The following is a 57,671-nucleotide window of genomic DNA, read 5'->3' as shown; positions in this document are numbered from 1 at the left end:
AAGAACCATGTATATCACTTTCATATGTAGCTCCATAATTACGTTTTTGTTTTTCAGTAAATTTTCCATTACCCACACCAGTATCAATAATCACATTATGATTATTATTTTGTATTAAAATAGGATGACATACTAGTGGTATTTGATTGCGTTCATTACACGGATACTTCTTCGTCCATAATGGTCTTGGTACAACACCAAACATGGCTCCACCGTCCATATTCGTAATACCACCTTGTAATGGATATAAATTGAATTCTCCAATATTAAACAATATATTCCCCTCCATTCATTATTATTTTATCATTTATTATTATAATGAACACCCATCAAGGTTTAGATAAATATGTTTTGTGATGGTAAAAGAGTAGTTGTGAGTGCTATGTTGTACGTCGACCGCGTCTTGGAACTTTCGGGAGCGCTATGTTGCACGTCGACCTTCTCTTGCTACATTCGGGGGCGCTATGTTGCACATGGACATCGTCTTGCTACATTCGGGAGCGCTATGTTGCACATGGACATCGTCTTGCTACATTTCGAAATTGTACTTCGGCTTTTAATACAATTTTAAAGTTTTAAGTAATACTTTCTTGGCTTGCCTTCAATAATTTCAAAATATTTATTACAAATTCTTCTCAGTGTGTGTTTATTATTAGTACTACACCATCTTTCTGCATCTTGTAATGTAAATGGTTCGCCTATACAAATAAACAGTTCTTTTAAGTTATACAAATATATACTTCTTCTACTAAACTTATTTGAGCAGATAGTACAACATACACTTTTCTTCTTCTCGCTTATGTTTAGTTTATCAACGCTTTTACAATTCGGGCACTTCAAGCCATGTTTAATATCATCAAATGGGACTCTCTTATTATTTTGATATATGTCAGAAAAAGTATTCTTTTCCTCTTCAATTATTTTTAAAATTCTATGATTTTCTGCTGTTTTATAATTTTTGAACAATCTTTGGATTTTATGTAATTCAGTTGGTAATAGAACTTCATATTGGGGCGGTATTTGGGATTTTAAAGTAAAAGTGGGATTAGTGAAGATTAGTATAGTCTTTATTTCTCTATTAATTTCACATTTCTTTAAAAGCAGTTGTAATTCATTATTAGCTCGATATAACTGTTGAAATGGTGTATAAAACATACTTCCATAATCATTTATAAATTGGTCGTTTTTTATATAGTAATCACCACTATAATTTTTTATTTCAAAGTGATAAACATAATCATCAGAAACGACTAAAAAATCTATTTGTACTCTATTATTTATATTAAGTTCAATATTGTAGAGAAATGGTAAATGATTAATTAGTTTTAGTTTTTGATAAATAATTGCTTCGCCTTCTAGTCCCTTCAAAAAAGTAGCCATTTGACTATCAAGTGAACTTTTATCAATTCTATTAATTAAAGAAGTAAAATATACTATATTTTGCATCGGCAAACCTCCAATATTTTTTATATAATTATAAACGCTTTTTATTATATAGAAAAGAAAAAAAGGACGAGACATGGCTGTCTCGTCCTTTTTAACTACATTATTTAAAACTTGCTTCCATACGATAGATTCTAAATCCTCTGTTTGAGAATTTGTCTTCATATTCTGTGCGTATGTTCTCTTCTGGTTCATTCTCATGTAAGTTTAAATTGATTAAGTCGAATGTCATTCCGAAGGCTGACATACTTTCTAAACTATATTCAAACAATCCTTGGTTATCTGTTTTAAAGTGGATTTGTCCGTCTTTCTTTAATATATGTCGATAGATTTCTAAAAACGATGAAAACGTTAATCTACGTTTTGTGTGACGTGTTTTCGGCCATGGATCAGAAAAGTTTAAATAAATTCTCGATACTTCATTTTCTACAAAGTACTCTGTAAGTAATTTAGCATCTTGATTAATCAACTTAATATTCTCAAGTTCTAATTCTTTTACTTTTTCTAATACTCGAACCATGACGTTTTTGTCTCTTTCTATTGCAACATAATTAATTTCTGGATGACGTCTTGCCGTTTCAGTTATAAACCTACCCATACCTGTACCAACTTCGATGTGTATTGGTTGGTCTTTTTCAAACCATTCAGCCATTTTATACTGCTGATTCAAATCAACATCAACAATTTGGGGATGACTTTTTAAGAAATCATCTGCCCAAGGTTTATTTCTCATTCTCATTCAAAGTAACTCCTTATATAAATACATTTCGATTCATGACTTCACTTAAGAAATTCAACCAATCATTCATATCATTATAGCGTTTTTTCTCTTCGTACCACTCAACCATAGCAATAGCCTGTATAAGCGTATACCATTTCATTCTTTTCTTTAAGTCATGTGTATCATTAATACCATACTTACTTAACCAATCAACCCAATCTTTTTCATCAACATAAGTATACAATATCATACCTATATCTATAGCAGGGTCAGCAATCATCGCGCCTTCCCAATCTACTAAGTATAATTCGTCTTGATCAGATAAAAGCCAATTATTATGATTCACATCGCCATGAATAACAGTATAGAAGCGACTATCTAGCATTGGCATATTTTCTTCTAAATATAGCAACGCTTTTCTAACAGTTCTATTCGCTAATACGTGCCTAGATAAAGAACTATTAATTTTATTAAATAATAACTCTGGGTGCATAGGTTTCATTTCCATACGCTTTAACATATTAAGTAATTGTTTTGAAGAATGTATTTTTTTAAGAAGTTTGGCAACGCGGTTAGAATTCATTTCATCTTGGACTAACTCTCGACCATTTTTCCAATGTTGTGCAGTTACAACTTCTCCAGTTTCAATTCTTTTTGTCCAAACTAATTTTGGTACAATCCCTTCAGCTGACAAAGCTGTTAAGAAGGGGCTTGAATTTCTTTTTAGGAAGAGTTTGCGGCCGTCTTGTTCTGCCATATATGCTTCACCAGATGCCCCACCTGCTGAGTCTAATGTCCATCCTAATTGATAAAAATGTTCCAACCTATCCACCTCACTTTCAGAAAAAGAAAAAGACTCATGAACATCAATTTTCAAGAGTCATTACTTAATCTTAAAAAACCCGTTTATTTTTTGTCATTTTAGTGCGCTTGATTTAAATTTTATTATTTTTCTGTGCAGATTTCAACCACATAAATGAAAACTTTGGGGTATTTTGAACCTATTCAGATACAAAATATCTATAAAGTTCAGTATTTACGTGGTTTACACTATATTAATAAATTACACTAAAATATTTTTTCTATGTTTGACTCTATATAATTGTTAAACGATTTTTGTAATTCTTTTGTAATTTTACCTACTGTACCATCAGAAATGAATGTGTCATCCACTTGAATTACCGGCATAACTTCAATTGAAGTACTTGAAACTATAACTTCATCAGCACTTTTCAAAAATTCTACATCAAAAGGTTCCTCAACAAATGGTATATTCAATTCGTTAGCTATCTCATTGATAACTCTTCTTGTAATACCATTTAAAATTAAATTATTCGCTGGGTGTGTATATATTTCACTGTCTTTTACAGCAAAAACATTGCTAGAACTTCCTTCTGTTACAATTCCATCTCTATGCATGATAGCTTCTCCAGCATCACTTTGAGTTGCTTTCTCTTTAGCTAGGACATTACCAAGTAAATTCAAGCTTTTAATATCACATCTTAACCATCTAATATCATCTACAGTAATTGCTTTTATGCCATTTTCTAATTCATCGTATGGTCTTTCATAACTTTTAGAAAATGCTGAGAATACAGGTTTCGTGCTCGCTTCTGGGAAAGGATGATTTCTTGGTGCGACTCCTCGTGTTACTTGGATATATACGCCACCATTTTTGACGTTATTTTTTTCTGCCAATTCTTCAATTAATTCTGTTAAGCTTTTTACAGTATATTCTTCTAAATTTAAGCCAATTTCCTTTGCACTTCTGAATAAGCGTTCAAAGTGTTCTTTAGCTGTGAATGCATTACCGTCATAGATGCGTATATATTCGTATATACCATCGCCGAAATTATAACCTCTATCAGTATAACTAACCTTGCCTTCTGATTCATCTACAAATTCATCATTAATATATACAAATGTCACTCTACATCATCCTTTACACAAATATTATATATAGCTTCTAAATAAATAGCAGTTGCATCAAATAATTGTTTTTTTGTAATATATTCATTTTTTTGATGCATTAAATCTTCTGATTCTTTAAACATTGCTCCAAATGCAACGCCTTTATCTAGATTGCGAGCATAAGTGCCTCCACCAATTGTAAACGGCTCTGATAAGTCTTTAGTTTGGTTGCGGTATGCAGACAATAATTTATCGATAAACGGATCATTCTTATCTACGTAATGAGGTTCCTGATGTTTATCCATATCTATTTCAAATCCTCTATCCGCAATTTCTTCAGTAAATCGTGTTAAAGATTGTTCAAAGTTGAAACCTTCTGGATATCTCAAATTAATACCAAATTGTCCACCATCAACATCAGTATAACTCATTATTCCAGTATTAGTAGTTACTTCTCCCATTTCTTCAGTCGCAAATTTCATACCCATTTTTTCACCATTTGGCGAATTTACTAAATAATCATTGGCAAATTTCACATATGAATTTGCATATTTATCTAAATTTAAATTGTTTAAAAATTGTATTAAAAGTAAGCCTGCGTTAATACCTTGTGATGGATCCATACCATGAGCCGATTTACCATGAACAGTTAAATTCAAGAAACCTTCATCTATTGAAGTTTCACCTTCAATTTCATTCTCTTCTAAAAATGTTTCGAAATTTTGAACAACGTTTGTCATTTGTTCTTTAATTAAAAGTTTGGCTTGAGCAGTATCAGGTACCATGTTAAAACGTTCACCCGAGAAGAATGCTTTTAATTCAACTTCAGGCTCGTCATCGTCTTCTTCATAACCAGATTGTAAAATATTAAAAGTGACGATTCCCTTTTCACCATAAATTAATGGAAACTCTGCATCAGGAGCGAAACCGATTGAAGGCATTTCTTCAGTTTCAAAATACCTATCAGTACACTGCCAATCAGATTCCTCATCTGTTCCTACAATGATATGTATTCGTTTTTTCCAATCTACTTTCATATCTTCTAATATTTTTACAGCGTAGTAAGCTGCAATTGTAGGACCTTTATCATCTAAAGTACCTCTAGCGATAATAGTATCTTCTGTTTCTACTGGGTCAAATGGATCTGTGTCCCAACCGGCACCTGCTGGTACTACGTCTACATGACATAAAACTCCTAATAAGTCATCACCTTTACCCGCTTCGATTCTTCCGACTATGTTTTCAATATCTTTATAACTAAACCCATCTCTTTCTCCGAGTTTATACATGTAATTCAGTGCTTTTTTCGGACCTGGGCCAACTGGTTCATCAACATTACTTTCTGCATCATTTCTTACACTTTCAATGCTTAATAAACCTTTTAAGTCTTCAACAATATCTTTTTCATATTCTTTAACTTTATTTCTCCACATCGGAAATCATCTCTTTCTTACTTGAATAGTTATCTATATGATACATGAAAATTTTAAAAATATGAAATAGAAATACCAAAAATTCTTAAGTTTTTTAACTACGTATTATTTCCTTATACATACGACTATAGTCGTGTGTATTTAACATTTTTATTTCCCGAATTTTTATCGACCTTATAGAGTAAAAAAGACCGACAAAACTGTCGGTCTTAAAATAAAATATTATTTTTTTAAATCTTCTTCAGTCACAATTCTTAAATTACCGTTTGCTGTTCCACCTTCATCATCGAATTTAGCTTCACGTAAATCAGTGTTATCACTATCATCTTTTTTTAAACGTGATTTTGCATCTGAAGCATAGCCTTTAGGATTTTCTTTAGCTTTTTTCAATTCTGTTTTAGCTTTTTCTTTATAAGACTCTGGATCTTCTTTGTATTTAGAATATTCGTTTTGTGCCTTATCTTTTATTTCAGACGCTTTTTCTTTTGCTGATGCTTTATAATTTTCAGGGTCTTCTTTATATTTATCATATTCATTTTTTAGCTTATCTCTGTTTTCTTTTTTAGATAATACTACTGCTGCTGCAGTTCCCCCTAATACAACTAATGTTCTAAATAATCCTGCTTTTTTAGCCATTTTATATCCACCTCTATTTATTTAATAATACTAGTTTACCCAACACAGTATTTTTCAAACATATAATTATTCTTATAATCCTAATAATTTAAAATCTTCTTCAAGTAAATGTCTATATTCACCTAAAGCTAATTCTTCATCCAAGCTCAAATTATTTATTTGAATCCGTTTTAAATACGTAACTTCACAATCAATTGAATGAAACATTCTTTTCACTTGATGAAATTTACCTTCATAAATCGTCACATATGCTTTTGATTGAACATCATCTTCTATAATTTCTAATTCGCTTGGAGATGAAGTGAAGTCACCTAGATCTATTCCATTTTTAAAAATTCCAATCGCTTCTTCTTTTATATGACCATCAACTTCAACATAATATTTTTTTGGCACTTTATGTTTAGGATTCATTAATTGATGAGAAAATTTCCCGTCATTTGTTAGTAATAATAACCCTTCTGTGTCTTTATCTAATCTTCCAACTGGGAATAAATCCATATGCATATATTCTGGAACGATATCGATAACTGTTTCGTGCTCATCATCTTCAGTCGCTGATATAAATCCTGCTGGCTTGTTCATCATTAAATAAACAACTGGTTCGTATTCTATAGGTATTTCATCAAAAACGACAATATCTTCTTCTGGATTAATATGAATATCTGGTTTTTTAACCAGTTCATCATTAACAGTTACTAAATTTTGTTTTACAAATTTTTTAACTTCTTTTCGAGTTCCAATTCCAGCATTAGCTAAAAATTTATCTAGTCTCATTTCTACACCCACTTAATTTTACGTCTTATTTTAGCAGTTAAATCACCAAAGAATTCATCAGCTAAACGAGAACGCATTGTTAAATAACCATATACAATCATACCAACTAGAGCACCTACTATTAATACTATTAAAGCACCCAATTTCGATGTTGGATCAATAATTAATGAAATAATAAAGTAACTTAATTCTACGAACAACATCATGATAATTGTATAAAATAGAATTCTCAATGTATGTTGAATTGTTACATTAAACTTATAATTAGCATGTTTCCAAAGAACATAACAATTTAATGCTACTGCGATCAATAGTGCAATTGCAGTACCTAATACTGCTCCTAAAGTATTAAAAGCAATAATTAAAGGTAAATTGATGATTGCTTTAACGCCTAATGCGCCAATCACTATCCATACTGTTAATGCTTGTTTATCAATACCTTGAAGCATCGATGCTGTTACTGATAATAACGCTATTAATATACTAACTGGCGCATACCAGAATAGAATTTCTGTACCCATTGGACTATAACTATAAAACACATTGTACAATGGTTGTGCTAATACCATAATACCTAATGAAGCTGGAACAGTTAAATATAGTAGTACTCCTAATGATTTTCTTATTTGTATATGCATTTCATCAATTCTTCCTGAATTGTAAGTGTTAGTAATAAACGGTACTAAACTTACAGCGAAACCTGCCGCTAATGAAGTAGGAATCATTACAATTTTATTAGTAGTCATGCTAAGCATTGTAAAATAAACATCGTGAAGAGAACTATTTACTCCACCTATAGCAAGTCCAGTATTATGTGTAAACTGGTCTATTAAATTTATGATTGGAAAACATAAACTTACAATTACAAATGGAATACTGTATTTAATGATTTCTTTATATATTTTGACATAAGAAACATCTATATCGCTCGTATCTTGTGCAACTTCTGCTTTAATTAAATGTCTACGTTTTATCCAGTAATATAATAACGTTAATAGGGCAACAATCGCACCTATCCCAGCTGCAAAAGTAGCAACTTGGTTCGCTACTAACACTGAACCATCCATTACATATAAAACAATGTAACTTCCACCTAAAATAAATGCAATTCGAGCAATTTGTTCAGTCACTTCAGAAACTGCAGTAGGACCCATTGAGTTGAAGCCTTGGAAAATACCTCTCCAAGTTGCTAATAAAGGAATAAAAAGAACAACAAAACTAATAGTACGAATTACATTAGTAATATCTTCAACTTTCCATCCACCTTCTATACCACCTTTGTTTGCTAATGTTAATTGAGCTATCGTTGGTGATAAGAAGAACAGTAATAAGAATCCAATTAAACCAGTAATAGACATTACTATAAAACTCGATCGGTATAATTTTTGACTTACTTTATAAGCACCTAATGCGTTATATTTAGATACATATTTAGCAGCTGCTAATGGTACACCAGCAGTTGCGATTGTTATCATGATTGTGTATGGTTGATAAGCATATGTAAATGGTGCAAGATTTTTTTCATCGCCGATTATAGCGTAAAAAGGAATTAAGTATAAAATACCTAATATTTTTGTAATTAAAATACTAGCTGTGAGTAAAAATGTCCCTCTCACAAGCGCTTTACTCTCTGACATATTTTCATCCCTATCTCAATTTACTTTTAAATTTAATAATAACAGGTTTATTTCTATTGTACTACTTTTTTTAAAAACCATTATTCGTTAAAATATCATTACATAAATCTTTGGAGGTAACTTATGTATCATACAATTATAATAGGCGCAGGACCAAGTGGTTTAATGGCTGCCTACAGTGCCAGTAAAGATGGTCAAAGCGTTCTATTAATAGAAAAGAAAAAAGGCCTCGGCCGAAAACTTCGTATATCTGGTGGTGGGAGATGTAACGTTACAAATCGACTCCCATACGAAGAGATAATAAAAAACATTCCAGGAAACGGAAAGTTTTTATACAGCCCATTTTCGACTTTTGATAATGAATCTATTATTGATTTCTTCGAATCTCGTGATGTAAACCTTAAAGAAGAAGATCATGGACGCATGTTCCCTGTTTCAAATAGAGCACAAGATGTAGTCGATGCACTCGTAAAAGCCATTAAAGATAACGGCGTTGAAATTCGCCAAGAAACTACAGTATCATCAATCGAAAGTGAAAATCAACAAATAACTGGTGTAACATTACAAAATGGTACTTTCATACCTTCACAAACAGTTATTATAGCATCCGGTGGTTGTAGCGTCCCACATACAGGTTCAACTGGAGATGGCTACAAATTTGCTGAACAACTTGGACATACTATAACTGAATTATTCCCAACTGAAGTACCTATTAAATCAAGTGAACCATTCATTAAAAATAAAATATTACAAGGCCTCAGTTTACAAGACATAGGGCTTTCCGTTCTAAAGAAAAATGGAAAACCAAGAATTACACATCAAATGGATATGTTGTTTACCCACTTCGGTGTTTCAGGACCAGCCGCATTAAGATGTAGCCAATTCGTATATAAAGAACAAAAATCACAAAAGAAACAAGAGATTAAAATGGCTATTGATGCCTTTCCAGAAATAAAACAACATGATTTAGAACAACAAATTATAAAAAAATTAAAAGACGAACCAAATAAAGCTATTAAAAATGCGTTAAAAGGTTTAATACAGGAACGTTATCTGCATTTTCTATTAGAACAGTCAGATATAAATTTGGATGTAACTTATCACAATTTGTCACAACAATCTATCAAGACTTTCGTAGAAAACTTAAAAGCATTCACTTTTACTGTTAACGGAACTTTACCAATCGATAAAGCATTCGTTACTGGTGGTGGCGTAAATATAAAAGAAATCGAACCAAATAAGATGCATTCAAAAATTTGTTCAGGCTTATTCTTCTCAGGTGAAGTCTTAGACATTCACGGTTATACAGGTGGATATAATATAACAAGTGCACTTGTTACTGGTTATGTTGCCGGGCATAACGCTTCGTTATATAATTCTTAGGAATTACATCGCTAACAAGCTTGTTCAAAATTTCTTGCTCGTTAGCGCTATACTCTCTTCACATTAAGCATAAATAAATCAAGGGTAAGACATTATTAATGTCTTACCCTTGTTTTTCATAATAGTTAATATTGCGAGTTTATTTAAACTCTTTTATTTTCAAGTCCTTCGTCGCCCCACGCATTCATGCCGCCTTCAACGTTCACAGCGTCTATATCATGGTCGTTTAAATATTCTACAACTTTAGCGCTTCTAACGCCACCAGCACATACTATATAATATGTTTCATTCTCTTTAAAATGATTTAATTCGTTTGGTATTTCTCCCATTGGGATGTGTTTTGCACCAGGTATTACACCCATTGCTACTTCTTCGTCTTCTCTAACATCTACTATGTTAATAGGACTGCTTGAAGTTATTTTGTCTGCTAATTCTTTAATTGTTATTTCTTCCATTTTGATTACACTCCTCTTTTTAATTTGCTACAATATTAACCAATTTTTGAGGTACGGCAATCACTTTACGTACTGTTTTGCCTTCAATTGCCTGTTTCACTTTATCAATTTCCAAAGCAAAGTGTTCCATTTCTTCTTTAGATAAATCTTTAGAAACTTTAGTTTTTTCTTTTAATTTACCATTAACTTGAATAACAATTTCTACTTCATTGTCTACAAGTAAAGAAGGATCAAATGTTGGCCATTCTTCATAAGCAATCGTATCGTCATGTCCTAATTTTGCCCATAATTCTTCTGAAATATGAGGCGCTATTGGAGACAGCATTTTCACAAAGCCTTCAATATAAGCTTTACTTAATTTATCTTGCTTATAACAATCGTTGATAAATACCATCATCTGACTGATAGCTGTATTAAAGTTCAATGTATCGAAATCTTCAGTTACTTTTTTAACAGTTTGATTGTAAACTTTATCTAGTTCAGGTGTTTGCTCGTCTACAACTTTATCTGTAATTTGATTTTCTTCTGTTACAAGTAATCTCCAGATTCTATCCAAGAAACGACGTGAACCATCTAAACCATTTTCACTCCAAGCGATTGCCGCATCTAAAGGTCCCATAAACATTTCATATAGACGCAATGTATCTGCACCGTGAGATTTAACGATATCATCCGGATTAACAACATTACCTTTAGATTTACTCATTTTCTCATTACCTTCACCAAGTATCATGCCTTGGTTATATAATTTTTGGAATGGTTCTTTCGTTGGAACTACACCGATATCGTAAAGAACTTTGTGCCAAAATCTTGAATATAATAAGTGTAACACTGCATGCTCTACTCCACCAATATATAAATCTACAGGCAACCAATGTTTTAGTTTTTCGGGATCTGCTAACATTTCATCATTGTGAGGGTCTATATATCTTAAATAATACCAACAACTACCAGCCCATTGTGGCATAGTATTCGTTTCGCGACGACCTTTCATACCTGTTTCTGGATCTACTACATTAATAAATTCATCAATATTAGCTAATGGTGATTCTCCTGTACCAGATGGTTTAACTTGGTCAGTTTCTGGTAATAACAACGGTAATTCTTCTTCAGGTACAGTGGTCATTGTGCCATCTTCCCAATGTATTACTGGAATTGGTTCACCCCAATAACGTTGACGACTGAATAACCAATCTCTTAATTTATAGCTAATTTTCTTCTCGCCGATACCTTTTTCTTCTAACATTTCAATTGCTTTAGGTACCGCTTCTTCTTGAGTTAGACCATTTAACTTGTCTGAATCTATCATTTTGCCATCTTCATCATATACAGTAACGATGTCTAAATTGAATTTTTCAGCAAATTCTCCATCTCTTTCATCGTGTGCTGGAACTGCCATAACAGCGCCTGTACCATAACTAATTAATACATAATCAGCAATCCATATAGGCATTTTTTGACCTGTAAATGGATTAGTTGTAAATGCTCCAGTAAATACACCGCTTTTATCTTTTGCTAAATCTGTTCTTTCTAAGTCAGATTTACGAGAAGCTTCAAGTTTATATTGATCTACTGCATCTTTTTCATCTTTAGTAGTAATTTTATCTACTAATGGATGTTCTGGTGATAACACTGCAAAAGTAGCACCAAATATTGTGTCTGGACGAGTTGTAAATACGTTAAATGATAAGTCTGTATCATCTATGTTAAATGTTAATTCTGCACCTTCTGAACGACCAATCCAGTTTCTTTGCATATCTTTAATAGATTCAGGCCAATCTACGTCTTCTAAATCTTCTAGTAATCTATCAGCATACTCAGTTATTTTTAATACCCATTGTCTCATTGGCTTACGTACTACTGGGTGTCCACCACGTTCTGACACACCATCGACAATTTCTTCATTAGATAATACTGTACCTAAAGCTGGGCACCAGTTAACTGCTACTTCATCTACATATGCTAAACCTTTATTGTATAACTGAATAAAAATCCATTGAGTCCATTTATAATATTCTGGGTCTGTTGTATTGATTTCTCTATCCCAATCATAAGAAAAGCCAAGTTCTTGAATTTGTCTCTTGAACGTAGCTATGTTCTGAGCAGTAAATGCTTTAGGGTCATTACCAGTATCAATAGCGTATTGTTCTGCTGGTAAACCAAACGCATCCCACCCCATTGGATGTAAAACGTTATACCCTTGCATACGTTTATATCTTGAAATAATATCAGTCGCTGTATAACCTTCTGGATGTCCTACGTGTAATCCAGCTCCTGATGGATATGGGAACATATCTAAAGCATAAAATTTCTTTTGACCTAAATTGTCATTTGTTTTAAATGTTTTATTATTTTCCCAATAATTTTGCCATTTTTTCTCGATTTGTTGATGATTATAATTCATTAATTGTTCCTCCTGTAAAATAAAAAAAGCCACCCCAAACCATAGTTACAGTTGGGACGACTAAAATATAATGCCGCGGTACCACCCAGAATTCACTTAAAAAGTGCACTTCATTTATATGGTTTAAGATTGCTTTAATTTAATACTATCATCTGGTAAGTTCACTTAATGGATATCATCAGTTCCCACCACCACTGACTCTCTAAAGATTCGCATTAAAGTTACTACTCCTATACATTCTTAATATTATTCAATTTCTAAGGAATTTGCAAGTTTTATTTCATTTTATGCAACATTCCCCTTTTTTATTCCTTTGTCGTAAATTATTAAGAAATAATAACCAACAAGAATTAAGGCAATCATGCTAAAGAACATGACTTTCATATCAAATACATCTACGATAACACCACCCACTACAGGCCCAAAAGCTTTACCTACAGTTGAAGATGCATTTACAATACCTTGATATGCTCCCATACGACCTTTAGGTGCAAGTTTATTCGCAATTGCCGGAACTGCTGGCCAAACAAACATTTCACCGAAAGTTAAAATAACCATACCTACAACGAACATCGTAAATTGTTCCGCCACACTTGTTACTAAATAACTAACTATAAAAATACCTAATCCAACACCCATTTGTAATTTTAAACGTTCTTTAAAACGATTAATAAATGGTGCGATTAATGGTTGTCCAGCTAATATTAACACGCCGTTGACAGTCCAAAGAAGACTATATTGCTTCAAGGAGATGCCTACTGATTGTGTATATGTCGCAATTGTCGTTTGCCATTGAACATAACCAATCCAACATAAACTAAACATCACACATAATAAAATCAGTGCTTTGAATTTCTTTTTATCTTTAACTTCTACAGCACTTGAAATACCCTCGTTATTTTTCACATTTACATTTAAATCTACATTATAATAACGTAAAGCTATAATAATGAATACAACATATAATAACAAATTAGCCATAAATATATATTTAAAGCTGAAGTCTGCTACAAAACCACCAGCTGCAGCACCAATAGAAACACCTAAATTTTGAGCTAAATAAATAGCATTAAATGTTGTTCTTCCTCCATTAGGCCAGCTTGCTGCAGCCATCGCATAAATTGCAGGTACGATTATGCCACCACCGAATCCTAGAATAACTAACCAGAAAGGATACCACGGCCAGTCATTTAAGAAATTTAAACCAACTAAACTTCCTATATTTATAATAGAAGCAAATATGATAGATCGAAAACCACCAATTTTATCAAATAAAGAACCGCCCAGTAAATTTCCGATTACGCTCCCAAATGCGTTAATCATTAATACAACACCGGCGGTACTTAAACTTTTATTTAATTCCTCATTCATATATATCGTATTTAAAGGCCACAAAAAACTAGCGCCCGTTATATTAATTGCCATTCCAATAATAAGCCACTTTACGATTTTTGGCATTTTCAAAGGGCATCACTCCCGTCAATTTTTTTCTCAATTTGAATAGTCTAAACCTTTTTCTGCAAAAGTTCAATATTATATGTTAAAATGCTTTAGATAAGTTTGTAGAACAGGATGTGAAATAAATTGACAGAACAATTCCGCTTTGCCTTTGATAACAAAAGATATCATACATGGAATTATCATTTAAAAAATAAATTTGGTGAAAAAATATTTAAAATAGCACTCGATGGTGGATTTGATTGTCCAAACCGAGATGGTACCGTTGCTCATGGTGGTTGTACTTTCTGTTCAGCTGCTGGTAGTGGTGACTTCGCTGGTAATAGAGCTGAACCAATTCATGTACAATTTAAAGAAATTAAAGATAAAATGCATGAAAAATGGTCTGAAGGTAAATATATCGCCTATTTCCAAGCTTTCACAAATACTCATGCCCCAGTCGAAGTGTTACGAGAAAAATACGAAGCAGCATTGTCTGAAAAAAATGTTGTAGGTTTATCTATAGCAACAAGACCAGATTGTCTACCTGATGATGTTGTTGAATATTTAGCTGAATTAAATGAACGTACATATTTATGGGTAGAATTAGGATTACAAACTGTGCATCAAGAAACTTCTGATCTTATAAATCGTGCACATGATATGAAATGCTACTATGAAGGTATAGAAAAATTAAGAAAGCATAACATCAACATATGTACACATATTATTAATGGTTTACCCGGTGAAGATTATAATATGATGATGGAAACAGCTAAAGAAGTAGCTCAAATGGATGTACAAGGAATTAAGATTCACCTTCTACATTTATTAAAAGGTACGCCAATGGTTAAACAATATGAAAAAGGTATGCTTGAATTTATGACACAAGAGGATTATACAAATCTTGTTTGTGATCAGTTAGAAATTTTACCAGAAGAAATGATTATTCATAGAATCACTGGAGACGGCCCTATCGATTTAATGGTAGGTCCAATGTGGAGCGTTAATAAATGGGAAGTATTGAATTCTATAGACAATGAATTAAAAGCGCGTGGGACAATGCAAGGTTCAAAATTCATTAAAGCTGAGAGCGTTCAATCATGATTGTAGAAGGAATATTGCCATTTGCTAGGCATTTAATTTCAAGTCATATAGATAAAAATAGTATCGTAGTTGATGCAACTTGCGGTAACGGAAATGATACATTATTTCTTGCCGATCAAGTAACAAATGGTCAAGTTTATGCTTTTGATATTCAAGAAAAAGCTATTAACACCACAAAAGAAAAAACAAAAGAATATAACAATATTCAATATTACTTAGAAGGACATGAAAAAGCTGCCGATATCATTTCTTCAGAACATAATAGTATCGATGCATCTATCTTTAATTTAGGCTATTTACCTAAAGGAGATAAAAGCATCACAACAAACTCAAATACTACCATATCCGCCATTCAATCATTATTCGAATTAACTAAAAAGAATGGCATCATTGTGCTAGTTGTTTATCCAGGACATCCAGAAGGACAAATCGAATCAAATGATGTATTAAACTTTGTTAAAAATATAGATCAAAATGAAGCACATGTATTAAACTATCAATTTATTAATCAAAAGAATAATCCACCATATATTATAGGTATTGAAAAAAGAAATTAATAAGAGGGAGTGGGACAGAAATCTTATTTTAATAAATAGATTTCGTAGTCCCATCCTGGCAAGGATGACTAGGGTTGGAAAAAGCTTGATATAAGCGCATTTTCAATCCAGTCAGCTACTGCCATTATATTAAAAGAGGCTGAGACACGTATTTATGTCCCAGCCTCTTTTTTGAATATAACTTATAAAACAAGAGCTATTATTCCTTATTGGATTAACTATAACATTAACTTACGAATGAACTTTTATCCCCTTGCTCAACTACAACCAATATAATAGAAGAGCCCGAAACAAATTCATGTCCCGGACTTCTTTTTACATTTTATAAATTAAATAAGTGGAAGTATATGTAGTTTCGTTTAGATATTACATGTATCAACTATAGATTTGAATTGCTCTTCAAACAAAGTTTGTCTTTTTTTAATTTCTTCACAAGCATATTTAATTAAGTCATTTTTATGCTCATCAAACTCTTGATTAACTTCTACGATAACTGTTCTTTCATCATCTTCCGGCCTTGTCTTTTTAATCCAACCTTTTTTAACTAAATTATTATATAACCTAGTTCTTTTATATGGTTTTATATCAATGTGTTCGTCCAATTCTTTTAAACTCATTGAACCTTTGTTCCATAAAACTACTAACGTTAAAAATTCTTCTTTTTCAATTTGAAATTTCTCTTCAATATTATCAAAAATATTATTTATATTTTTTTGAATATCATCTAATAAGATTAAGTCACTTATATCGCCCTCTTTATATCCCATAAGCTCTCCTCCAGTGTGTCATATAAATATAATATACCCACAATGATAGGTTTAAATCTTATTATGTATGATTATTATTTCTTATTCTTCATCTTCTATAAGTAAGCCTACATAATGAATTCGGTTATTCATAAATGATATCAAGTATCTCATGACATTTTCTCGTTCAGGCTCATTGTGTATTTCATGATTTAAACCATGCCAAGATTTATAATAAAGCTCATTTGTATTAATGTGTCTTGCTACTGATTTAATAGAATCTAAGTCAGCAATTTTATCTTCTGTACCTGACATCAATAGTAATGGAATAGATGATATATGTTGAAGATTTTCCATTGTCGTCTTCATCGTTTCTAAAATTGTCTTATACCAATGATAGCTAACTTTATTAAGCATTAAAGCATCGTTATTTGTATCATCGATTACTTCTTTATTTCTAGTTAAACTTTCAATAGTAATTCCAGCGTCAAATTTTGCATCTTTTGCAACTGTACCGAAGCTAGAAGCTAAAAAGTTTCTTCTTGTCGAAATATTTTGTTGAAAAGCTACTAATGGAGAAATAAGTAAAACACCTTCAACTTTTAAGTCTACTTTCTCTAATAAATTTAAAAGAATCAATCCACCTAATCCAACGCCTAAAGTGAAAACAGGTAAATGGTATTCCTCCGCTATTGATAACCATTCTAAAACTTGCTCATGATATTCTTCAAAATCATCTATGTGCCCTCTATGTACTCTTGAAGTTTGTCCTTGACCTCTTAAGTCACCCATAATAACGTGGTAACCTTCTCTACGTAGCTTTGTAATAACGAACGCGTAACGTCCAGTATGTTCAAGCATATTATGTACGATTACTACAATACCTTTAGCTTCTTTTTCAGTTTCCCATTTCCACATAATATATTACTCCTTTTACCTAAATAGCTACTTTTTTGTTAAACTTAGTATAACAAATTTTTTAAAAAGAATGGAGAATCTTGAATGATAAAATCTTTTAACAACAAAACACCTCAAATTGATTCTAGTAGTTATATTGCAGAAAATGCCACAATTATCGGGGATGTTGAAATAGGTAAAGAAAGTTCAGTTTGGTTCAATGCTGTTATTAGAGGTGATGTAGCACCTACAAAAATAGGCAATGGTGTTAATATTCAAGATTTAAGTTGTCTACACCAAAGTCCTGATCAACCATTAATAATAGAAGATAATGTTACAGTAGGACATAAAGCTACATTGCACTCTAGCATTATTCGAAAAAATGCACTGATAGGAATGGATTCTACTATATTGGATGGAGCTGAAATTGGAGAATATGCATTCATTGGCGCAGGTTCACTAGTACCACCTGGCAAGAAAATACCTCCGCGCACATTGGCATTTGGTAGACCAGCAAAAGTAGTAAGAGAATTAACAGACAAAGACTATGAAGAACTAGACAGAATTAATCAATCATATATTGAAAAAGGAAAATTATATAAAGATAACCAATAATTTTAACATTACACTGATAAAAGATGAAGACGATAAATTGAAGTTGTTGCTTGCGTTGCACGTGAACCGCGTCTTGCAACATTCGGAGACGCTATGTTGCACGTGCAGCCCGTCTTGCAACATTCACAATAAAAAAAGAGGCTGTGACATAAATACATGTCTCAGCCTCTTTTTTTATAATGGCAGTAGCTGACTGGATTGAAAATGCGCTTATATCAAACTTTTTCCAACCCTAGTCATCCTTGCCGGGATGGGACTACGAAATCTATTTATTAAAATGAGATTTCTGTCCCACTTCCTTTTTAATTTAAGCAATTTTAAATTTACTGTGCATATACGGTAACTTAACAACGATATAAGAAATTATAATTTCATAGAACATTGAGAAGAATTTTTGGAAGAAGAACAATACATTTTGAGATAGGATTGTTCCAAGCCCCTGCCCGCTAAATTGATATGTTACTAATAAAAAGTTATCTATTAAATTTAATACAATAACTGTTACAAATACTGTCCACGATTTCTTTGTTATCATAGCTATTAAAATTGCAATAACACTTATTAAAATAGGTTCAAATACGAATAACTGTAAAAAGCTATCTAACGGTTTCCCAAATATATAAAACGCCATATCCCTAAACATAACGATTACTCCTTTGTTAACAATTCTATTCTCATACATTGTAACACGTGACATGGCTATGTTTTATTAAGTTATTCTAAAGATTTAAACCATATCTTAACATTAAATTAATAATTGTATAAATTGAATCTTAACATTAACTTCGCAACAACTTCATAATCGAATGTTATATTGAAAATGTAAACAACGTCATGATTTAAAGGAGCATTAACCTATGCGTTTCTTTAAAAAATTCTTGTTATCTGTTCTAATACTTACGTTTCTCCCTCATGCCATTAGCATAGCATCTGAACCAATTTCTCCTACAATGGATCAAATTAAAGAATAACACCCTTTTCTAGGTTGTTATTTATGTTATTTTTATGTCTTTTTCTTTTATTAGTGTAAAAATATATTTTATTGGTATGAAAACGCTTAACTAAATTATATTATACATGATAGAATAAAAGAAAGAAGATATTTGATTAAGGAGGACTTGCTATGCCTGTCGTTAAAGATTTTTTTATTGCATTATCTAACAATAAGTTTATGAATGAATCAGCTAAGAGAATGGGTCCTGCACTTGGTGCGAAAAAGGTTGTAGCGGGAGTTGATATTGATTCAACAATCGATACAGTAGAGAAATTAAATGAAAGAGGAATTTCTTGTACGTTAGATAATTTAGGTGAGTTTGTAACTTCACGCCATGAAGCGTTAGAAGCACAACAAAATATCGTCGAAATAATGCGACGATGTTATAACGCTAATATTCAAGCACATGTTTCAATTAAGTTAACACAATTAGGGATTAATATTGATAAAGATTTTACTTATCAAAATACTCGGGAAATTTTATTAAAAGCTCAAGAATTTGATAATTCATTTGTTAACATAGATGCTGAAAAATTTGAAGACTTAGTTGGCATTACTGAAATACTTGATAAATTGAAAAATGAATTCAATAATGTCGGCACAGTAATTCAAGCATACTTACACGACGCAATGAATATTATGGATAAGTATCAAGATTTAAGGCTTCGCTTAGTAAAGGGTGCTTATAAAGAAGGCCCTCACATCGCCTATCAAACTAAAGAAGAAATAGATAGAAATTATATAAAGTTAATTGAACACAGACTGTTAACGGCTAATGCTTTTACATCTATTGCTACACATGATCACAACATTATTAATCATGTTAAACAATTTGTTAAAAACCATAATATCGATAAAAATTCATTTGAATTCCAAATGCTATACGGTTTCAGAACTGACTATGCATATGAATTAGCTGACGAAGGATACAACTTTACTATGTATGTACCATTCGGGGAAGATTGGTTCGGTTATTTCATGCGCCGTTTAGCAGAGAGACCTCAAAATATTAATCTAATGCTATTAGATATATTCAGTGCAAAAAACAAAAAGACATTTATCACGGGAGCGGCAGGAGTTGCAGCTGCATCATTGTTAACAATTGGTAGTATTGCATTGTTTAAGAAAAACAAATAAAACAATAATCATTACACGGTTTTAATTATATTTAATAGAAAAACTCCTAATACATCGGTTTATAACCAACATGTTAGGAGTTTTTTTATGAACTATTTTATATTGTTTTTTCTATATTTTTTAATAAGTTAGCCATTTCAATAGCTGCTAGAGCTGCATCTCCACCTTTATTACCAGCTTTTGTACCTGCTCTTTCTATTGCTTGTTCTATTGTTTCCGTAGTTATAACACCAAAGATAACAGGTATATCTGTTGTATCACTTACTTTAGATACGCCTTTTGCTACTTCATTACATACGTAATCATAATGTGTTGTTGCGCCTCTAATTACACACCCTAATGTAATGACAGCATCATAATTCCCTGAGTTAGCTAATTTTTTAGCTACTAATGGAATTTCAAAAGCACCCGGTACATAAGCTACATGTACATTTTCTTCTTCGACATTATGTCTAATTAAAGTATCTTTTGCACCGTCTAATAGTCTTCCTGTAATAAAATCATTAAATCTACCTACTACAATTGCTATTTTTAATTCTGATCCATTCATTTTACCTTCAAATTTCATTTAAATTCTCTCCATTTCAATTATAATAAATGACCCATTTTTTCTTTTTTTGTATCAATATAAGATTGATTATTAACGTTAGGATTCATCACTACTGGTATTCGTTCTGTTATTGTAATACCTAAGTCGTTTAGCTGTTGAAACTTATCTGGATTATTGCTAATCAGTTTAATATGATTTATATTAAAATATTTCAATATATGAATAGCTTCTGTATAATCTCTTAAATCCGCTTCAAACCCTAAAGCTTTATTAGCTGTGATTGTATCGTAACCTTGTTCAATTAATTCATATGCCTTTAATTTATTAATTAAACCAATACCTCTACCTTCTTGTGGTAAATATAAAATAATACCACCATGCTCTTTGATGTATTTCATCGCATACTCAAGTTGTTCACCACAATCACATCTCGCACTGTGAAAAATATCTCCAGTTAAACAAGCTGAATGAATACGAACGTTCGTATCATTTTTTATGTCACCTGAAGTAATCGCTAAATATTCTTTGTCGTCCAATTGTGATGAAAAACCATACATATCAAATTCTCCAAAAGATGTTGGCAATTTAATTTTCGATTCAAATTGTACGATTTGATCATGTTTTTTTCTATATTTTACTAAGTCTTCTATCGTTATCATTTTCAAATCATGTTCTAATTTAAATGTATATAGCTCTTCACGGTTAGACATAGTTCCATCATCATTCATTATTTCACAAATTGCACCAGCTGGTTTTGCGTCAGTTAATTTTGCTAAATCTATACAAGCTTCCGTATGCCCTATTCTTTCAAGCACACCATTGTCTTTCGCAATTAACGGAAAAACATGTCCTGGTTTAACAAAAGCATCGCCGGAACTTTCACTGATTAACGCTTTAATTGTATCCGTTCTTTCAAATGCACTAATACCAGTAGTTGTAGATATGTGATCAACACTTACAGTAAAAGCTGTTTTGAATTTATCATTAGTACTTGTCATAAGGTGTAAATCAAGTTGAGTTGCAATCTGTTGACTAATAGGCGCACAAATTAATCCTCTAGCAAATTTAGCCATAAAATTAATTGTATCAACAGTTAAATATTCTGATACTGCTATTAAGTCGCCTTCATTTTCTCTATCTTCATCATCCACTACAATAACAGGTTTGCCTAACTTCAAATCTTCTAATGCCGCTTCAATACTATCAAACATAGTTAGCCTCCTAAAATCCAAAATTCAGTAATTTTTCTTGTGATAATTGACTGTTATTTTGATTCGTTATTTTTTGAACATATTTAAACAATAAATCCGTTTCTATGTGTACAGAATCACCTTGTTTTTTATTTACAAAAATCGTACGTAATCTTGTTTCAGGTATGAGATGAATTTCAAATGAATTTTGATTTAACTTGAATATCGTTAAACTTACTCCATCTACAGTTATCGAACCTTTATCAATCATTTGATTTAATAATGATTCATCTACATTAATTTCGATTAACCATTCATCATTTCTTTTAGTGATGCGCTTTATAATACCTTTGCCATCAACATGTCCACTAACGAAATGTCCTCCGAATCTTCCATTCGTTAACATTGCACGTTCCAGATTCACTTGATCATTTACCGTAAGATTTTCTAAATATGTCACAGAAATTGTGCCTGTAATTACTTCAACTTTAAATAATGAATCATTTCGTTCTGTAACAGTTAAGCAAACACCATTGACACTTACTGAATCTCCTAGTGACAAATCATCACATATTTCTGGAGCTTGTATTGATAATGACTTTACACCACTTTTTGTGCTCACATTTTTAATCGTACCTACTGTTTCAATTATTCCTGTAAACATACACTCACTACTTTCTTAAAATTAATTTAAGATCTTCGTCAATGATTTCTGTTGATATAAATTTAAACTGTTTAATTTTGGATAAAGGATAAACATCATTTGTTTGATAAAATTGATATTTGCCTTGACCACCAATTACTTTCGGGGCTTGATAAATAATTAATTGGTCAGCTAAATCTTGTTCTATAAATTGACTAACAAGTGTTGGTCCTGCTTCTACTAAAACACTCGCGTAACCTAATTTATATAGAAGTTGAAGCATGTTTTCTAAATTTGATAAATCACTTTTATATAACTCAATATTTTGTGTGTCTTTAATTTCAAAATTTGGGTGGTTTGTTACTACTATTGCAGGATTATCTCGATCTTTGAAAATTTGTAAATCTTCATCGAAAGAAGACTGTTGGGATAAAACAATGCGTTTTGGCTCTTTGAAGTTTGGTTTTCGTGATGTTAGTAGCGGGTTATCTTCTCTCACTGTGCCGCCACCCGTAATAATTGCATCATTTTCACTTCTTAAATGAAGTACATCTTCTTTCACTGCTTTACATGTAATCCATTTACTTTCTTTAAAATCAGTAGCAACTTTCCCATCTAGACTAGTTGATATTTTTAATGTTACAAAAGGTGTCTTCTTCTTTTGTTGAATAAAAAATTCTTTATATAATTCCTCCGCTCTACTTGAAGGCGAATGTATTACTTCTACTCCTGCCTCTTCAAGCATATCGTGTCCACTTTTACTTAGTGATCCATCTTTCACAGCATATTCTACTCTAGAAATACCACTTTCTATTATTGCTTTAGAACACGGAGGTGTTAAACCATAGTGTGAACACGGTTCAAGAGAAACATATATTGTTGCACCTTCTGCTTCTTTACCAGCCATATTAAGTGCTTGAATTTCGGCGTGTGCTTCACCTTTTTTTAAATGAGCACCAAAACCGATAATTCTATTATCTTTTACGATAACAGCACCAACAGAGGGATTCGTACTAGTTTGTCCTTTTAATTGTTCAGCTAATTGAATAGCAAATTCTAAATATTGATTCATTTATATACCTCCTAAAAATGAAAAAAAGACACCGAAAATTAACATTTCGGTGTCTTGGGAGTAAAAAATGTATCAAGAAATAAGCCTTTAATAGATTAAAGACAAAAACATTTTTGTATAACGAAATAAGCGTATTGTATACGCTTCGTCTATTCTTTCTCCCATCCAGACTATACTGTCGGCTTCAGATTTTCACTGAATCAGCCACAAATGCTAAGCAAATGCAGGTCGCGGGCTTGATTTACCGCCGGTTGGGAATTTCACCCTGCCCCGAAAGAATATTATTAAATTATAATCATCAGTAATCACTGATGACCATATTCTATACTAAAATAGTATGGTTTACAAATATATTACTAAATTTAATATATTTATTTATTTTTCTTCTTTTTCGACTTTTTCTTTTTGTTATTATTTTTTAAGTTTCTTTCTTCTAGTTCAATATATAAATCATTAACGGCTCTAACTGTTTCATCCACTAATAATGAAACGCCATTAACATCAAAATTTACACCACTTGTAATTTGTCCTATTGCTTTTAAATTTGGCATTGTTCCATATTTAGGGCTAATTATTTCATTAGAATATGGCACTACTAAAATACCACCAAAAGGATGAGGCGCAATGATTTGTTTGTTTTCTAAACCTTTTATAAAATGCTCATCCTCATTTAATTCAGATAAATGCATTTTAGGACCTGTTGCATTAATAACATAGTGATAACTATCTTCATTTTCACTATTTTTATATTTTAGTCTAAATTTCCCATAATATTTACGAACGTTTTCTAATCCTTCTTTTACGACTACATCTCCACTTTCTATCCATTCAATTAATTGTTTAGCTGAAGATTGTGGCATGGGGTTAGCGTTTCTTTTAAAATGCTGACCGTATTTAGATAAAAATGTTTCTTTATCTTTTATAGTCATTGCGTTCCATAGTGGAATCATATTATGTTTTACTTCTTCAACAAAGGATTGGAAGTGCCCAACTTCGTCTTCATGCTTTAAATCATATTTTATATTGATTACATTATCTTTTTTAAATCGATGTAACATTTTCTTTAAATCAATATTTTGATATTCACACTCTTTTTTAAACAATTCTTCTATTTCAAATAATGGTGCTATTCCTTTATGAATTTTTTTGATTTTTTCTACTTCTTCAACACAAATATACTTTAATTTAATATCATGGTTAATACCACGAACTGTCGGAAACTGAGCATGTCTAGAAGTCACTACAATCGGAAATTGTTTATGGTTTTCCATAACATATCGAATAACATCAACTGAACTTAATCCTGTACCAATAATAGCAATATCGTCATTTTCTTTAACGCCTCTCAAAGATTGTACAGTTGGATAAGGTGATTCTATATATCCTTTCACACCTTTTAATTTATAAGGATCTTTGTAAGGTAAAGTTCCAATCGTCATAAAAACATAATCATATTTTTGACATACCGCTTCATTATCTTCTATATAACAAATATCTATTTTATATTGTCCTCGCTCATCTTTAATTTCTTCAACATAGCAACTATCAACTTTGTATTTGTGAACGAAGATATTATCATATTTGTTTAAAATATTATGTAAAATAGATTTCATATAATGACCAAAAACTAATCTTGGTAAATACTTTGCTTTTCCATAATCAAAAATGTCATTGTTTTTATACCATTTTTTAAAATCTTTTTCGTCATCTGGATCTAATGACATTTGATTGGCCGGAAGATTAATAAGTAAACGATCACTATCATTTTGAAATGGCTTCCCCATCCCCATGTCTTCTGAACTATCAAAAATATCCACGGTGATGTTTTTAAAATTTTTATGTTTAGTCAATTGGTTTAAAGTGCTTACGCCAGCAGTTCCCATACCTATAATTGCTACTTTCAATTTTTTCTCCTCCAAAATAACACAGTTTATATTACTTTAATTTTACCATTAGTATTTAAAATAGATGTATGATTTCTCTATTCTTTATATTATATTATTACCTCATTTCAAATTTCTAACCGTAATATGCCTTAAACACTATTGTCCATGCACTATATGCAAGATTTTAGCATACGATTTCTTGTCACTTTTTTATTCTTTACATATATGACAATATTCTTACTTTAATATTTTTCGCGATTTTACGCTTTTTATAAATTTTCTTATTTTTTATAAAATTCGCTTTTCAAAAACCTTAGCACATGTAAATTTTATAAATATGCATATAATATGCTATAATGATAAACGTTGTTATTTTACATATTAAAATAAAGGAGAAGTGTTATGTTATCAATACAAGACTTAACTAAAGTTTATCGTGGCGGTAAAAAAGCTGTAGATAGTATCAGTATGGAAATTGAATCTGGTGAATTTATAGCATTTATTGGTACGAGTGGTAGCGGTAAAACTACTGCTTTAAGAATGATTAATCGCATGATTGAACCCACTGGTGGAACAATCACTTTAAACGGGAAAGATTTAAGCAAGATGAATGCAGTAAGTTTAAGAAGAAGTGTAGGATATGTCATTCAACAAATTGGTTTAATGCCACATATGACAATTCGCGAAAATATTGTTCTAGTTCCTAAATTATTAAAATGGAATAAAGAAGAAAAAGAAAAGAAAGCAAAAGAGCTTATTAATTTAGTTGATTTACCTGAAAGCTATTTAGATTTATATCCCTCTCAATTATCTGGAGGACAACAACAACGTATAGGTGTCGTTAGAGCGCTAGCAGCAGATCAAGACATTATCCTTATGGATGAGCCGTTTGGTGCCTTGGACCCTATTACGAGAGATACACTCCAAGATCTTGTCAAAACGCTACAACATAAATTAGGAAAAACAATTATCTTCGTAACACACGATATGGATGAAGCTATTAAGTTAGCAGATAGAATTTGTATCATGTCTGAAGGAGAAATTGTTCAATTTGATACACCTAATAACATTCTTAAACACCCAGCTAATGATTTCGTTAGTGAATTTATCGGTCAAAATAGATTGATACAAGATAGACCTAACTTAAAAGTTGTAGATGACGCTATGATTAGTGCTATTACAATTACTTCTGAAAAAACAATAGACGAAGCTGTAACATTAATGCGTGATAGACGTGTCGATGTTCTATTTGTTACGAATCTCAAAGGTAAATTAGTAGGTTGTATTGACATTGAAGACTTAAATGAAGGCTATCGAAAAGGTAGCGATATTATCGATATGATGGACCGAAATGTTTACACTGTTAAAACAGGTACGATGCTTCAAGATTCAGTGCGTACAATACTTAAGAGAAACGTTAGATTAATTCCTGTTGTCGATAACCAAAACTTAATCAAAGGTGTTATAACAAGAGCTAGCCTTGTTGATATAGTTTATGATTCAATTTGGGGATTAAATGAAGAAGAAGCAAAAACAAGTGATATTAAATAAGGAGTGAACAATTGTGATAGAATTTCTTCAAGTTAATGGACAAGAACTATTTCAAAAAACAATAGAACACTTCTATATCTCTTTCGTTGCGCTTTTACTAGCAATGGTTGTTTCAATACCTTTAGGTATCGTGTTAACACGAACGAAAAAACTTGCCAAAGTAGTATTGTCAATAGCTAGTGTTCTACAAACCGTACCATCTTTAGCGGTATTAGCAATTATGATACCTTTCTTAGGGGTCGGTAAATTACCTGCAATTATTGCATTATTTATTTATATTTTATTACCTATTCTAAACAATACGTACATAGGCATTAATAATGTTGATAAAAACGTTAAAGGTGCCGGCATTAGTATGGGAATGACTAAATTCCAAGAAATGTATATGGTTGAACTCCCTCTAGCCATTTCTGTAATCATGAGTGGTATACGCTTATCTAGTGTATATGCTATCAGTTGGGCAACTTTAGCAAGTTTCATAGGAGCAGGTGGTTTAGGTGACTTTATCTTTAACGGGTTAAACCTATATCAACCAGACCTAATAATCGGTGGTGCAATTGCGGTTACAGCAATCGCGCTAATTATGGATTTTGTACTTTCTAAAGTCGAAGAATGGGTTACACCTAAAGGGTTAAAAGTTTCAAGATAAGGAGGAAACATAAACATGAAAAAATATTTTAAATTGTTTATTCCGATAGTTACGCTAACAGTAATTTTATCCGGATGTTCCCTACCTTTTCTTGGAGGAACTGGTGATAAAAACTCTGTAAAAATCGGAATGCAAAACACAAGTGAATCACAAATAATAGGTCATATAGATAGACTAATGATTGAACATGAAGCAAAAAAAGATAATGTTAACGAAAATAATATTCAAATGATTAATAATTTAGGTTCTTCAACTGTTACATTCAACGCAATGAATACAGGTGACGCTAATATATCCAGTGCACGTTACACAGGTACAGATTTAACTGGCGCTTTAAACATGGACCCTATTACAGATCCTGATAAAGCTTTGAAAGTTGTAAGAAAAGCTTTCGATGAAGATTATAATCAAAAATGGTACGGTTCATACGGATTCGAAAATACTTACGCTATGATGGTTACAAAAGAAACAGCTGAGAAATATAACCTTAAAAAAGTATCGGATATGAAAAATGTTGCAGATAAATTAGAGGCAGGCGTAGACTCTTCTTGGATGAAACGACCTGGTGATGGTTATCCTGCTTTCAAAGAAAAATATGGTTTTGACTTCAAACGTACAAGACCTATGCAAATCGGTTTAGTATATGATGCATTAAATACTGGAAAAATGGATGTAGTCCTTGGATATACAACTGATGGTAGAATCGCAAGTTATGACTTAGTTGTATTAGAAGACGACTTACGTTTCTTCCCTCCATATGATGCAAGTCCTCTAGTTACTGAAGAATTAATTAAAGAAAAACCTTATGTAGATAGAGCGATGAAAAAACTCGAAGGAAAAATTTCAACTGAACAAATGCAAAAATTAAACTACGAAGCTGATAATAACTTAAAAGAACCAGCTGTAGTTGCTGAAGAATTCCTTAAGAAACATAATTATTTTGACGACGAAAAGGACGGTGAGTAAATTGACGAATGGAAATGTATTAACACAATTAATTGAATACTATAAGTATAATGGTGGTTATATTTTTCAACTATTCTTAGACCATTTACTCATTTCTGTTTATGGCGTATTATTTGCGGTTATAGTAGGTATACCATTAGGCATTATTATTGCAAGATATTCTAAATTATCAGGTTTCATCATAACTTTAGCAAATATCATACAAACCGTACCTGCTTTAGCACTATTAGCTATTTTAATGCTAGTTATGGGATTGGGTTCAAATACAGTTGTTATGACTGTCTTCCTATATGCCCTACTCCCTATCATCAAAAATACTTATACTGGTATTAAAAACGTAGATAGCGGAATCAAAGACGCGGGTAAAGGTATGGGAATGACTTCTAAACAAGTATTAACGATGGTCGAACTACCATTATCACTTTCCGTAATGATTGGTGGTATAAGAATTGCATTTGTAATCGCAATTGGTGTTACAGCTATAGGATCATTCATCGGCTCTTCATCCCTTGGTGATATAATCATTAGAGGTACAAATGCTACAGACGGTACATCACTTATCCTAGCTGGTGCAATTCCAACAGCTTTACTAGCAGTACTAAGTGATATTGTGTTAGGGTATATAGAAAGAAAATTAGATCCTACTAAGCGTAAGCAAAAGGAACCTCAACCACAAACACTTTCGGAGTGATAAAATGAAATTTATATTAAAAATACTCATTGCATTTGTTGCAATATTAATACTTTCACCCAAGAAAAAACTTAAGTAAATGTAATAAAATGGACATAAATATAATAATTTTTGCAATTAAATTATATTTAATGTTACCATGTTTAAAACAAGGGAGGAAGCCAAATGAAATTCAGAGTATTAGGCAGTTTATTTTTATCTTCATCTCTATTATTAGCAGCTTGTGGAAATAGCGGTGATGATGATTCAGGAAAGAAAACTGAAAAAAAAGAAGAAACTAAAAGTGCTAGTCAAGTAATATCTGATTTACAAGACAATGCTAAAGATGTTAATAGTTATCATACAGATAATGCGATTGCAATGAAACCTAAAGACGGTGAATCACAAAAAGTCAAAGTCGGCATGGATGTTGACGAAAAAGAAACAGCAAAACTAGTAACAAATCAAGCCGGTCAAGAAATGACGATTTACGTACAAGGTAAAAAAATGGTAGCTAAAGCGAACGATCAATGGATAGATTTATCATCTCAAGTAGATAACATGGATATAGATAGTTCATTAGATCAATTAAACTATGAAAAATACGTTAAATCATTAGATGGATTCAAAGATGCTAAAGCTAAAAAAGTCGATGATGGATATGAATTAAAATATAACATCAAAAATAAAGAAGACTTCAAAAAATTAGCTAGTTCATCAGGTAATAAAGACCAACTTGAACAATTTGAAGATCAAATTGATGACGTTTCTGGTGATGCAGTTCTTAAAGTAAATAAAGATAATGAAATTGAATCATATATTTTAGATTCTAAACTTAAAAAAGACAAAGACACAGCAAACATCAAGACAAAAGTTACTTATGATAAAATCAATGATATAGATGAAATTAAAATTCCAGACGAAGCAAAAGATGCTAAGAAAATAGAAGACTTACAAAAAGAGCAATCTTCTGATCAGAAATCTTCTGAAAGTTCAAATTCAGAAGAAGCATCATAATATAACGATAGAAAGTCCGAGGCATATATAATATGTCTCGGACTTTTTTAATTATTTTAGCAGTATATAATTGGACTGACAATACGCTTATATCAAGTGTTTCGATATTAAGCATCTGTGCTATGTAGACATACTCTTATTGGATTAAGCATGATATTAGCTCACATAGACACTATCTTCTATTAAAAGTGATTTATCATATAAAAAAACAGCCAATCCTTTTCCTGGATTGGCTGTTTTTATAGAGTTAGAATTTATTTTCTAGCCTCTTCTTGTTCTAATTTTTTATCTAATTCTTTTATAGAAAGTGATTTATCAGTATCTTTATATTTATAAACAATATAGTACTTACCTTCTGTTTTTAAATCTGAATAGAATTCTGCAATAATACGTGCGTTACTTTGTGCCCATTTAATATCCGTTGCATATTGATGTACACCTGGTTTCTCAGGATTCCATCTCATACTATATAAAGTATTTTGCTCTGGATTTGATAAATAGTGATCATGAATAAACTTAGCACCGCCTGATATTGCTTTATGTGGGGTATCCCAACCTTTTTTCTTAGCATATCTAGCTCCAGTACCTATTGGATCTTCATCTAATGCGCCTACACCATAGAAATTATAGTATTTCTTACCATCAGATTCTTCTTTAGAATTTGTCACTTTTCCTTTATCCGTTAATAATACACCATTAGCTAGTTTACTCTTATTATTACCTGTTTCTAAAATAGCATGACTAATTAAGTACACCTCATTAACATGTTCTTGTTTAGCAGCATCTAAAAATTGATTTGAGTATTTCTCAAGTGCTCCTCTTTCTCTTAGCATGTGGTGGAATCTTTTTTCATCAATACCTTGATACTCTGATAAATTTAAAAACTGATAAACTTGTTTTTTATCATTTAGTATCTTTTCAACATCCATTACATCATGTATTTCACTTCTTGACGCATTCTTCCAATTGCCTGACTCTGTTGCTACCTGCATTTTCGTATCATTTTTATATTGTTTTTCAACGGCTTTACTTAAAGTTAGTGGTACCTCTACATTTTCTTCTTGTTTATCTACTTCGTAAAACTTTAAATGATTTGAAATTAAATAATAGAACAGGCCAACAATTATTGCTAAAACTAATAATAATACGACTATATTTTTAATTGTTTCTAGCCTGGCATTCTTCATCGTTTCACCTCTAAATTTGTAAACTTATAACCGATATCATTTTGATTAACTATTTTTAAAAAGTTTACCTCTTATATTTTAAAGGATTACAACGGAATATTCAAAATTTAAATTATTAAGTTTTAATTACTATTATATTTCAATTCAAATAAAAAAAGCAGACATACTTTAAAAGCATGTTTGCTTATTTATAAGGTGTATAGTCCATGAAAATAAATGACATTGCAGCTGATCTATTTTTATAGTTGTAATGACTTAGATTAATCGTTCCTTCTTCTTCACCATTTCTATAATTCATAAATCGGTTTACATTGTTAATCATTACAAAATCAGCATTATCTCTAATATTATTTAGTTCATTGTTTCTCGCAAAAAAATGTTCTAAATTTAAGTGTTCATAATCCATAAGATGAACCTCCTAGTCTTTGCCCCAATAAAACATATGTCCATATATATCCAAATATACACGTTATTATGGCAATTGTAAATCATTTAAACGTATAATTTTTAATGTGCTTTTTTATGTTTTATTTCGGCTATATTTTTATATTTTTTACGTAAATTTACGTTTTATTTTGTTTAATCTATATTAGACCTTTATATATGTTGTTTTCAAATTAAACGCTTGTTCCTAAAATATATATAATTAGTACATCCGGAAATACTAGTGTGCATGCCCACAAAAAGAGGCAACCATGTTAGACAAGCAATTCAATTTGAATTATAAAAAATACGAAAAAATGATACATCATCTTTTGCATCAACACCAAATTAAATATCATTACGATGATTACTTTCAACTTATGGTTATAAAACTATGGGATTTATTAAAATCCTATGATGAATCGAAATCTACAAATCAGGAAAAATACATTTATTTAAAGTTAAAGTATTATTTAATCGATTGTCTAAGAAGAAATATTAAAGAAATAAACCGTTTTTTGCCTACGTCTGATTATACACTACTTGATCAATCGTACAGTGATTTTTATCAATATGAATTATATAGTTTATTGGAGATTTTAAATGAAGAGGAGTTGACTTGGCTCAATTTAACATTACAGGGTTTTTCTACAAACGAAATAAGCATATATATGAATAAGAGTCCTTCATCAATTAAAAGATATAGAAAATCAACTAGAGAAAAATTAAAATCGGAATTCTTATTTTAGATTTTAACAATGAGCTATACACTGTCAGCATTTATATATAAAATATTAAGTGTTAGGAGGTGTAGTTACTGAAGACATTAATTTGTGCAGACATGACCTTTTTAAAACGTTCAGAAAATCCTATATATAAATACCAAATAGAATATATACAGCATCCAATCCAATACACTAACCTTTCTGTTAAAACCCTTATAGACGATGCTTTAAAAATTGAGGGTGCTAATATGCGCACTCGCGAACAATATGCTAAATATATTTTGAAAGTTCATAAACTTATTCCTCTCATGATTTACGCTACACAAGACTTTGTTCTATTCCCTACTACATCAAAATCTCACTTTGATTATATGTTAATCAATGCTAAGCAAATACAACATATTGAACCATTGTCATATCATACAGAAATAAAATTCAAGAATAATAATACTATCAATATAGATCAAGATTATCATCTGATTAGTAAAAAGTTTGGTGAATCCTTAAGACTCATACACTACCAAAAATATCATTTAAGGATTTAAAAAAGAGTGGGCACATGAAATCTTATAATAAAATTAGACTCATTACCCATTCTCTTTAAAATGCATTTTATTATTTTGTTAATTTACTACTCACACCAGAAAGTAAAGCTTGATAAGCACTATTAAAGAAAGTTAGTAATACTTCATCTCTTCTCATAATGCTTTCTAAGTCTTCTTCATAAATTAAAAAGCTACCATCTTTACCATTGTATTCAGCATAAGAGGGTTCAACTTGTTTTAAATTTATTTTATCTTTTTTAAATGGATTAATCTTCAGAACATAGTATGGCGACTCTCTATACTTATCTCCAAAATAATAACATAATGAAACTGTATATTCATCATTACCTTCAACATAAAAAATAGAAGTAACATCAAATTTATCCCAGAATAAACCTGTTTTTACATCTTTAATATTTCTTGAATGTAGAAATTGATAATGATCGTATTGTGCTTGTTGCATCAAGCGAAGTGCATGATAAGCTATTTTAGGATTAAAAGTACGTTCTTTATCATCCTTATCTAATGTTGTTTCATAAGGTATATTATAAGGTTTCGTATTAATTTTAATTGTTATATCATGTTCTTCTAATATTTCGAAAATAAATTCATAATATTCCTGAATTGTTTGTCCTGTTTTTATTAGTAATGAGTGCTCTTCTTTGTCTACTTTCACAACCAATGTTTGATCCAATAAATCTAAAGTTATTTCAAATTCATGACCATTACTTTGTAATACACCTGTTGATAAACCAACTTGATTAACTGTCAGCATGACATGTTTATATAGTGGCTCTGGTTCTTTTGTTTCTATACAACACTTACCCATTATTTGTGCTATATATCTTATAGTTGCTCGTGTTTCACGCCACTCGTCAAAATATAATAAACTCATTCATGACACCCCCTACATATGCTACGATAAATCTTTGAGCCATTTGGCTATTAGTATTCTTTTTGTGAAGTAAGCATTTACCCACTTTATGCCTTTATAACCAATGAAAAGTAATACGACACCTAGAATGATGTAGAGTAGCTGAAATAATAGCGCCTCACTTAAAGGTTTTGTAAAGTATAAAGTGAATGTACCTAATATTAACAATGCTGCCGTAATGAGAATACCTACCATGAGGACATTACCAAATAGTAGTCCACCTAACGTCATAGCTTTATCTATTGAACTCGGTGGTTTAGCTTTATCTATAATTTCTTTCTCAAGAAAATTAGAAACAAAATGACTAGGTTTACCATGTTGCTCTAATAGATTTTCATTGCTATTTAGCATTTCTGTAGCAACTTCTTTTTCTTTATTGTTTATAAACCACAATTTTTTATAAACAACTGCTTTATATTGTTCGTTATTCATGCAACACCTCTAAATGTCATTAGTAAATTTATTATAACATTAATCAATATACGTTGGGATTAAATTAATCTTAGATTTAAACTATTAAATAAAACCTATTTTATGCTCGTTCAAGATAACGTTCTATAATTTCTTCAGCCTTTACATTCTTATCTAAAATATTTATATGACTAAAGTCCAAGTCTTCTGTAATATCATGTGTTATAACAATAACATCCATTCCAGCATCAACAGCTGCTTGAGCTCCATTAGGTGTATCCTCAATTGCTAAGCACTTATCAGGTTCTACGTTTAATTCATGAGCTGCCTGAATATATAATTCCGGATTAGGTTTTACAAATGCTACATCTTCTCTTCCTTTTATAACATTTATATTTTTATTCAACTCTAAACGTTCAACGTTATGTATTATATCTTTTTTGTAACTACTAGTAGCAATACCCATCTTCAAATTAGTTTCCACACTATAATCGTATAATTTTTTAACTTCTGGTTTTAGTGGTAAATTGTATGTGCCTTTATAATGATCTTCAAACATTTCTTTTAATGCAATTTCTGAACCTAGTGCATTAAATATTTTTTCATCTAATTCTTTTGATACTGATCCGATTGAGGCTTTATATTCATCTAAAGATATAGGTGGATTTTTATAATTTTCAATATGCTTATTTAGTGTATTAAATAAATGAATCTCTGTATCTATAATTGTACCGTCAAAATCGAAAATAATTGCTTCGTACATATTTAACACTCCATTCTAAAAAAATAAAAGTCACGAAATCGTGACTTATTTGTATTTTATAAACCTTCTGATTTTAGAGTTAACTCTAAACGATCGATAATATTCTCCAATTGTATAATACTTAACCCTTTTTCTTTAGCAATTACTTCTTGATTAGATGCTAAATATTGGACAATAAGTTGTAAAGGGACAATTGCTCCACACTTTTTATTATCCTCATTAATAATAAATAACCCGTCTGATTTACTTAAATTTAAATCTTGTTGTTCTTCCGAACTAAGATCGCCTTGAAAGTAAACTTCACCATGCTCAAAATTTTGATGTTTTCTTTCTTCTAAACTTATAACGGCTTCGTGAATACTTTCTTGATTTAAGCCTTTATAAAATTTATTTATTATATTTTTTCGACTTTTTTTGTCATTGATTAAAGTTACATTTGTAAGCACAGTAATTCACCTCATCTCATTTATTCAATTTTAACATTTTATTCTGAATTTTTAGAGTGTTTTAATATTACATTTTGGATACATTTATTACATGGCTTTTTCTAAATTCACTAAAGTTTCATAATTTTCCACTTTTTCATATTGTATTTATTTTCTTGAAGTTATACCTTTAACTAGGCGAGAATAAATAAAGAAATCGGGGATGTTATTGTGAAACAAGTTTATAACCCATTAAGACGTTTACATTTTTACGCAGCATTTTTTATTACGCCTTTACTTCTAACTTTATCTTTAACAGGCATTGGTTATTTATTTTTTACCAATGTAGAGAATCATATATATGAGGATGAATTTTTCTCAAATAGCGAAACAAAAGGTCATCAATCATTAGATGGTGCAGTTAAAGAAATACAAGAAGTTTATAAAGGATACGAAATCAAAAAAATAAGTATTATGGATGAACCTTACAATAACCGTGTCACAATCGGTAATGACAAAGGAGACTCTAGATACATATTTTTAGATGAACATAATCAAAGAGTGGCTAATCAAAATGCTAAATTCACTTATTCAAATGTACTTAGAGAATTGCACAGCTCTTTATTTGTTGGTGGTACAATCGTAAATTATTTAGTTGAATTAGCAGCATGTTGGACAATCTTTATGATACTATCTGGTGTTTATTTAACTTTCAAATCAAAAGCATTAAAGAATACTAAAAAGAAAAACGCATTCTTATTTAATAGACGACTACATGCAATAGTTGGATTAATCATAGCTATACCTATTTTTATAGTAGTCTTAACAGGCTTACCTTGGTCGGCGTTTATGGGAAAACAAATTAATCAGTTTGCAGAAGATCATCCAAAGTTAGGATATACAGCATTAAAATCTAACCCTCCAAAATCTGAAGATAATGAATTACCTTGGGCAACTAGAACTAAAGAAAAACCCAAATCGGAAAAGGATGCACATGCAGAGCATCATGGTAATTCAACAAGTATGATTGGTACAAATGGTCAACAAAGCTTAGAGAACATTATAACTCAAAGTAAACAAGATGGCATTAAAGAACCCTTCTCAGTAGTATATCCAGGAGATAAAGATGGGGTCTTCACTGTTTCTAAAAGCAGTAACAGTGGTGTAACTGGTCTAGACGTTCCACCTAAAGAAGAAACTACAGCTTATTATGATCAATATTCTAGCAAACAATTAGGTAAAGTTGACTATCAAGATTATGGAATTGTAGGAAAATGGTTTAGCTATGGTATCCCCCTTCACGAAGGTCATCTATTCGGTACAGCAAATAAAGTAATGAATTTACTAGTTTGCATCACATTCATAGGTGGCATAGTATTAGGTTTTATCACTTGGATGAAACGACGAAAAACTGGTACCTTTGGCGCTCCTCCAATTGTTAAAGGAAAGTGGTCACTTGGATTAATAATACCACTAGTGTTGTTAGGCATAATAATGCCGTTGTTTGGAGCTTCATTAGTGATTGTAGCAATAGTTGAATTTATATTATGGAAAAAAACTCAAAAAACCGTTACCTAAATATATCTAATAAAAAATAAGCATATCACTTTCAAACTGAGATAATCAGTTAAGTGATATGCTTATTTATTTTGAGTTAGGATCTAGGTCCCGAACTCAATCTTTATAATAAATATTCTTAATGGCTTTCATCATAATCATTACAAACCGCTTCTAATAAATATCTTAATTCATCATCATCCATATCATCTGGTACTCTCACTTTGATTAAATGGTTTTGATTTGTTATGACATGAAAGTAATGATGATCATTTTCATAGCCTTTTCCTAATATTTGCATGCATAACATCCCCTTTTGTTTTTATCGAACGCTATGACCATAATATACCATATTGATATGATTATTATTATGAATTAGTTTTAATTTATAGTAAATAACACAAGAATCAATCTATACTTTTGATTATCTTAGCTGGATTTCCTCCGACTACTTTATTAGAAGGAACGTCTTTAATCACTACTGCTCCAGAGGCAATTACTACATTATCACCGATAGTGACCCCAGGATTAACAACAACGCTACCGCCAATCCAAACATTATCACCAATTACTATCGGTTTAGCAAATTCTAATCCGGAATTTCTTTCACCTGGATCAATTGGGTGTGTCGCTGTGTATAATCCTACATTAGGACCAAACATACAATTATCACCGATATGTATTGTAGAAACATCTAACATTGTACAGTTGTAGTTAGAATAAAAATTTTCTCCTATAAAAATATTATATCCATAATCAACATTAAATAGTGGATTAATTTCAAAGTTTTCTTTATAACCACCTAATAATCTTTGTAGTACTTTTTTTCTTTTGTCTTTTTCTTTAATCGGTAATTGGTTAAACTCATATGTTAATTCGCGTGCTTTTTTTCTATCATCTATTAATTCATTGTCACTCGGTAAATATAAGTCCCCTCTTATCATTTTCTCTTTTTCAGTCATATTATCGTTCCTTTCTATTAATGAAACATCATTTTACATTATACATTTAATATAAACAAATAGAGAGTAAGACTAAAATTGAAAAATATTTTCAATCCAATCAACAATTGCCAATGTAACGAAAGAGTTAGGAACATAATTCCTTAGTTCGTTTTTGGATGGGACTGATCAAAAAGCAAGAGTTGATACTGTTATTGGATTTTCTATCTCATTAATCCAAATACACATACCTTTATTGGATTTTCTATCTCATTAATCCAACTAACCACACCTTTATTGGATTTTCTAAGACAATAATCCAACTAACCACACTTTTATTGGATTTTCTAAGACAATAATCCAACTAACCATACCTTTATGAAGTGCACCACAAAAGTTGAACCACAAATAAAGCACTTTTGTATATCTTAACGAGAAAAATCTAAAATGAAATATGATTTAAGGATTGCTATAATAGCAACAAATATAAGAAAAATGGAAAATTTAAAAATCAGCAAAACGAGTCTGAGACATATTTATGTCCCAGACTCGATAAGTTTTTTATAAATTAGGTTCAGGGTGAACATAAGACGAATATACCCCTGATTTTTGTAATTCTTTTTCAACTAAGTCACATATATCGTGAGCTTCGTCTAAAGAAAGTTTTTTATCTACAACAATTGTAACATCTAAAAACACACTATTTCCGTGGTATCGGCCTTTAATCGATGGAACATCTATTACACCAGGTATTTTAGATATATCCTCACTATAATTGTTTAAATCTTTTTCGTGAAATCCGTCACTAAGTGTAAATATAGATTCTTTAAATATTGAAAAACCAGTAAACACAATAATCACACCTAAAATAACTGCTAAGACAATATCCACTATAGGAAATCCAATTTGTGTGAATATTAGACCTATACCAGTACCAATACTGACTAATGCATCGGATAAGTTATCTTTAGATGCAGATTTTAAAGATGTACTCTTTGTTTTCTTTGATAAAGAATCATTAAATTTATATACGAGAAGCATGACAATACCACTGATGAAACTGACCCATATTGTTAAAGTGCTAGGTTGACCGTACTCTCCAGTGAAAAGTATAGGTATATTAGATGATATAACTTGAATACCTACGAACATGATTATAAATGAAACGATTAAAGTTGTGATATTCTCAGTCTTCATATGTCCATACGGATGATTCTTATCTGCTGGCTTTATAGATATTTTTAATCCTACTAATACAGCCACTGAAACGAAAATATCCGTTAAGTTATTTAAACTATCTGCTCTTAAAGCAGAAGAATGATAACTGGTACCTACTATATATTTTATAATTGAAAGAATGATATACATAACAATACTAATATATGCACCCTTTTGAGCTAGTCTTAAGTTGTTTGCCATATTGTCCACTCCATTTTTGTCATTGAAATATGATTATATAACAAAACAACAGACAAGTTAATGAATTAGCTATCGTAAAATAATATTAATTTAGTGGGTTAATTCTAGTTTAGGTCTACCTATAATTTAATATTTATTTCAGTAAAAAGGAGCTTGGTATATTATGTACCAAACTCCATTTTTATAACTTCTCAATATTAATTATAAAATGCTTAAACCACTTGCTTTAATATCTTTAGCGAAACCTTTAACTGTATCTACTGATAATTCATTTACATCTCTTCCAATGTTAGGAACCTTAGCCACTACATCTTTTGGACATGTAATAATATCAACACCAATTTCATCTGCTTGAACGACATTAAATAATTCTCTACAGCTTGCCCATAACAATTTCACGCCTTCTTTGCTATGACAAACTTTTTCTGCTTCTTTCATTAAAGGAAGTGGATCTACACCAGTATCAGCAATACGTCCTGCAAATACAGATACGTATGTTTCAACCCCCGGTTTAATCACTTCAACAATTTCTTTTACTTGTTCTATTGTATATACTGCCGTAACGTTTACTTTCACGTCATTCTCTGACAGTTTTTTAATAAGTGAAATCATAGATTCACCTTTAGTATTAACGACAGGAATTTTTACGAATACATTTTCACCGTATTGTTTTAAAATTTCCGCTTCTTTTTCCATAGTTTCTATATCATCCGCAAATACTTCAAATGAAATTGAAGCGTCTGGGATTGCTTTAACTGCTTCTTCAGCAAATGTTTTATAGTCAGTAACGCCTGCTTTTTTCATTAAACTAGGATTTGTAGTAAAACCATCTACTTCATTATTTTGGTATGCTTGCTTCATTTCTTCGATGTCTGCACCATCAGCAAATACTTGTACTTTTAGATTACTCATGCTATTCATTCCTTTCAATTTATGTAACATTATCGTACCACAATTTGCAATCGCTTACTAAATTATTTGATTTATATAACATTTGTTAAGCTTCCTTAAATGTAATTTCAATAGTTTTATGTCATAATATACATAAATATAAGTTTAATTATAAATATGATTTATATATTTAAAATATGGATTAACTAGGCGGTGAGTTACGATGATTGACAAGCATGAAATAATTAAACACTTCAAGCTATATTCAACGGGCTCCTTTCTAGGAGACGAAGCCATCATAAATAATAGAAAGAAAAGTTTAGTCGAACGCTATTATATCTTTTCTTATTATTTAGAAATTAACGATTTTAAAATTTTAATCAATACTGGTTTTTCAGAACGCGTTAAGCCTAGCACCGATTTAAAAACTTTAAAACTTTTTCATAGACAAGATTATAAAGTTTTTGAAACGTTGCCAAGCCAACTTATGAAAGACCATATTCATCCTGATCAAATTGATTACTGTATTATTACAAATTTCGCTAGTCACCACATTGGATATTTAAATGCTTTTAAAAACGCTACGATTATCACTTCTCATGAAGCTTATCATGATTTCATAACACAACAAGTTTCAAACAATAGCCTACAATTGAGTTTCCATGTTATGCCTGATGACTTTAAAGATCGTATAGAGTTTATAGAAAATTTTTCGAAAGTTGATGATTCTGTTCTTGGTAAAGGATTTAAAATTTTTAATAATGATTCACTAATCAGTTATTATTTACCTGGAGCAATGCCTGGTCAATTTGGCTTAATGATGAAATTTCAAGATTTAAATATATTCATGTGTAGTGACGCTGCATGGTGTCGTTCAAATTTAGACAAAAATGAACTTCCTACAAAACGATTACTTAAACAATCATACAATGGCGAGCGTTTTATAGAAACCCATATGAAATTAATTGATTTTAAGCATAGCAGTAACAAAAAGTTATTTATTCTTCCAAGCCACTGTAAAAAGATGGATGATTTTGAAGAAGTATTAAAGTTATTAGATGCATTGAATTAACATTTATGATAACATAAGCGATTATATGGAAATTTTGGAGGCCATCATGGATAAAGCTAAACGCTATTTTTATATATCAGTTGTACTCATGATTATTAGTTTATTTTTAAGTGCACAGAATCCTCTCATAGAATCATGGTTTGGATCTCTAGTATCACTTGTATTAATCAGCAGTATTTTAAACGGTATTCTATTACTTATTGCTGTTATTACAACTGATAAGTCAATTAAATATCAAACTGAAAAGCATAAAACTATTGCGAAAATCAGTAAATTTTTACCAATTTTATTATTTGTAGTTATTATTTACCACATTGTCGTTATAGTGAAATTCTTTGGTATAATTTAAGGTTAGGATATTATCAATGTCTCAACCTCTGTCATGATATTGACATAACTGACTGGAATGAAAAATGCGGTTATATCAAGCTTTTTTTTACTCCTAGTCACCCATACCGGGGCGGTACTATGAAATCTTTTTTGAAAAATAAGATTTCTGTCCCGCTCCTTTTTATTTTGGAGGTTTTTATATGATTTATGTCGTAATATTTATAGGTGGTGCAATTGGAGGTGGATTACGCTATCTTTCAAGTTTTATTATTTCAAGTAATACCTTCCCCTTCTCGACTTTATCAGTAAATCTAATTGGTGCTCTTCTTATGGGTATTTGCTCTACTTATTTTATAAAATATTTTAAAAAACACCCTTATATACAGAAAATGATAACAACTGGTTTCTTAGGTGCGCTCACTACGTATTCTAGTCTAAGTTTAGAAACAATACACTTGTTAAAAAGCGGACAATTTATATTAGCTTTTACTTATCTAACTATAAGTATTATCTTAGGATTTATATTTGTTGCTCTCGGATATAAGAAAGGGACAGAGGAAAAATGATATTAATTTTAATAATGATAGGCTCTGGTGTAGGAGCAGTACTTAGACATATGACAAATCAAATTATCAGTAAATTTTTCACGCAAAGTTTCCCCTTTGCTACATTAATCGTTAATATTGTTGGAAGCTTTATTATTGGTCTTTGTGCACAATATATAGCAGAAAGTTCACATATTTATTCGATATTAGCTATCGGTTTTTGTGGAGGTTACACAACTTTTTCAACACATATACTTGAAGTATATGAACGTTACTTATTAAAATCATATAAACAAATGATATTATATATAGCATTAACGGTTATATTATCATTAACTGCTTGTTATATAGGCTATATCATTTAACAAATTTCAAAGTTTTTTAAAGTAATAACACCTATACTTAGGCATTCATACACTTAAAAATTCGAAAAAATTCTCCCAATCCAAAATTTTAAAATCTAACGGATTAGGAGAATTTATTTATATTTTACTTGTTCACCTTATTTACCAGTAAATTTCTCTGGGTCAGGTCCAATTCTTTCGTCTTTATTTAAATTATTTAATCGTGACAATTGATCTTCATTTAATTCAAAATCAAAAACATTTAAATTTTCTTCAATTCTTGATGGTGTTACTGATTTAGGTATCACAACTATATCTTCGTCAATATTCCATCTAATGATAACTTGAGCCGGTGTTTTACCTATTTCTTCTGCTATCTCTTTAACTGTTTCATCTTCTAAAATTTGTCCATTCATTAATGGAGACCATGATTGAGCTACAATTTTTTGTGCTTTTAAGTATGTTCTTAAGTCTTTTTGAGTTAGATATGGATGGCATTCAATTTGATTAATCACTGGTTTAATAGATGCTTCTTGTAACAAACTTTCTAAATGTGAAACATTAAAATTACTCACACCTATATTTTTAATTTTGCCATCGTTATATAAAGCTTCCATTGCTTTCCAAGTTTCAGCAATTAATTCTTTATCGTCTCCAGGCCAATGAATCAGATATAAATCTACATAGTCTAGCCCCAGTCTTTGTAATGAAGCTTCATATGCATTTTGGACATTTTCCATACCGTAATCCGTCATCCATAATTTAGTAGTTATAAATAAATCTTCTCTATTTAAGCCTGCTGATTCTAAACCTTCTTTAATACCTTGGCCTACTTTTTCTTCATTTTTGTAAGTTTGTGCTGTATCTATATGACGGTAACCACTTTCTATAGCATGTTTAACCGCTTCTCTACATTCATCATTGTTTTCAACTCTAAACGTTCCTAATCCTAGTGCTGGTATTGTATTACCATTGTAAAATTCTACTTGTTTCTGTGTCATGTTATTTCCTCCTGGTTTTATCTTTATAATAGTATTGAAGCTACTTTTGTTTCTAGATATGGCTCAATACCTTCTGAACCGCCTTCTCGGCCAAAACCACTTTCTTTCATACCACCGAACGGGATATGTGCAGCACTTGGACCTCCATCATTCCAACCAATCACACCATAATTTAAGTTTTCATATAATTCTATGCCAGTTGCATAATTTTCTGTAAAGAAATATGCTGCTAAACCAAATGGTGTATCATTCGCCTTCTTGATTACTTCTTCTAATGAGTTATATGTTTGAATTGGTATAACTGGCCCAAATGTTTCTTCAAACATAATTTTCATATCATCAGTAACTTCAGATAGAATAGTTGGCTCTACAAAATAACCACCATCTTTATAACTATCTCCTCCAGTTACTACACGGGCACCTTTACTAGTTGCATCATCAATATGTGATTTTATTTTCTCAAATCCATCACTATTGATTACAGGACCAATGTCAGTAGATTCATTTTGCCCGTTACCTACTTTCAATTTGTTCACTTCAGATTTTAATGAAGATTCAAATTTATCTTTAATAGATTCATGTACATATATTCTATTAGCACATACGCAAGTTTGACCAGCATTTCTAAACTTAGATGCTATTGTACCTTGTACGGCTTTTTCTATATCAGCATCTTCATGAACAATTAAAGGTGCGTGCCCTCCTAATTCTAACGTAACTTTTTTAAGAGTTGAACTAGATTGCTCCATTAATTGTTTACCTACTGGTGTAGAACCAGTGTAAGTGATTTTAGAAATTAATTCATGGCTTGTAAAGATTTTACCAACGTCTTTACCTGAACCATTAACGTATTGTATAACATCTTTATCAAAACCAGCTTCATGAGCTAAATCTACAAATTTCATTGTTGTTAATGGTGTATCTTGTGCAGGTTTACAAATAAATGTACATCCTGCTGCTAGAGCTGGCGCTGCTTTTCTTGTCATCATTGCTGCTGGGAAATTCCATGGTGTAATACTTGCGACAACACCCACTGGTGCTCTAGTTACGATTAATCTTTTATTATCTACATGCTCTGGTATTGCTCTGCCATAAGTTCTTTTAGCTTCTTCAGCAAACCATAAAATGTAATCTGTAGCATACTTTACTTCACCTTTTGATTCTTTTAATGGTTTACCACTTTCTTTAGTCATAATTAACGCAATTTCTTCTTCTTGTTCTAAAATGAGCTCACGCCATTTATATAGAAGTGCACTTCTTTCGTGAGCTGTTGTTTTTTTAAATTTTTGAAAAGCATGATGAGCATTTTCAATCATTTCGTTAATCTCTTCTTCACTATTATTGTTCAAAGTTTCAATAATTTCTTCCGTAGCAGGATTTCTAACATCAAATTGTTTCTCACTCATTTTCACAACCACCTTTTCATATTATTTATAAAAAAAGAAAACGCTACTATTATTGTAGCGTTTTCTGCTTAAGGATTAAACTTTTCTAACTCGTCCATTATTCTTTCTAGATCTTCAACACTGTATTGGAATCTTCCATGGAATACAAATTTATTGAAGAAATGTTGTAATTGTTGTTCACCAACAAGCACTTTAATATTTGGATCTTGTGAGTAATTACTAATTGTGGCTTCATCCACTTCATCAGGATGGAAATAGATGATTGGTGTTGGCGTATATTTAAGTTCGAGTTGTCTTTGTAATTCTTCAGATGTTTCGTCCACTTCTTTAACTTTATCAGTATAATCATGAAATGCAGCTGATTTTTTACTAGCTTGTTTTTCAAGGAGTAAAGTTTGTTCTTTTTTAGGATTTAAATCCAATGTTTCAAACACTTGCCCAAGTACAGGGAACTCACTAAATTGCTGTTCAGTTATACCATGATATATATGGCCGTTTACCAAATTAGAGTCAATAACATAAATACCAGTTCTCGTTAAAACAATATGATCGATTTGATGTACCTTACCTAAAGGATCTTTAGGTAAAAAGATATTTGCCATTATATGCATATCTTCAGGTCTTATTCTTCGTTCATTAACAAGTTGATCACGGAGATCTAATAAATGTCTATCAGTTATATATTCTCCTTCATTTTTCGAAAATATTTTTAATGAGTCAATTTCTCTTTCTTTTTGAGAAATTTCAACTTGATGCTCTTCTTTTTGTTTAGATAGAACCTTTTTGTTTTCTACTCGTTCATGGTCCAATTTTTCTTTGTGTTCAGATTTAAGTGACTCATTTTGCTTCTTATGTTGTTCCTGAACTTTCGCCAAAGAATTCTTTCTTTGTTTTAATGAAACAAAGAACAATATGATAAATATTATCGCAATAACGACAGCTGCGATTAATCCATAATGAATCGGTTCTAATTGACTCATATTTGCTGATCGCTCCCTTTCTTATGTATTACATCTATTATAGTAAATATTATAAATAAATTCAGTATATATCTTCAATATTCTTCTCTAATTTAAGTATTATTTTTTGATTTTTTAAATACATCGTACATTTCTATAGTTAATACACACTTTATTAGTAAATTAAAATTCTCAGATATCTAAGAAAATATATAAAAAGAATCTCACCACTAGATCATATAACTAATGATGAGACTCTTTTTTGATACTGATTTTACTTTTAGGTTTATTTATTTACTAAATCTTTTAATAATTCTACTTTATCTAATTGTTCCCATGGTAGTTCTACATCAGTTCTACCAAAATGACCGTATGCTGCAGTCTTTTTATATATTGGTTGTCTTAAGTTTAGCATTTGAATAATACCCGCTGGTCTTAAATCAAATAATTCTCTTATTTTTTCTACTAGTACATTTTCTTCAACTTTACCAGTACCAGCAGTGTCAACTGCAATTGAAACAGGTTGTGCTACTCCAATTGCGTAAGCAAGTTGAACTTCACATTTATCAGCTAGGCCGCTAGCTACGATATTTTTAGCTACATAACGAGCCGCATAAGCACCAGATCTATCAACTTTAGTTGGGTCTTTACCACTGAAGCAACCTCCACCGTGTCTAGCATAACCACCATATGTATCAACGATGATTTTTCTACCTGTTAAACCTGCGTCTCCTTGTGGCCCACCAATAACAAATCTTCCAGTAGGATTAATAAAGAATTTTGTTTGATCATCTAATAATTCCTTAGGAACGATTGGATATATAACATGATCTTTAATATCTTGTTGAATTTTTTCTAATTCTATTTTTTCATGATGTTGTGAAGAAACAACAATAGTATCTACTCTTAAAGGTTTATCATTTTCGTCGTATTCTATTGTTACTTGTGTCTTTCCATCTGGACGTAAATATTCTAAAGTGCCATCTTTACGTACATCAGTTAATCTTTTTGACAATTGATGAGCTAGATATACTGGTAACGGCATATATGTTTCAGTTTCATTTGTAGCATAACCAAACATTAAGCCTTGGTCTCCAGCACCGATAGACTCAATTTCACTATCTGTTAAATCGTCTCTATCTTCTAAAGCACAATCAACACCTTGAGCAATATCAGGTGATTGTTCATCGATAGCTGTTAGTATTGCCATTGTTTGGAAATCATAACCATACTTCGCTCTAGTATACCCTATATCTTTTACAGTCTCTCTTACTACTTTCGGAATATCTACGTATGTTGAAGTTGATATTTCTCCTGAAATTAAAGCCATACCTGTAGTTACAGTTGTTTCACAAGCGACTCTCGCTTTTGGATCACCTTTTAGTAATTCATCTAAAATTGCATCAGATATTTGGTCGGCAATTTTATCAGGATGTCCTTCTGTTACTGATTCGGATGTGAAGAGTCTTCTGTTTTTTGACATAAAAAATCTCCTTTAGATTATGTTGTACGGTCTCTTCCTCAGTGCAAATAAAAAGTGCCTTCTCTCTATAAAACAATAGAGAGAAGGCACACTCGTGTCCATTCGCTCTTATCGTTCAGACAATATTGGTCTGCAAACGGTTTGGCACCTTCCTTTCATTTAGAAAGAGGTTGCTGGGTTTCATTGGGTCCATGTCCCTCCACCACTCAGGATAAGAGAATCCGTCAGAAATGATAATACTAAAGTTTTAGAATTATGTCAATGAAACACGAAATAAATATTTTGTCATAAACTTTTAACAATAAATTCGTTTATTAGTATAGACTATTTATCTCAATGTGTTATACTAATTCCATGAAAATGCTTACAAAATAATTTTTAGACATGGGGGTCGTCATTTATGGCAATACAGTCAATTACAGAATCAATCGAATTAACTAATCTTCTTAGCAAAGAAACAACTTTAAAACAACTTTCTAGATCTGAGTTGTACAAACACATTTTAGAATCAGGTGAAGGTGTGTTAACTGAATCCGGAGCTATTAGAATGGAAACTGGTAAATACACAGGTCGCTCACCTAAAGACAAATTTATTGTTAAAGAAGAGGACACGGAACAAGATATAGATTGGGGTTCTATAAACCAGCCTATTTCTGAACACAGTTTTTTAAATTTATATGATCAAGTTATTGACTATTTAAACCAAAAATCACAACTTTATGTCTTCAACGGATATGCGGGTGCCGATGAATCTACTCGTTTAGATTTACGTGTTATAAACGAACTACCTTGGCATAATTTATTTGCACAAAATATGTTTATCCGCCCTGAAACAAAAGAAGAGGCTTTAAATATCAATCCTAATTTCACAATAATAAGTGCCCCTGGTTTCAAAGCAGACCCTGAAAAAGATGGAACAAACTCTGAAACATTTATTATTACTTCTTTTAAACATCGTGTAATTTTAATTGGCGGAACAGAATATGCTGGAGAAATGAAAAAAGGTATTTTTTCAGTTATGAATTACCTTCTTCCTAAAAAAGGTATCATGAGCATGCACTGTTCTGCAAATGTTGGATACAATAATGACGTTGCTTTATTCTTTGGTCTATCTGGAACAGGAAAAACAACTTTATCAGCTGATCCAAACAGAAAATTAATTGGTGATGATGAACATGGTTGGAACGAAAATGGCGTATTTAATATTGAAGGTGGCTGTTATGCTAAAACTGTAAGTTTAAGCCAAGAAAAAGAACCTCAAATATATGATGCTATTCGTTACGGTACAGTCTTAGAGAATGTTGGTGTGCAAAAAGATGGTACGGTTGATTATGACGATACAACATTAACTGAAAACACACGAGCTGCATATCCAATTGACTTCATTGATAATATCGTACAACCGTCAATTGCAGGTCATCCAAATACTATTATTTTCTTAACAGCTGACGCATTTGGTGTGTTACCACCTATTTCAAAACTTGATAAATCTCAAGCTATGTATCATTTCTTAAGTGGTTTCACTTCTAAATTAGCTGGTACAGAAAGAGGCGTAACGAGCCCTCAACCAGTGTTCTCAACATGCTTCGGTTCACCGTTCTTACCATTACATGCAACAGAATATGCTGAGTTACTCGGTAAATTAATTGATGAACATGGAGTAGACGTTTACTTAGTAAATACAGGATGGACTGGCGGAGAATATGGTGTTGGTTCTAGAATGGAATTAAAATATACTCGTTCTATGATAAGACGTGCAATAAGCGGAGAAATTAAAAACTCCGAATTTATTCAAGATGAAATATTCGGTTTGAATATTCCTAAACATGTAGCTGGCGTACCTTCAGAAATTTTATATCCTCGTAATACTTGGGTATCTCAAGAAGCGTATGATGAAAAAGCTAAACAACTTGCAAAGGACTTTAAAGAGAATTTCTCTAAATTCGGTGAAGCTTCTGAACACATTCAAGAAGAAGGCGGATTTAGTTATAATCGAATTTAATCTTATATTAGAGAAAAAACTGAGCCCATTTATTTATGGCTCAGTTTTTTTGTTCACATAAATTCATCCAATTTTGTAGTTCGATTAAAGTTTCTTTTTCTGTTTGAGGTCTAAAAACGTGACCTTCCCCTTGTTTATAAATCGTTTTGTGAAAGACGGTTTCTTTTATTAAATGTTGTTCTAAGTGGTAAGCCATTTCTATTCCTACTTGAGCATCCTCATCTCCATGAATAATTAATATAGGCGGGCTGTCTTCATGAATCATTTTAAGGGCATCACGCCTTTCATAAGCTTCCGGTTGCTTCTTAGGGTGACCTACCATACGACGCAGCATTCCTCTCAAATCAACACGTTCTTTATACATCATAAGCATATCTGTTACCCCGCCCCATATAATATAACTAGATGCTTTTACTTTTTGATACGTAAGCAGACCTTGTATTCCACCTCTTGAAAAACCTATCATATGAATAGGTGCTTCTGGATATTTTGATTTTAAAATATTAATGCCAGTAATAACATCATTTAAATCATCACCACAAAACTCATCTCTTCCTTCGCTACCGTTACTTCCTCGATAATATGGTGCAAAAACAAGTGTATTTGGATTTTTAAATTGAGCCATTCTACCTGGTCGAACTCTACCTACTTGACCCTTACCACCTCTTAAATAAACAACAATGCGTTTCACTTTGGCATGGGGAGTCATGAGCAAGCCTCTCACTTTTAAGTCATCTACTGAATAAGTAACTTCTTCAGTGTAATGATTGTTAAAAAATATAGGCATTCTTTTTCTATTTAAGAAATCCAAGTTCATACACCCTTTCTAAACATGTTAATATTGCATTATCTTTAAGTAAAAAACTTTTATCTTCTTCGTTGACTTCATTTATATTATCTACAATTATAGGACCATACGTCTCTAAATAATCATTTTTTTCGAATATTTCTTCAACATTAACAATATATACATCTTTATCAAATGGAATTTTATCATGGACGATATATGAGGCAATAAACATGGCACACTTAGCTTTAGCGCCCGTTTCTTCGTATAATTCTCGAATAACTGCTTCTTTATTCGTTTCATTTTTTTCAACTTTTCCACCAGGTAACTCTATACCTCTTATTTTATGGTGTGTTAGAACAATTTGATTGTTATATATAGGTATCGCTAATACATGCTTTGCATGTTGGGCTTCTATTTGTTCTTTAAATTGTAGATCAACAAACAATCCATTTGGATCTTTATAACGCATGATACACGACCTCTTTCATTGATTATGATAAACTGTATATATATTTTATTAGAAAGGTAGAAACTATTGAAAAAGTTAATTTTTACAACCCTTGTTATGACAATTACTCTTATTCTAGCAAGTTGTAGTCAACAAGGTCAAAATAATTATAAAGATAGCTCAGATGCTATTGAATCTTTCCAGAAAAACATTAAGAAAATTGATACTCATTCAATTCATTCTAAAAATGTAACGACGGTTGATTATCAAGATAAAAAGGTAAAATTGAATCAAGAATCGTACGGTCGTACTAATCACCACGATAAGCTAGCTTTCAATATCGAACAAGAAAGTAATAGTAAAGCATTTAAAACGATGAACAAAAGTATATATGTTGACTCAAACAAACTCAAATCTTCACCTAAATCTAATTACTTAAATTATCATACACAAAATGCAGAAGTTGATTATTATCAAAAACTTGGTCAAGATTGGTTTGATTTAACAACATTTAACCAAAGTTTACTAAAACCTATTGAAGATGATATCAATTTAGAAGATAGAACATTGTCTTACGAAGGTACAGGTAAAGTTATGAAATACTTATATGATTTTGGTTATAGTCAATCACCTTTAATTGACCAAAATTCATTAAGTAATATAAGTGATTTAAAAATTAAAAAAGGTAACTTTAAATTATCATTCCAAAAGAATAAAAGCTTGCCTAAACAGCTTACATTTGACATAGAAGCTACTGGAAAAATTAAAAATGAGAATATTAAAATCCACATGAAACAAACGACAGATTTCTATAAATTTAACAGCACAAATGTGAAGCCATATAAAAATTTAACAAACAATCAATATAAATAGGAGCTTAGCAATGAAAAAATTATTTATTAAGCTAATTCGATTATATCAAAGATATATTTCGCCTCTTACGCCTCCAACATGTCGCTTTCATCCGACATGTTCTAATTACGCTATAGAAGCAATTTCCGAATACGGCGTTCTCAAAGGAACTTGGTTGGCTATTAAAAGAATACTAAAGTGCCATCCATTTCACCCAGGCGGTTTTGATCCAGTACCACCTAAAAAAGACCATAAACATTAATATTTATATATTATAAGTCCAGTTAGCTGCTGTAAAAATACTAATTAAGTCTGAGACCTTTCTACATCTCAGACTTAATTTTTTTTAATTTATTATATATAACAACAGGCGGTGAATATAACAAGCTTTGATTTGTTAACTTTGAAGATTTATAGACAAAGTCATCTTCAAAATAATAATCACTTGGCGTTATATCACTTGGTAAATCACTATATTGTGCCAAATATGCTGTGAAATAACTACTTAAACCAAATTCATACATACCACCTATAACGACTTTCAATTGATTTTCTTTACAATATTGTATAATCTCTAAAGCTTTGTCTATTCCACCTACTCTTGATGGTTTAATAACAACACCATCAATTACGTTTGATTCTCGAAACTTTTGTATCATTTCTAAACTTGTAGCAGACTCATCAATAAAAACAGGTATTTCTAATTTATTAGTTACTTCTTTGTATTGTTTAAGTTCTTTAAATGGTTGTTCTACATAAATAAAATTTTCATCATAAAAACTATTTAGCACTTTTATAATATCTGTATTTAAAACACCATTCGCATCGATTGCTCTTTTAACTTCAGGATAATTCATCTTCAAATATTTCATATCCTCTTTTATATTATCATTCCATTTTACTTTGATGCGCGATGGCAATCGACCGTTGTAGCTTTTAAAATATTCTTGAAGGCTCCCACTAATTGTTGCACCATAATCTACTTCTATCTCTTGTAACTCATGAAATTTTTGAAAGAATATCATAGACATGACGCTTCTTGCATTGGGATAGTCGTTTAAAGACTCTAATGATAAACTAGCTTTATCATAACTATCAAGTTGGTTGTATTTATTATTTTTATACCATATGGTTAAAATATTTTGAACAGATTGTATCGTCTCATAATGGTACCAATTAGTAGAAAAAGCATTACATTCACCGTAAAAAGTATTTCCTTCATAATCTTTCCATTCAACTACTAATACTTCCCTACTATCAAGTTCAATTAAAGGCGTTTTAATGGGAATCTTAAATTCAGCAGTAAACGTATAAAAGTTCATTTCATTTCCTAACATAATCTACCCACGCCTTTACTTTATGTCTAGATAACTTGCCCGTCGAAGTTCTTGGAATTTCTTTAATTTTATAAAAATGTTTAGGATGTTTATACTTGGCTAAATGATTGTTTAACAAGTTGATTAATTCCTCATCTTTAATTTGTTTAGATGATTCATATACAAGTGCAGGAACTTGCCCCCATTTTTCATCTTCTACCGGAACGGCTACACAATTAATGATGTCTATATGGTTTAACACAACATGTTCAATTTCAAATGGATATATATTTTCGCCACCACTTATGATTAAATCTTTTCTCCGATCATAAATAAAAATAAATCCTTCGTCATTAATAGAACCAATATCCCCCGTTTTAAAATATCCATTTATAAAATCTTCTTCAGGATTATTAGATGTTAAATAACCATTCATTACATTTTCACCCAATACAGCTACTTCCCCGTGGCCTTGCTCATTACTATTTATAATTTTCAACTTAACATTTGAAGGTACTTTTCCTACAGTTTCTGGTTCCTCTTTCAACATATCAGGACTTGCTGTAACGAATTGAGAACACGTTTCTGTCATACCAAATGAATTATATATAGGTAACGATCTACTTAAAGACTCTTTAATAAGTGAAGGAGATAATTTTGCCCCTCCTAATAATATTTTTTCTAAATTGTATGGTTGGTCTAAATTTGATTCCATTAACCATTGCAAAGTTTGAGGTACGAGTGATATATGAGTTATATTATTGTTTTTTATAAGATTCATTACACGATTTGTCTCAAATTTCGGTTCAATGATTATCGTAAAACCAAAGATTAAACTTCTAATCAATACACTTAGTCCTGATATATGATAAATAGGTAACACTGAAAGCCACCGAGTTGATTCACCAAAACCTAAGCTTTCTTTACAACCAAGTGCACTATAATAATGATTGTTAAATGTTTGAGGAACAGCTTTAGCAGGTCCTGTTGTGCCAGAAGTGAACATAATTGTGGCAATTTTATTTATATTAAATGGCTCAATTTCATATACTTCGTTTCGTCCTTCAATATCATTTATATTGATTACTTTTTGATTTATTTTTAAATCTTGATAACTTAAAACTGTATGAACATCTATGCAGTTTAATTGGTTTTCAATTTCTTTAGCAGTTAATTTCGTATTGATCATAACAAGCTCAACATTTTCCAACCATGCACCTATAATAAGTGCAGCATGATGGATATCATTTTTAATATATAAAGCTACTCTTTCAAGATTTAACTCATTCAAAAATTGCGCATATTTTTTTGCATCTTTTAATAATTCTTTATAAGTTAAAATGTTTTCTCCTTGCTGAATCGCTATTTTATGAGGTGTTTTAATTACACGTTCCTCAATCCAATGTCTCATTTGTTATTTGACCTCCTTACAACAATATATATTATACCTATAAATTAGTGGTAACACATAAAAAAAGCTTAAATATGTATGGATAAAAACATGAGTGTTGCATGACAAGCCCCACGTGCAACATAGTATCTCTGTCAACTACTGCCAATACAGAAAGAGAGTCTAGGACAATTATTTATGTCCTAGACTCCCAATAAAAAATTATGCAGTTTTTAAAGCTCTTTTTTTAGATAATGCTTGCTCTAATATTAAGAATATTAAACCAATAATTGTTAGGAACGGCGCAACTAATGCTAAATTTTCTGTTCCTAATTGGCTCACAACTACACCACCAATAGCTGCACCTAATGCATTCCCGATATTAAACGCTGATTGGTTTAACGTACTTGCTAGCATCGGAGCATCTTGAGAGACAATTGTACTCTTAAATTGTAATGACGGACTCATACTAAATCCAATCAAACCAAATACAAATATTCCTACTACCATTAGCACGCTATAGTTTTGAATGTAATACATTAAGAATATATAGATAGGAAATATAACGAATATAATTTGTAAGGCTTTGTTTAAGTTCCAATCTGCCAATCTTCCACCAATAATATTACCTAATGTAACCCCTACACCAAAGATAATTAAAACAAATGATATCCAACGTTCTTCAATATTAGAAACATTAATCAATATTTGTGAAATGTAAGTGAAGTAAGCAAATACACTACTAAATCCAAATAGTGTCACACCTAAAGTTAGCCATAATTTTAAATCTTTTAACACATTCAATTCATTCTTAATTGAAATTGGTTGCGTTTCTTCTTGATTTGGAACATATTTGATAATCCCTATAAGTGTAAATAAGCCTAAAACACTTATAACAACAAATGTCATTTTCCAGCCTAATAATTGACCAATAAATGTCCCGAATGGTACGCCGATAATATTACTTAATGTTAATCCCATAAACATTAAAGCCATAGCACTTGCTCTTTTATGAGGTGCTACCATATTTGCTGCGAATAATGATCCTATTCCAAAGAATGACCCATGAGCTAAAGCAGCTATAACCCTACTAATCATAAGTGAACCATAGTTAGGGGCGAAACTACCAATACCATTACCTATTATAAATATAGCCATTAATAAAATAAGCAAGTTCTTTCTAGGTAATTTATAAGTTGCTAGTACGATAATTGGTCCACCAATTGCTACACTCAGAGCATACCCTGTAATAAGTTGACCCGCATCAGATACAGAAACATTTAAGTCTCTCGCAATGTTTGGTAAAAGTCCCATAATTACAAACTCTGTCATACCAATTGCAAAAGCTCCTAAACTTAATATCCAAATCGCTAAAGGATATTTTTTCATTTATAGTCACTCCTTAATCATATTATTTTAATCAGATTTATCTATGATAGTACTTTTACAAATTTAAAACAAGAGTATATTTAATATTTCTCAAAATAAAAAAGTTGAGAAAATATTCTCAACTTTTAAAATATTTATTTACTTGTTTGTGTTAATCCATCCAACTGCTATTGTTTCATATCCCGTGTGTACACTTGCCACTGGTACAAGAGGTTCAACTGACACTTGAATATTTCTATTCAATGTAAGAATACGCTCTTTCCAAATATGTGCTTCTTTTTCATTACCAGCATGCAATACACCAATTCTTTCAACACCTTTAGCGATTGCTTCATCAATATGACGCACTAAATAAGCTTCTATCTTCTTCATACCTCGAGACTTAACTTCTAAATCGATTTTCCCATGCTCAAGTTTCAATAAAAGTTTAATATTCAATAAACTACTTAATAAATATTTACTATTTGTTACGCGACCACTATTTTTTAACTGCTGTAAATTTCTAGGCAATAAATATAGTTCACTTGAGTCTTTATAAGATTCTAATTGATTAACAATTTCATCAAATGAGCACCCGTCTTCAGCAAGTTTTCTACCCTGTTCTAATAAATCTTTCTGTGGAAAACTTCCCGTGCCGCTATCGATTACATGTATTTCCATCGGGAATGTCTGTGCAGTAGATAATGAAGAATTATAAGTGCCAGATAAAGCGCTAGAAGGATGTATTGCTATAACATGCGTATAACCTTCTTCTTGAATGTGTTGGTATGTTTCAATAAAATCTTGGGGCGTTGGTTGAGCAGTTTTTGCACCATTCCCATTTTCTTTTAACATTTCAAAAAATACATTTGAACTTTCAAATTCCGTATCTTTATATGGTTTTCCATCGATAATTGTTGATAAAGAAACAACAAACACATCTTTGCTATCAACATTATCATCAATATAAGTTGTAGTATCTATTAACCAAGCTAATTTCATACTTCCTCCAAAAAAACGCATCACTATCACGCTGTTTATTTAAGTTAATGGTATATCCCACTATCTCATCTTCATTTTTACCACAAAACCTATAAATTAACAATTAAAAATGCATGCCATAAATTTTTATGATTATACAATAAAATACATTTTATAATATCAATATATCTTTTGTAATTATGTTAATCGAATAACACCTATTTTTACAATTTCATTAAAAATTATTAATTATATTAATATATAAAGAGAGAGGGGCATAATTCTTTTTTAAAGATTTCATAGTCCCACTCGACAAGGATGACTAGAATTATAAAAAGCTTTGTATAAGCACATTTTCAATCCAGTCAGCTACTGCCAATATAGCAAACGAGCCTTAGTCATAAATGTCCTAAAAAACCCTAAAATACTATTATTAGTTGGAGTAATGACGGGGTAAATCCAATAAGAGTGTGTGTAGTTGGATTAATGAAGCAGAAAATCCAATAAAGGTGTGGGTACTTGGATTATTGTAGGAGTAAATCCAATAAAAACGTGTGTAGTTGGATTAATGAGGTAGAAAATCCAATAAAGGAGTCAAGTCCATATTTATGTGTAATATCTTTAGAAGTAATCAACCATTGGTTTTTTAGAATGTATTAACAAAATAAATCTGTTTGATTTT

The 57,671-nt window shown here is 31.1% G+C and carries 60 protein-coding genes and 2 riboswitches (1 of these 62 running past the window's edge); of the genes, 20 read left to right on the top strand and 40 right to left on the bottom strand.

What is annotated here, in order from left to right; genetic code table 11:
- The 9 genes from LQ615_RS02000 to LQ615_RS01960 all read right to left on the bottom strand — a co-directional run.
- Positions 1-274: the 5' end (the start) of a YtnP family quorum-quenching lactonase gene (locus LQ615_RS02000; protein WP_239703704.1), read on the bottom strand. It extends 569 nt beyond the left edge of the window; only the first 274 of its 843 coding nucleotides appear in the window; the start codon lies at positions 272-274; its stop codon lies off the left edge, out of view.
- A 293-nt stretch (positions 275-567) separates the two neighbouring features.
- Positions 568-1,446 carry a nuclease-related domain-containing protein gene (locus LQ615_RS01995; RefSeq protein ID WP_239705358.1) on the bottom strand — a complete coding sequence of 293 codons (879 nt, stop codon included), beginning with the start codon at positions 1,444-1,446 and terminating at the stop codon, positions 568-570.
- Positions 1,447-1,546: 100 nt separating this feature from the next.
- Positions 1,547-2,182: a tRNA (guanosine(46)-N7)-methyltransferase TrmB gene (gene trmB, locus LQ615_RS01990; protein ID WP_239703706.1), complete on the bottom strand. Its 636-nt coding sequence runs from the start codon at positions 2,180-2,182 to the stop codon at positions 1,547-1,549.
- A 13-nt stretch (positions 2,183-2,195) separates the two neighbouring features.
- Positions 2,196-2,987 carry a phosphotransferase family protein gene (locus LQ615_RS01985; RefSeq protein ID WP_017000073.1) on the bottom strand — a complete coding sequence of 264 codons (792 nt, stop codon included), beginning with the start codon at positions 2,985-2,987 and terminating at the stop codon, positions 2,196-2,198.
- Positions 2,988-3,232: 245 nt separating this feature from the next.
- A complete protein-coding gene (gene dat / locus LQ615_RS01980; RefSeq protein ID WP_239713473.1) occupies positions 3,233-4,093 on the bottom strand; it encodes a D-amino-acid transaminase in 861 nt (286 codons plus the stop codon).
- The gene (pepV, locus tag LQ615_RS01975; protein WP_239703707.1) at positions 4,090-5,508 is read right to left on the bottom strand and encodes a dipeptidase PepV; all 1,419 of its coding nucleotides are present in this window, start codon (positions 5,506-5,508) and stop codon (positions 4,090-4,092) included. The genes dat and pepV overlap by 4 nt, the downstream gene beginning before the upstream one ends.
- A gap of 222 nt (positions 5,509-5,730) precedes the next feature.
- Positions 5,731-6,144, bottom strand: coding sequence for a YtxH domain-containing protein (locus LQ615_RS01970; RefSeq protein WP_017000071.1), 414 nt, complete (start codon positions 6,142-6,144; stop codon positions 5,731-5,733).
- 72 nt (positions 6,145-6,216) lie between these two features.
- A complete protein-coding gene (locus LQ615_RS01965; protein ID WP_135032505.1) occupies positions 6,217-6,918 on the bottom strand; it encodes a pseudouridine synthase in 702 nt (233 codons plus the stop codon).
- Between the two features lie 2 nt (positions 6,919-6,920).
- On the bottom strand, positions 6,921-8,555 hold the full coding sequence (locus LQ615_RS01960; RefSeq protein ID WP_064205233.1) for a putative polysaccharide biosynthesis protein: 1,635 nt from the start codon (positions 8,553-8,555) through the stop codon (positions 6,921-6,923).
- 123 nt (positions 8,556-8,678) lie between these two features.
- Between LQ615_RS01960 and LQ615_RS01955 the strand changes: the two genes are divergently transcribed.
- Positions 8,679-9,938, top strand: a complete 1,260-nt coding sequence (locus LQ615_RS01955; protein WP_017000069.1) for a BaiN/RdsA family NAD(P)/FAD-dependent oxidoreductase — start codon at positions 8,679-8,681, stop codon at positions 9,936-9,938.
- 143 nt (positions 9,939-10,081) lie between these two features.
- On the opposite strand, the gene LQ615_RS01950 is transcribed toward LQ615_RS01955, so the two are convergent.
- From LQ615_RS01950 to LQ615_RS01940, 3 genes are all read right to left on the bottom strand, one after another.
- Positions 10,082-10,393 carry a rhodanese-like domain-containing protein gene (locus tag LQ615_RS01950; protein ID WP_017000068.1) on the bottom strand — a complete coding sequence of 104 codons (312 nt, stop codon included), beginning with the start codon at positions 10,391-10,393 and terminating at the stop codon, positions 10,082-10,084.
- Between the two features lie 19 nt (positions 10,394-10,412).
- Positions 10,413-12,797 carry a leucine--tRNA ligase gene (leuS, locus tag LQ615_RS01945; RefSeq protein ID WP_239703708.1) on the bottom strand — a complete coding sequence of 795 codons (2,385 nt, stop codon included), beginning with the start codon at positions 12,795-12,797 and terminating at the stop codon, positions 10,413-10,415.
- 285 nt (positions 12,798-13,082) lie between these two features.
- A complete protein-coding gene (locus LQ615_RS01940; protein ID WP_017000067.1) occupies positions 13,083-14,261 on the bottom strand; it encodes an MDR family MFS transporter in 1,179 nt (392 codons plus the stop codon).
- A gap of 120 nt (positions 14,262-14,381) precedes the next feature.
- Between LQ615_RS01940 and mnmL the strand changes: the two genes are divergently transcribed.
- Entirely contained in the window at positions 14,382-15,341 is a 960-nt protein-coding gene (gene mnmL, locus LQ615_RS01935; protein ID WP_017000066.1) for a tRNA modification radical SAM protein MnmL/YtqA, read from the top strand.
- Positions 15,338-15,898, top strand: coding sequence for a tRNA 5-(aminomethyl)-2-thiouridylate-methyltransferase MnmM (gene mnmM / locus LQ615_RS01930; protein ID WP_239703709.1), 561 nt, complete (start codon positions 15,338-15,340; stop codon positions 15,896-15,898). Before mnmL ends, mnmM begins: the two co-directional genes overlap by 4 nt.
- Positions 15,899-16,257: 359 nt before the next feature.
- On the opposite strand, the gene LQ615_RS01925 is transcribed toward mnmM, so the two are convergent.
- Positions 16,258-16,665: a transcriptional regulator, SarA/Rot family gene (locus LQ615_RS01925; RefSeq protein ID WP_147641035.1), complete on the bottom strand. Its 408-nt coding sequence runs from the start codon at positions 16,663-16,665 to the stop codon at positions 16,258-16,260.
- A gap of 81 nt (positions 16,666-16,746) precedes the next feature.
- A complete protein-coding gene (locus LQ615_RS01920) occupies positions 16,747-17,562 on the bottom strand; it encodes an alpha/beta fold hydrolase (RefSeq protein ID WP_064211687.1) in 816 nt (271 codons plus the stop codon).
- An 84-nt stretch (positions 17,563-17,646) separates the two neighbouring features.
- Between LQ615_RS01920 and LQ615_RS01915 the strand changes: the two genes are divergently transcribed.
- The gene (locus tag LQ615_RS01915; RefSeq protein ID WP_135032674.1) at positions 17,647-18,156 is read left to right on the top strand and encodes a gamma carbonic anhydrase; all 510 of its coding nucleotides are present in this window, start codon (positions 17,647-17,649) and stop codon (positions 18,154-18,156) included.
- A 307-nt stretch (positions 18,157-18,463) separates the two neighbouring features.
- On the opposite strand, the gene LQ615_RS01910 is transcribed toward LQ615_RS01915, so the two are convergent.
- Entirely contained in the window at positions 18,464-18,799 is a 336-nt protein-coding gene (locus LQ615_RS01910; RefSeq protein WP_017000832.1) for a hypothetical protein, read from the bottom strand.
- 480 nt (positions 18,800-19,279) lie between these two features.
- Here LQ615_RS01910 and LQ615_RS01905 point away from each other — a divergent pair, with 480 nt between their 5' ends.
- Entirely contained in the window at positions 19,280-20,287 is a 1,008-nt protein-coding gene (locus tag LQ615_RS01905) for a proline dehydrogenase family protein (protein ID WP_064205369.1), read from the top strand.
- Between the two features lie 97 nt (positions 20,288-20,384).
- Here the strand turns inward: LQ615_RS01905 and ribH are convergent, their stop codons facing one another.
- From ribH to LQ615_RS01880, 5 genes are all read right to left on the bottom strand, one after another.
- Positions 20,385-20,855 carry a 6,7-dimethyl-8-ribityllumazine synthase gene (ribH, locus tag LQ615_RS01900; protein ID WP_017000835.1) on the bottom strand — a complete coding sequence of 157 codons (471 nt, stop codon included), beginning with the start codon at positions 20,853-20,855 and terminating at the stop codon, positions 20,385-20,387.
- Between the two features lie 20 nt (positions 20,856-20,875).
- Positions 20,876-22,048, bottom strand: coding sequence for a 3,4-dihydroxy-2-butanone-4-phosphate synthase (gene ribB, locus LQ615_RS01895; RefSeq protein ID WP_239703710.1), 1,173 nt, complete (start codon positions 22,046-22,048; stop codon positions 20,876-20,878).
- A gap of 10 nt (positions 22,049-22,058) precedes the next feature.
- Entirely contained in the window at positions 22,059-22,691 is a 633-nt protein-coding gene (locus LQ615_RS01890; protein WP_239703711.1) for a riboflavin synthase, read from the bottom strand.
- Between the two features lie 7 nt (positions 22,692-22,698).
- Entirely contained in the window at positions 22,699-23,742 is a 1,044-nt protein-coding gene (gene ribD, locus LQ615_RS01885; RefSeq protein WP_017000838.1) for a bifunctional diaminohydroxyphosphoribosylaminopyrimidine deaminase/5-amino-6-(5-phosphoribosylamino)uracil reductase RibD, read from the bottom strand.
- A 149-nt stretch (positions 23,743-23,891) separates the two neighbouring features.
- Positions 23,892-24,024: riboswitch (FMN riboswitch) on the bottom strand.
- Between the two features lie 89 nt (positions 24,025-24,113).
- The gene (locus LQ615_RS01880) at positions 24,114-25,646 is read right to left on the bottom strand and encodes an FAD/NAD(P)-binding protein (protein WP_214269926.1); all 1,533 of its coding nucleotides are present in this window, start codon (positions 25,644-25,646) and stop codon (positions 24,114-24,116) included.
- A gap of 384 nt (positions 25,647-26,030) precedes the next feature.
- Here LQ615_RS01880 and LQ615_RS01875 point away from each other — a divergent pair, with 384 nt between their 5' ends.
- From LQ615_RS01875 to LQ615_RS01855, 5 genes are all read left to right on the top strand, one after another.
- The gene (locus tag LQ615_RS01875) at positions 26,031-27,179 is read left to right on the top strand and encodes a betaine/proline/choline family ABC transporter ATP-binding protein (RefSeq protein ID WP_017000840.1); all 1,149 of its coding nucleotides are present in this window, start codon (positions 26,031-26,033) and stop codon (positions 27,177-27,179) included.
- A gap of 13 nt (positions 27,180-27,192) precedes the next feature.
- On the top strand, positions 27,193-27,828 hold the full coding sequence (locus LQ615_RS01870) for an ABC transporter permease (protein ID WP_064211683.1): 636 nt from the start codon (positions 27,193-27,195) through the stop codon (positions 27,826-27,828).
- 15 nt (positions 27,829-27,843) lie between these two features.
- The gene (locus LQ615_RS01865) at positions 27,844-28,794 is read left to right on the top strand and encodes an osmoprotectant ABC transporter substrate-binding protein (protein ID WP_017000842.1); all 951 of its coding nucleotides are present in this window, start codon (positions 27,844-27,846) and stop codon (positions 28,792-28,794) included.
- A 1-nt stretch (position 28,795) separates the two neighbouring features.
- Entirely contained in the window at positions 28,796-29,485 is a 690-nt protein-coding gene (locus LQ615_RS01860; protein ID WP_135032669.1) for an ABC transporter permease, read from the top strand.
- A 165-nt stretch (positions 29,486-29,650) separates the two neighbouring features.
- On the top strand, positions 29,651-30,481 hold the full coding sequence (locus LQ615_RS01855; RefSeq protein WP_064211681.1) for a DUF6612 family protein: 831 nt from the start codon (positions 29,651-29,653) through the stop codon (positions 30,479-30,481).
- A 254-nt stretch (positions 30,482-30,735) separates the two neighbouring features.
- Here LQ615_RS01855 and sagB read toward each other — a convergent pair whose 3' ends face one another.
- Positions 30,736-31,668 carry a peptidoglycan release complex glucosaminidase SagB gene (gene sagB, locus LQ615_RS01850; RefSeq protein WP_064211334.1) on the bottom strand — a complete coding sequence of 311 codons (933 nt, stop codon included), beginning with the start codon at positions 31,666-31,668 and terminating at the stop codon, positions 30,736-30,738.
- A gap of 184 nt (positions 31,669-31,852) precedes the next feature.
- Entirely contained in the window at positions 31,853-32,074 is a 222-nt protein-coding gene (locus tag LQ615_RS01845; RefSeq protein WP_017000846.1) for a hypothetical protein, read from the bottom strand.
- A gap of 289 nt (positions 32,075-32,363) precedes the next feature.
- Here LQ615_RS01845 and LQ615_RS01840 point away from each other — a divergent pair, with 289 nt between their 5' ends.
- Together LQ615_RS01840 and LQ615_RS01835 are read left to right on the top strand one after the other, a co-directional pair.
- On the top strand, positions 32,364-32,840 hold the full coding sequence (locus LQ615_RS01840) for a sigma-70 RNA polymerase sigma factor region 4 domain-containing protein (RefSeq protein ID WP_239703712.1): 477 nt from the start codon (positions 32,364-32,366) through the stop codon (positions 32,838-32,840).
- A 92-nt stretch (positions 32,841-32,932) separates the two neighbouring features.
- On the top strand, positions 32,933-33,361 hold the full coding sequence (locus LQ615_RS01835) for a competence protein ComK (protein WP_210618569.1): 429 nt from the start codon (positions 32,933-32,935) through the stop codon (positions 33,359-33,361).
- A gap of 70 nt (positions 33,362-33,431) precedes the next feature.
- Here the strand turns inward: LQ615_RS01835 and LQ615_RS01830 are convergent, their stop codons facing one another.
- The 4 genes from LQ615_RS01830 to LQ615_RS01815 form a co-directional block, all read right to left on the bottom strand.
- Positions 33,432-34,256, bottom strand: coding sequence for a DUF5996 family protein (locus LQ615_RS01830; protein WP_017000849.1), 825 nt, complete (start codon positions 34,254-34,256; stop codon positions 33,432-33,434).
- Between the two features lie 21 nt (positions 34,257-34,277).
- Positions 34,278-34,727: a hypothetical protein gene (locus LQ615_RS01825; RefSeq protein ID WP_103269552.1), complete on the bottom strand. Its 450-nt coding sequence runs from the start codon at positions 34,725-34,727 to the stop codon at positions 34,278-34,280.
- A 100-nt stretch (positions 34,728-34,827) separates the two neighbouring features.
- Positions 34,828-35,469, bottom strand: coding sequence for an HAD family hydrolase (locus LQ615_RS01820; RefSeq protein WP_064205318.1), 642 nt, complete (start codon positions 35,467-35,469; stop codon positions 34,828-34,830).
- A gap of 56 nt (positions 35,470-35,525) precedes the next feature.
- Positions 35,526-35,915 carry a hypothetical protein gene (locus tag LQ615_RS01815; RefSeq protein WP_064205317.1) on the bottom strand — a complete coding sequence of 130 codons (390 nt, stop codon included), beginning with the start codon at positions 35,913-35,915 and terminating at the stop codon, positions 35,526-35,528.
- Positions 35,916-36,125: 210 nt separating this feature from the next.
- On the opposite strand from LQ615_RS01815, the gene LQ615_RS01810 reads away from it, so the two are divergent.
- Positions 36,126-37,472 carry a PepSY-associated TM helix domain-containing protein gene (locus LQ615_RS01810; RefSeq protein ID WP_218688429.1) on the top strand — a complete coding sequence of 449 codons (1,347 nt, stop codon included), beginning with the start codon at positions 36,126-36,128 and terminating at the stop codon, positions 37,470-37,472.
- 118 nt (positions 37,473-37,590) lie between these two features.
- On the opposite strand, the gene LQ615_RS01805 is transcribed toward LQ615_RS01810, so the two are convergent.
- From LQ615_RS01805 to LQ615_RS01790, 4 genes are all read right to left on the bottom strand, one after another.
- Positions 37,591-37,752, bottom strand: coding sequence for a hypothetical protein (locus LQ615_RS01805; RefSeq protein WP_017001124.1), 162 nt, complete (start codon positions 37,750-37,752; stop codon positions 37,591-37,593).
- 106 nt (positions 37,753-37,858) lie between these two features.
- Positions 37,859-38,413 carry a sugar O-acetyltransferase gene (locus LQ615_RS01800; RefSeq protein ID WP_239703713.1) on the bottom strand — a complete coding sequence of 185 codons (555 nt, stop codon included), beginning with the start codon at positions 38,411-38,413 and terminating at the stop codon, positions 37,859-37,861.
- 540 nt (positions 38,414-38,953) lie between these two features.
- Positions 38,954-39,811 (bottom strand): cation diffusion facilitator family transporter, encoded by an 858-nt coding sequence (locus LQ615_RS01795; protein WP_017001143.1) that lies wholly within the window; start codon positions 39,809-39,811, stop codon positions 38,954-38,956.
- Positions 39,812-40,012: 201 nt separating this feature from the next.
- Positions 40,013-40,723 carry a transaldolase gene (locus LQ615_RS01790; RefSeq protein ID WP_017001142.1) on the bottom strand — a complete coding sequence of 237 codons (711 nt, stop codon included), beginning with the start codon at positions 40,721-40,723 and terminating at the stop codon, positions 40,013-40,015.
- A 202-nt stretch (positions 40,724-40,925) separates the two neighbouring features.
- Here LQ615_RS01790 and LQ615_RS01785 point away from each other — a divergent pair, with 202 nt between their 5' ends.
- The 4 genes from LQ615_RS01785 (at position 40,926) to crcB (LQ615_RS01770) (ending at position 43,014) form a co-directional block, all read left to right on the top strand.
- Positions 40,926-41,774 carry an MBL fold metallo-hydrolase gene (locus tag LQ615_RS01785; protein ID WP_017001141.1) on the top strand — a complete coding sequence of 283 codons (849 nt, stop codon included), beginning with the start codon at positions 40,926-40,928 and terminating at the stop codon, positions 41,772-41,774.
- A gap of 46 nt (positions 41,775-41,820) precedes the next feature.
- Positions 41,821-42,123: a hypothetical protein gene (locus LQ615_RS01780; RefSeq protein WP_017001140.1), complete on the top strand. Its 303-nt coding sequence runs from the start codon at positions 41,821-41,823 to the stop codon at positions 42,121-42,123.
- A gap of 181 nt (positions 42,124-42,304) precedes the next feature.
- Positions 42,305-42,670 carry a fluoride efflux transporter CrcB gene (gene crcB / locus LQ615_RS01775; protein WP_135032621.1) on the top strand — a complete coding sequence of 122 codons (366 nt, stop codon included), beginning with the start codon at positions 42,305-42,307 and terminating at the stop codon, positions 42,668-42,670.
- The gene (gene crcB, locus LQ615_RS01770; RefSeq protein ID WP_064205311.1) at positions 42,667-43,014 is read left to right on the top strand and encodes a fluoride efflux transporter CrcB; all 348 of its coding nucleotides are present in this window, start codon (positions 42,667-42,669) and stop codon (positions 43,012-43,014) included. The genes crcB (LQ615_RS01775) and crcB (LQ615_RS01770) overlap by 4 nt, the downstream gene beginning before the upstream one ends.
- 137 nt (positions 43,015-43,151) lie before the next feature.
- Here crcB (LQ615_RS01770) and LQ615_RS01765 read toward each other — a convergent pair whose 3' ends face one another.
- The 4 genes from LQ615_RS01765 to metK all read right to left on the bottom strand — a co-directional run bounded on the left by LQ615_RS01765 (position 43,152) and on the right by metK (position 47,842).
- Positions 43,152-43,994 carry an aldo/keto reductase gene (locus tag LQ615_RS01765; RefSeq protein WP_017001137.1) on the bottom strand — a complete coding sequence of 281 codons (843 nt, stop codon included), beginning with the start codon at positions 43,992-43,994 and terminating at the stop codon, positions 43,152-43,154.
- A 23-nt stretch (positions 43,995-44,017) separates the two neighbouring features.
- Positions 44,018-45,400 (bottom strand): NAD-dependent succinate-semialdehyde dehydrogenase, encoded by a 1,383-nt coding sequence (locus tag LQ615_RS01760; RefSeq protein WP_070045732.1) that lies wholly within the window; start codon positions 45,398-45,400, stop codon positions 44,018-44,020.
- A gap of 68 nt (positions 45,401-45,468) precedes the next feature.
- Positions 45,469-46,380 carry a nuclease-related domain-containing protein gene (locus LQ615_RS01755; protein WP_064211344.1) on the bottom strand — a complete coding sequence of 304 codons (912 nt, stop codon included), beginning with the start codon at positions 46,378-46,380 and terminating at the stop codon, positions 45,469-45,471.
- 265 nt (positions 46,381-46,645) lie between these two features.
- The gene (metK, locus tag LQ615_RS01750; protein WP_064205308.1) at positions 46,646-47,842 is read right to left on the bottom strand and encodes a methionine adenosyltransferase; all 1,197 of its coding nucleotides are present in this window, start codon (positions 47,840-47,842) and stop codon (positions 46,646-46,648) included.
- A gap of 105 nt (positions 47,843-47,947) precedes the next feature.
- Positions 47,948-48,060: riboswitch (SAM riboswitch) on the bottom strand.
- 182 nt (positions 48,061-48,242) lie between these two features.
- Between metK and pckA the strand changes: the two genes are divergently transcribed.
- A complete protein-coding gene (gene pckA / locus LQ615_RS01745) occupies positions 48,243-49,844 on the top strand; it encodes a phosphoenolpyruvate carboxykinase (ATP) (RefSeq protein ID WP_064211346.1) in 1,602 nt (533 codons plus the stop codon).
- Between the two features lie 40 nt (positions 49,845-49,884).
- Here pckA and LQ615_RS01740 read toward each other — a convergent pair whose 3' ends face one another.
- The gene (locus LQ615_RS01740) at positions 49,885-50,655 is read right to left on the bottom strand and encodes an alpha/beta hydrolase family protein (protein WP_239703718.1); all 771 of its coding nucleotides are present in this window, start codon (positions 50,653-50,655) and stop codon (positions 49,885-49,887) included.
- On the bottom strand, positions 50,639-51,103 hold the full coding sequence (gene ytkD / locus LQ615_RS01735; protein ID WP_239703714.1) for an RNA deprotection pyrophosphohydrolase: 465 nt from the start codon (positions 51,101-51,103) through the stop codon (positions 50,639-50,641). Before ytkD ends, LQ615_RS01740 begins: the two co-directional genes overlap by 17 nt.
- A 66-nt stretch (positions 51,104-51,169) precedes the next feature.
- Here ytkD and LQ615_RS01730 point away from each other — a divergent pair, with 66 nt between their 5' ends.
- Together LQ615_RS01730 and yidD are read left to right on the top strand one after the other, a co-directional pair.
- Positions 51,170-51,955: a DUF6612 family protein gene (locus tag LQ615_RS01730; protein ID WP_239705580.1), complete on the top strand. Its 786-nt coding sequence runs from the start codon at positions 51,170-51,172 to the stop codon at positions 51,953-51,955.
- Between the two features lie 10 nt (positions 51,956-51,965).
- Complete coding sequence (gene yidD / locus LQ615_RS01725) at positions 51,966-52,196, top strand: membrane protein insertion efficiency factor YidD (protein ID WP_064205391.1); 231 nt, start codon at positions 51,966-51,968, stop codon at positions 52,194-52,196.
- A 61-nt stretch (positions 52,197-52,257) separates the two neighbouring features.
- On the opposite strand, the gene menC is transcribed toward yidD, so the two are convergent.
- The 4 genes from menC to LQ615_RS01705 form a co-directional block, all read right to left on the bottom strand.
- Positions 52,258-53,271, bottom strand: a complete 1,014-nt coding sequence (gene menC, locus LQ615_RS01720; RefSeq protein WP_239703716.1) for an o-succinylbenzoate synthase — start codon at positions 53,269-53,271, stop codon at positions 52,258-52,260.
- A complete protein-coding gene (gene menE / locus LQ615_RS01715) occupies positions 53,258-54,661 on the bottom strand; it encodes an o-succinylbenzoate--CoA ligase (protein WP_147641044.1) in 1,404 nt (467 codons plus the stop codon). The genes menC and menE overlap by 14 nt, the downstream gene beginning before the upstream one ends.
- A gap of 201 nt (positions 54,662-54,862) precedes the next feature.
- Complete coding sequence (locus tag LQ615_RS01710) at positions 54,863-56,029, bottom strand: MFS transporter (RefSeq protein WP_064205394.1); 1,167 nt, start codon at positions 56,027-56,029, stop codon at positions 54,863-54,865.
- 138 nt (positions 56,030-56,167) lie between these two features.
- On the bottom strand, positions 56,168-57,010 hold the full coding sequence (locus tag LQ615_RS01705) for a DegV family protein (RefSeq protein WP_064205395.1): 843 nt from the start codon (positions 57,008-57,010) through the stop codon (positions 56,168-56,170).
- Between the last annotated feature and the right edge of the window lie 661 nt (positions 57,011-57,671).

It is taken from the genome of Mammaliicoccus sp. C-M13, assembly GCF_022386845.1.
GTDB classification, from domain to species: domain Bacteria; phylum Bacillota; class Bacilli; order Staphylococcales; family Staphylococcaceae; genus Mammaliicoccus; species Mammaliicoccus lentus.
Note: the sequence above shows the minus strand (reverse complement) of the source record. Positions and strands in the feature narration are given on the sequence as shown.

What these genes read in the sequence shown, in the direction of transcription:
- LQ615_RS01995 (WP_239705358.1), bottom strand. Translation starts at nt 1,446, where the DNA reads ATGCAAAATATAGTATATTTTACTTCTTTAATTAATAGAATTGATAAA.
- trmB (WP_239703706.1), bottom strand. Translation starts at nt 2,182, where the DNA reads ATGAGAATGAGAAATAAACCTTGGGCAGATGATTTCTTAAAAAGTCAT.
- pepV (WP_239703707.1), bottom strand. Translation starts at nt 5,508, where the DNA reads ATGTGGAGAAATAAAGTTAAAGAATATGAAAAAGATATTGTTGAAGAC.
- LQ615_RS01970 (WP_017000071.1), bottom strand. Translation starts at nt 6,144, where the DNA reads ATGGCTAAAAAAGCAGGATTATTTAGAACATTAGTTGTATTAGGGGGA.
- LQ615_RS01965 (WP_135032505.1), bottom strand. Translation starts at nt 6,918, where the DNA reads ATGAGACTAGATAAATTTTTAGCTAATGCTGGAATTGGAACTCGAAAA.
- LQ615_RS01960 (WP_064205233.1), bottom strand. Translation starts at nt 8,555, where the DNA reads ATGTCAGAGAGTAAAGCGCTTGTGAGAGGGACATTTTTACTCACAGCT.
- LQ615_RS01955 (WP_017000069.1), top strand. Translation starts at nt 8,679, where the DNA reads ATGTATCATACAATTATAATAGGCGCAGGACCAAGTGGTTTAATGGCT.
- LQ615_RS01950 (WP_017000068.1), bottom strand. Translation starts at nt 10,393, where the DNA reads ATGGAAGAAATAACAATTAAAGAATTAGCAGACAAAATAACTTCAAGC.
- leuS (WP_239703708.1), bottom strand. Translation starts at nt 12,797, where the DNA reads ATGAATTATAATCATCAACAAATCGAGAAAAAATGGCAAAATTATTGG.
- mnmM (WP_239703709.1), top strand. Translation starts at nt 15,338, where the DNA reads ATGATTGTAGAAGGAATATTGCCATTTGCTAGGCATTTAATTTCAAGT.
- LQ615_RS01925 (WP_147641035.1), bottom strand. Translation starts at nt 16,665, where the DNA reads ATGGGATATAAAGAGGGCGATATAAGTGACTTAATCTTATTAGATGAT.
- LQ615_RS01920 (WP_064211687.1), bottom strand. Translation starts at nt 17,562, where the DNA reads ATGTGGAAATGGGAAACTGAAAAAGAAGCTAAAGGTATTGTAGTAATC.
- LQ615_RS01915 (WP_135032674.1), top strand. Translation starts at nt 17,647, where the DNA reads ATGATAAAATCTTTTAACAACAAAACACCTCAAATTGATTCTAGTAGT.
- LQ615_RS01910 (WP_017000832.1), bottom strand. Translation starts at nt 18,799, where the DNA reads ATGTTTAGGGATATGGCGTTTTATATATTTGGGAAACCGTTAGATAGC.
- LQ615_RS01905 (WP_064205369.1), top strand. Translation starts at nt 19,280, where the DNA reads ATGCCTGTCGTTAAAGATTTTTTTATTGCATTATCTAACAATAAGTTT.
- ribH (WP_017000835.1), bottom strand. Translation starts at nt 20,855, where the DNA reads ATGAAATTTGAAGGTAAAATGAATGGATCAGAATTAAAAATAGCAATT.
- ribB (WP_239703710.1), bottom strand. Translation starts at nt 22,048, where the DNA reads ATGTTTGATAGTATTGAAGCGGCATTAGAAGATTTGAAGTTAGGCAAA.
- LQ615_RS01890 (WP_239703711.1), bottom strand. Translation starts at nt 22,691, where the DNA reads ATGTTTACAGGAATAATTGAAACAGTAGGTACGATTAAAAATGTGAGC.
- ribD (WP_017000838.1), bottom strand. Translation starts at nt 23,742, where the DNA reads ATGAATCAATATTTAGAATTTGCTATTCAATTAGCTGAACAATTAAAA.
- LQ615_RS01875 (WP_017000840.1), top strand. Translation starts at nt 26,031, where the DNA reads ATGTTATCAATACAAGACTTAACTAAAGTTTATCGTGGCGGTAAAAAA.
- LQ615_RS01865 (WP_017000842.1), top strand. Translation starts at nt 27,844, where the DNA reads ATGAAAAAATATTTTAAATTGTTTATTCCGATAGTTACGCTAACAGTA.
- LQ615_RS01855 (WP_064211681.1), top strand. Translation starts at nt 29,651, where the DNA reads ATGAAATTCAGAGTATTAGGCAGTTTATTTTTATCTTCATCTCTATTA.
- sagB (WP_064211334.1), bottom strand. Translation starts at nt 31,668, where the DNA reads ATGAAGAATGCCAGGCTAGAAACAATTAAAAATATAGTCGTATTATTA.
- LQ615_RS01845 (WP_017000846.1), bottom strand. Translation starts at nt 32,074, where the DNA reads ATGGATTATGAACACTTAAATTTAGAACATTTTTTTGCGAGAAACAAT.
- LQ615_RS01840 (WP_239703712.1), top strand. Translation starts at nt 32,364, where the DNA reads ATGTTAGACAAGCAATTCAATTTGAATTATAAAAAATACGAAAAAATG.
- LQ615_RS01835 (WP_210618569.1), top strand. Translation starts at nt 32,933, where the DNA reads ATGACCTTTTTAAAACGTTCAGAAAATCCTATATATAAATACCAAATA.
- LQ615_RS01830 (WP_017000849.1), bottom strand. Translation starts at nt 34,256, where the DNA reads ATGAGTTTATTATATTTTGACGAGTGGCGTGAAACACGAGCAACTATA.
- LQ615_RS01825 (WP_103269552.1), bottom strand. Translation starts at nt 34,727, where the DNA reads ATGAATAACGAACAATATAAAGCAGTTGTTTATAAAAAATTGTGGTTT.
- LQ615_RS01820 (WP_064205318.1), bottom strand. Translation starts at nt 35,469, where the DNA reads ATGTACGAAGCAATTATTTTCGATTTTGACGGTACAATTATAGATACA.
- LQ615_RS01805 (WP_017001124.1), bottom strand. Translation starts at nt 37,752, where the DNA reads ATGCAAATATTAGGAAAAGGCTATGAAAATGATCATCATTACTTTCAT.
- LQ615_RS01800 (WP_239703713.1), bottom strand. Translation starts at nt 38,413, where the DNA reads ATGACTGAAAAAGAGAAAATGATAAGAGGGGACTTATATTTACCGAGT.
- LQ615_RS01795 (WP_017001143.1), bottom strand. Translation starts at nt 39,811, where the DNA reads ATGGCAAACAACTTAAGACTAGCTCAAAAGGGTGCATATATTAGTATT.
- LQ615_RS01790 (WP_017001142.1), bottom strand. Translation starts at nt 40,723, where the DNA reads ATGAGTAATCTAAAAGTACAAGTATTTGCTGATGGTGCAGACATCGAA.
- LQ615_RS01785 (WP_017001141.1), top strand. Translation starts at nt 40,926, where the DNA reads ATGATTGACAAGCATGAAATAATTAAACACTTCAAGCTATATTCAACG.
- LQ615_RS01780 (WP_017001140.1), top strand. Translation starts at nt 41,821, where the DNA reads ATGGATAAAGCTAAACGCTATTTTTATATATCAGTTGTACTCATGATT.
- crcB (WP_135032621.1), top strand. Translation starts at nt 42,305, where the DNA reads ATGATTTATGTCGTAATATTTATAGGTGGTGCAATTGGAGGTGGATTA.
- crcB (WP_064205311.1), top strand. Translation starts at nt 42,667, where the DNA reads ATGATATTAATTTTAATAATGATAGGCTCTGGTGTAGGAGCAGTACTT.
- LQ615_RS01765 (WP_017001137.1), bottom strand. Translation starts at nt 43,994, where the DNA reads ATGACACAGAAACAAGTAGAATTTTACAATGGTAATACAATACCAGCA.
- LQ615_RS01760 (WP_070045732.1), bottom strand. Translation starts at nt 45,400, where the DNA reads ATGAGTGAGAAACAATTTGATGTTAGAAATCCTGCTACGGAAGAAATT.
- LQ615_RS01755 (WP_064211344.1), bottom strand. Translation starts at nt 46,380, where the DNA reads ATGAGTCAATTAGAACCGATTCATTATGGATTAATCGCAGCTGTCGTT.
- metK (WP_064205308.1), bottom strand. Translation starts at nt 47,842, where the DNA reads ATGTCAAAAAACAGAAGACTCTTCACATCCGAATCAGTAACAGAAGGA.
- pckA (WP_064211346.1), top strand. Translation starts at nt 48,243, where the DNA reads ATGGCAATACAGTCAATTACAGAATCAATCGAATTAACTAATCTTCTT.
- ytkD (WP_239703714.1), bottom strand. Translation starts at nt 51,103, where the DNA reads ATGCGTTATAAAGATCCAAATGGATTGTTTGTTGATCTACAATTTAAA.
- yidD (WP_064205391.1), top strand. Translation starts at nt 51,966, where the DNA reads ATGAAAAAATTATTTATTAAGCTAATTCGATTATATCAAAGATATATT.
- menC (WP_239703716.1), bottom strand. Translation starts at nt 53,271, where the DNA reads ATGTTAGGAAATGAAATGAACTTTTATACGTTTACTGCTGAATTTAAG.
- menE (WP_147641044.1), bottom strand. Translation starts at nt 54,661, where the DNA reads ATGAGACATTGGATTGAGGAACGTGTAATTAAAACACCTCATAAAATA.
- LQ615_RS01710 (WP_064205394.1), bottom strand. Translation starts at nt 56,029, where the DNA reads ATGAAAAAATATCCTTTAGCGATTTGGATATTAAGTTTAGGAGCTTTT.
- LQ615_RS01705 (WP_064205395.1), bottom strand. Translation starts at nt 57,010, where the DNA reads ATGAAATTAGCTTGGTTAATAGATACTACAACTTATATTGATGATAAT.